The organism is Geodermatophilus sp. SYSU D01176 (assembly GCF_054050015.1).
Map to the genome: position 1 here is coordinate 1 of NZ_JBJGYN010000018.1, position 57671 is coordinate 57671.

Below are 57671 nucleotides of genomic sequence, written 5' to 3' on the forward strand. Positions count from 1 at the left end.
CCCCCCCCCCCCCCCCCCCCCCCCCCCCCCCCCCCCCCCCCCCCCCCCCCCCCCCCCCCCCCCCCCCCCCCCCCCCCCACGAGGCTCCGGGCGTGCGAGATCACGTGATCTCGACGACGACGCCCCTCACCGGTCCACCGCACCGAGGGCGAGGGTCAGCTCGAGGACCGACTGCGGGTCCTCCAGCCGGTCGCCGTAGAGGTCGCGCAGCTGCCCCATGCGGTAGCGGACCGTCTGCGGGTGCACGAAGAGCTCGGCGGCGATCTTCTCCCGCCGTCCGTGGTGCAGCAGCCACGCGCGCAGCGTCTCGACCAGCTTGTCCCGCGGCCCGGGGCCCAGCCCGTCGAGCGGGGCGAGCACCTGGGCGCGCAGGTCGGCCAGGGCCTCGCCGTCGGCCCGCAGCACCAGGTCGGCCAGCCGCAGCTCGGTGTCCACGGGCAGGTCGCCGTCCGGGCGCAGGTCCAGCTGCAGCGCCCGCAGCGCCCGCGAGTACGAGGAGCGGGCCTGCTGCCACGGCCGGGCCGGGCCGACGACCGCCTCCCGCCCGCGCAGGGCCCGCACCAGCTGGGTGCGGGCGTACCCGTCGGCGTCCGGCACGAGCAGCACCGCGCGCTCGGCGCCGGGCTCGGTGCCGGGGAGGTCCTCCCCGGCCTGCAGGGTGCGGGCATCCAGCACGGCGAGCGCACCCCGGACGCGGGTGTCGGGCACCAGCACCGCGGTCAGCGTCCGCGGCGGCGCCCAGTCCGCGCGCTCGGCGGCGGTGCTGAGGTCGTACGGGGGTGCGCCGCTGAGCAGCAGTTCGGCCAGCCGCTCCAGGTGCCGGCGCCGCAGCCGGCCACTGCTGTCGAGCTGGTCGGCATGCCCGGAGGCGCTGGCCGCCGACAGCTGGTCGATGTAGGCGAACACCAGCTCGGCGAAGCGGGCCAGCGACCCGGCGGGCATGCCGGCGGCCACCGCCGTCTCGCTCATGTGCCGCCACGCCACCCGCGCGCCCACCCGGTAGGCGGCCAGCAGCGCGTCCATGGTCCGGCCGGACCGGGCCTCCCCACGGCCGAGGGCGTAGGCGCCCTCGAGGGCGGGGCCGATGGGCCGGCTGGGGTCCACCCCGCCGCGCGCCGTCGCCAGCTCCAGGAAGCCCCCCAGGGCCAGCTCGACGGCGTTCTCGATCTTGCGGCCCATGACGCCGCTGAACGCCTCGGTGTAGCTCGGCACCTCGACGACGATCGCGGCGACGGTCCGCTCGGCGACGGCCGGCAGCTGGCCCTGCATCGCCGCCGCGACCTCGGGCGGGAAGGTGTCCTGCTCCGGCGCCATCGACGCTCTCCTTCCCTGGGACCCTTTGTTCGGCAGGGACAGTATCCGGCGGCAGGTTCACGCCCAGGGCACAGGTAATTACGCGCAGCGCTGGGAACCATCAGGTGTATGACCGCGACCGTCCCGCGCCCTTCCTCGGCCCGTCCGGCCCTGAGCGCGCTGCGTGACCGGGTGATGCGCTTCGCTGAGCTCGCCACCACGCCCCTGCTGCCGGCCGACTACCTGGACATGGTCAACCCGCTGCGGGCGGGCGCCGACCTGCGCGGTCGCATCGTCGCCGTCCAGAAGGAGACCCGGGACGCCGCCACCCTGGTCATCCGCCCGGGTGCGGACTGGCAGCGCCACGTGCCCGGCCAGTGGGTGCGCATCGGCGTCGACGTCGACGGGGTGCGCATGTGGCGGGCGTACTCGCTCACCTCGCACCTGGACCGGCCGGACGGCTGCATCAGCATCACCGTCAAGGCGATCCCTGGCGGCAAGGTCAGCAACCACCTGGTGCACCGGACCCAGCCGGGCACGCTGGTCCACCTCGACCAGGCCACCGGCGAGTTCGTCCTCCCCTCCCGGGCCCCTGCCAAGGTCCTGTTCGTCACCGCCGGCTCCGGCATCACCCCGGTCATCGGCATCCTGCGCAACCACGACGAGCTCGCCGACGTCGTCGTCGTGCACTCCGCCCCCACGCCGGAGGACGTCGTGTTCGGCGCGGACCTGCGGGAGCTCGCGGCCGCCGGCCGGATCCGGCTGATCGAGCAGCACACCGACACCGCCGGGATGCTCGACGCCGCCGCGATCGCCGAGCTGGTGCCCGACCTCGCCGAGCGCGCCACCTGGGCCTGCGGGCCGGTCGGCATGCTCGAGGCGCTGGAGGAGCACTGGAGCGCCGCCGGCATCGCCGACCGGCTGTTCACCGAGCGCTTCCGGCCCACGGTCCTCGTCGCCGGCGAGGGCGGCACGGTGACCTTCACCAGGAACGGCACGAGCGTCGAGGCCGACGGGGCCACCCCGATCCTCGACGCCGCCGAGGACGCCGGCGTCCTGATGCCCAGCGGCTGCCGGATGGGCATCTGCTTCGGCTGCGTGCTGCCGCTGCGCGAGGGCGCCGTCCGGGACCTGCGCAACGGCGAGGTCACCACGGCCGCACCGGGTGACGGCGTACTGATCCAGACCTGCGTGAGCGCCGCCGCCGGCGCCTGCGACATCGACCACTGACCCCGCCCGACCCGAGGAGACGCACCGCATGACCGTTCTGCAGAAGAAGGCCGACAACCCGATCGAGCACCTCACCGCCGAGGACGTCGAGCTCCTCGGCAAGGAGCTCGACGACATCCGCCAGAGCGTGATCGACACGCGCGGCGAGAACGACGCCCGCTACATCCGCAAGGTCATCGACGTGCACCGCAAGATCGAGCTGGGCAGCCGCGCCGTCCTGCTCGCCTCGGGTTTCCCGCCCGCGTGGATCGTCGGGACGATCGGCCTCTCGGTCGCCAAGATCCTCGAGAACATGGAGATCGGGCACAACATCCTGCACGGCCAGTGGGACTGGATGCGGGACCCGAAGATCCACTCCACGACGTGGGAGTGGGACATGGCCAGCCCGGCCGAGCAGTGGAAGCACTCGCACAACGAGCTGCACCACACGTACACGAACGTGGTCGGCAAGGACAACGACCTCGGCTACGGCATCATGCGCGTCGACGAGGACCAGCCGTGGCAGCCGTTCCACCTCGGCCAGCCGATCTGGAGCTTCATCAACGCCTGCTTCTTCGAGTACGGGATCGCCGCCTACGACCTGGAGCTCGGCGCGGTCATCGCCAAGAAGCAGACGAAGGACCCGGAGTTCCGCAAGCGCGCCAAGGCCGTGCTGCGCAAGATCGGCGCCCAGGTGCGCAAGGACTACGTCATCCACCCGCTGCTGTCGGGCCCGAACTTCCTCTCCACGCTGGCGGCCAACTTCACCGCCAACCTGGTGCGCAACCTGTGGTCGAACTCGGTCATCCTCTGCGGGCACTTCCCCGAGGGCGTCGAGACCTTCGAGAAGAAGTCGATCGACGGCGAGACGCGCGGTGAGTGGTACCTGCGTCAGATGCTCGGCTCGGCCAACATCTCCGGCTCCAAGGCCATGCACATCATGACCGGGAACCTGTCCCACCAGATCGAGCACCACCTGTTCCCCGACCTGCCGAGCAACCGGTACGCCGAGATCGCGCCGAAGATCCGTGACCTGTTCGACCGCTACGGCCTCAACTACCACACCGCGCCGCTGCCGCAGCAGGTCGGCTCGGCCTGGCACAAGATCATCCGGCTCTCGCTGCCGAACGGCTGGCTGGAGCTGACCAACCGCCGCAACCTGCCCCAGCAGCTGGTGGTGCTCTACAAGATGACCACCGGCAGCCCCAAGGTCCGCCGTACGCTGCAGCGGAAGCTGACCGCGGGCGTCCGGCTGAGCCGGGCAGCGGCCGCCGCCGCCTGAGCGAGGCTGCCGCAGCACCCCGTTGAACGCCAGGGGCCCAGAACCACGTCGGTTCTGGGCCCCTGGCGTTCACTGCTCCACGGCCCGGGCCGCGCCCGGTCCCCTTGGCCCGGACGGCACGTGCTGCGGCTGGGGAACGCCCTGGGGGAGCCGCGGATCCGGACGCCGAGCCTGGCGCTGCCGTCCCGGGTCCCTCGAGGTCACAGGACGGCGTTGTCGCGCAGGAGGGACAGGACCTCGACCGTGCGGTGACCGCGCCACTCGAGGGCCGCGGCCGGGGAGTAGCTGTCGAAGTCGACCGCCCAGCCGCCGTCGGGCTGCTGCTGCGCGGCGACCCGCTCCAGCTCCCGCTCCACCACCCCGGGGTCGAACAGGCCGCGCGCGGGCCCATCCGGTCGCGGGGTGAAGTCCAGCGGGCGCATGTACTCGTCCGCTGCCCCGCCGGCGACGTGCACCAGCCCGTCGGCCGGGACGTGGACCCGGAGCTGCTCCACCAGCTCCCCCACCTCGTCGGGGCGGGTGCCCGCGGCGACGTCGAGGAACCGCGCCGCGAAGGCGAGCTCGAGGGCGTGTGGCTGCTCGCCGAGAGCGCGCACCGCCGCCAGGCAGTACGTGGTGGCCCGGTCGAGCCAGGGGTGCCCGGCGACGGCGGGGTCGTGCCGGGCGACCCGGTGTGCGCTCTCCGCGACGATGGCGGTGATCTGCAGCGAGGACGACCCCGGGTCGGCGGAGGCCCAGAACGGCGCGCAGCCGGCCGGGTCGGGCACCGGGAGGGCGAACGGCAGGCCGCCGTCGGGCAGCGTGACCGCCTCCAGCCAGTCGCACAGCTCGCGCGCCCGGGCGGTGGTGACCACCGGGGCCGCGTCGGCGAACGCCTCGAGGGCGTGCAGCGCCCCGCCCGGCTGGCTCGTGCGGGACCGCAGGTCGGGCTCCAGGCCCCAGCCGTAGCCGCCGTCGGGGTTGCGGTACCCCTCGACGGCGGCGAGGACGGCATCGGCGGCGTCCCTGCCGCCGTCCCCGAACAGCAGGTCGAAGCGGCGGCGGTCCAGCAGCCGGGCGTGCGTGGCCATGAAGCTGGCGGCGGCGGGCAGGTCGACGGTCATGCCCCTACCCTGGCCCGGACCACCGACATCGGCGCCGTGCTCCACGTGGAACGTCGCCCGCCGTCGACGTGGCGGACGCAGAGAGGCCCGGGGCGTCCAGCGCTCCGGGCCTCTCGGGGGGCCTGCTCCGTCAGTTCGCCATGTCCACGAAGCGGCTGTAGTGGCCCTGGAAGGCGACAGTGACGTTCGCGGTGGGGCCGTTACGGTGCTTCACCAGCATGATGTCGGCCTCACCCGCGCGCGGTGATTCCTTTTCGTACATGTCCTCGCGGTGGATCATCATGACCATGTCGGCGTCCTGCTCGATACTGTTATGAGTTGCGATTCCATTGGCCACGAAGTTGTGCCCACCAAGAACTGTGGCGTCGTAGACCTCCTCCTCGGCCCCCTGCTGGATGGAGACGATCTCGTCCCACAGGACGTCGTTGACCGCCTGAATCTCGAGCTCGGCGTCGTCGAGGACAGCCGCGATCCGGCCGAGCCGCTCACGACTGGGGGCGTGCTTCCACATCGCGCTGCCGTTGAAGGCCGAGCCCATGGCGGCGGCGAACGCCCGGTGGCTCATGCCCTTCTCCTCCAGCACCGCTCGCACGCGTTCCCACACCTGCACGGGCACCGTGTCGCCGTTGGGGTTACCCGACAGCTCCCGGACGATCTCCAACAGCCGCTCCGCCGCTGAGCCTCGGGCGCCGTGGACACCGATCTCGCCGAGGAACCGGCGCTGGTCGTCGCAGCCGCTGATGTCGAGCGTCCACCCGTCCCGGTAGCCGGACTTCTGCACCCGACGGATGCGGCAGGAGATGCCGAAGCGCAGCAGCAACCGCGAGAGGTCGTCGACGAGCTGGCGGCTGGTCGACGCGTAGTAGACCCGGCCGCCACGGCCGTTCTTGTTCACCGTGACGGAACCGTCGGTGGCCCACAGGTGGCGCAGGAAGAGCGCGATCTGCTTCTTGGGTAGCGAGAACACCGCCTGGGGCACGAACTTCTCGTGGCTGCGCAACCCGCAGAGGCCGAGCTCGTCGAGCCAGGCGGCGACCGGGTTCCGGCGACCGTGGGTCAACGGGAAAGGGGCACGCAGCCGCAGCGTGGTGCAGCGGGCGGCGGCGTAGTCATCCCGCACGGCCACGACGCCGAAGTGCAGCGCTGCGGTGGTGACCGCGCGCAGGTTCTCCTCGTCGATGGAGGCGTAGCGCAGCGGCTGGCGCTTCACGAAGCTGCCGTCACCGATCAGGTGGGCCAGCAGGACCACCTTCTCGTCCTCCCAGACCGTCATCCGGTCCGGCGCCGGCACGTGCCGCGGCACGGCGATGCGATCGCCAGGAGCCAGCTCCCCGAGCGGACGGAAGCCGTCGTAGGTCAGGAACGGGTGGTTGGCCGTCGCCCGGATCGTCTTGCCCGACGAGGTCGTCAGCTGCAGCACCGGCTTGCGGCCGGTGGAGAAGACGTGGGTGAGGTGCCGGCGGACGTAGCGCAGGTTGTCGTCCAGGGCCCACACGGGGACGTCGGTCGCCCCGCTCTCGAAGAGCTCGCCCATCGTCGTCTCGGCTCCGGTGTCGGCCCGCAGGACGCGGGTCTCGGCTGGCAGGCACCCCGACTCGCGGAGATCGGACAGCATCGGCTTCTTGTCCTGACGCTGCTCGGATCCACGGTTCAGCTGCGACATCGCGATGACGGGCACCTCGAGCTCCTTCGCCAGCAGCTTGAGGGCGCGGGAGAACTCCGAGACCTCCTGCTGGCGGCTCTCGACGCGCTTGCCGGACGTCATGAGCTGGAGGTAGTCGATGACCACGAGCTTGAGGTCGTTGCGCTGCTTGAGCCGCCGCGCCTTCGCCCGGATCTCCATCATCGTCATGTTGGGGGAGTCGTCGATGTAGAGCGGCGCGTCGGCGATCTCGCCCATCCGGCGGGCGAGCTTCGACCAGTCCTCGTCCGACAGGGTGCCGGCGCGCATGTGGTGCAGCGGCACCTTGGCCTCGGCCGAGAGCAATCGCATGGTGATCTCGTGCTTGCTCATTTCCAGCGAGAAGATGCACGTCGCCAAATGGTGTTTCACAGTGGCAGATCGCGCAATGTCAAGTCCCAGGGTACTTTTGCCCACTCCAGGCCTGGCCGCAATGACCACCATTTGTCCGGCTTGGAGACCGTTCGTCAGTTCGTCGAGGTCGCGGATGCCGGTGGGGACGCCGCGGGCCGTGCCGCCGCGGGACGCGATGGCGTCCAGCTCGTCCATCGTCGGCTGCAGGACGTCCTCGAGGCGCGAGTAGTCCTCGCTCATGCGCTTCTCGGTGACGTCGTAGATCTCCTGCTGGGCGCGGTCGACGATGTCGTCGACGTCGCCCTTCCCGCCGGCCGCGCCGTAGCCGAGCTGCACGACACGGGTGCCGGCCTCGACCAGCCGCCGGAGCACCGCCTGCTCGGCCACGATCGCGGCGTAGTAGCCGGCGTTGGCCGCCGTCGGCGTCGACTGGATCAGGGTGTGCAGGTAGACCGCGCCGCCCATCTTCGACAGCTGGTCGGTGCGGTTGAGCTCGGCCGCGACGGTGATGGCGTCGGCCGGCTCGCCCCGCCCGTACAGGTCGAGGATGCAGTCGAAGATCACCTGGTGCGCCGGCCGGTAGAAGTCCGGGCCCGCCAGCACCTCGACGACGTCGGCGATCGCGTCCTTGCTCAGCAGCATGCCGCCGAGCACCGACTGCTCCGCCGCGACGTCCTGCGGCGGCTGCCGGTCGTACTGCGGCGCCGTCGGGGTCGGTCGGCTGAAGTCGTCGGCCACCGCCACGGAGGTCCTCCATCCACTCACGGCGCACCCGCGCACAGGCCCCGGCGGGATCGCCGGGGCCTGGTGGGGGAAGCACCAGTACGCTGCACACCTGTCTCGAACGTGTGTTCGAGGTCTTCCTACCCCGGGGCACCGACAGTTCGGGCGGTCGCGGGGTCGAGGAGGACGTTAGGAAGTGCGGACGGACCAGTCCAACACCGGTGTGGGCGCGCTTCTGCACAACTTGTGGACAAGTCGGTGGACAGGGACGTGTCGACATGTGGAGACAGCGGGGGACGCCGTGGCGGCGTCCCCCGTATCCCGCCGCTGACCAGGGAGGAGACGACCCACCGGGTGTGGACGGGAGAAATTCCGGAGAAATCCGGGTGTCGCCCCCCGGCGTGTCGGAGGGGCGGGCGCAGGCGTCCCAGCGGTCACACGTCCACAGGTCGACACACCCGCACCGATCCGCCGCGAGGGCCGGGCCGAGCCAGGCGACCTGACGGCCCCAGGAACGCCGTGAGGGGCGCCGGACCGGAGTCCGGCGCCCCTCACGGGCGACTGTCCCCTCCAGGAGCGGGGGGAGCCTGTCAGCCGGGGACGACCTCGATGGTCAGCTGCGAGGTGACCTCCGGGTGCACGCGCACGGTCACCGTGTGCTGGCCGGTGGTCTTGATGCTGCTGGGCAGCTCCACCCGGCGCCGGTCGAGCGCGGGGCCGCCGGCGGCGGTCACGGCGTTGACGACGTCGGCGGTGGTGATGCGGCCGAACAGGCGGCCACCCTCACCGGCGCGCGCCGGCACCCGGACGGTCAGGCCGGACAGGCGCCCGGCCACGGCCTGCGCCTCCTCGAGCGACCGGACCTCGCGGGCGGCACGCGCCCGGCGCAGCGACTGGACCTGCTTCTCGGCACCGCGGGTGGCCTGGATGGCCAGGCCGCGGGGCAGGAGGTAGTTGCGGGCGTACCCGCCCTTGACCTCCACCGTGTCACCGGAGGACCCGAGACCGGTGACCTCCTGCGTCAGGATCAGCTTCTGGGTGCTCATGGTCAGCGCGCCGTCGAGGTGTAGGGCAGCAGGGCCATCTCACGGCTGTTCTTGACGGCCGTGGCGACGTCCCGCTGGTGCTGGCTGCAGTTGCCGCTCACGCGGCGGGCACGGATCTTGCCGCGGTCGGAGATGAACTTCCGCAGCAGCGTCGTGTCCTTGTAGTCGACGTAGGTCGCCTTGTCCTTGCAGAACTGGCAGACCTTCTTCTTGGGCTTGCGAACGGGGGGCTTGGCCACCGGGGTTCTCCAGAGAGTGAGGGGATGGAACGGCCCCCTCCCAGTCCCGCCCCGGAGGGCGAGAGGTGGGAGGACGGGGGCCTTTCTCAGAAGGGGGGCTCGTCGGACGGCGGGGCCGGGGTCGACCACGGGTCGCTGGACCCGCCGCCACCACCGAAGCCGCCACCGCCACCGCCGCCGAAACCGCCACCGCCCTCGCCACGGGAGGCCTTGGTGACCTTCGCGGTGGCGTAGCGGAGCGACGGGCCGATCTCGTCGACCTCGAGCTCGACGACGGTGCGCTTCTCGCCTTCCTTGGTCTCGAACGACCGCTGCTTGAGCCGGCCGGAGACGATCACCCGCGACCCGCGGGTCAGGGACTCGGCGACGTTCTCCGCCGCCTGCCGCCAGACGTTGCAGCGCAGGAAGAGCGCCTCGCCGTCCTTCCACTCCTGCGACTGGCGGTCGAAGGTCCGCGGCGTGGAGGCCACGGTGAAGTTGGCCACCGCGGCACCGGAGGGCGTGAAGCGCAGCTCCGGGTCCGACGTGAGGTTGCCGATGACGGTGATGACGGTCTCGCCGGCCATCGTCAGTGGACCTCGGGCCGCATCAGCTTCGTGCGCAGGACCGACTCGTTGAGGTTCAGCTGCCGGTCGAGCTCGGCCACCGCGGCGGGCGTGGCCTGGATGTCAACGACGGCGTAGATGCCCTCGACCTGCTTCTTGATCTCGTAGGCGAGCCGGCGGCGGCCCCAGATCTCGGTCTTCACGGTGCCACCGGAGTTGGTGACGACGGTGAGGAACCGGTCGAGGGAGGGAGCGATCGTGCGCTCCTCCAGGTCGGGGTCGAGGATGACCATCAGTTCGTAGTGACGCACGGAGAACCCCACCTCCTCTGGTCTGAGCGGCTGCAGGAGGTCTGCAGCAGGAGGGTCGTACACGCGTCGCGCGCCCCGCCCGGTGACGGCCACCGGTGGAACGCGCTCGGACCAGCCTACCAGCGCCGACAGCGAGCGCCGCCGCCGTCCACAGGTGCCGGCCGAGCAGGGCGGAACTCCGTCGGATGCCCGCCGTAGGGTCGCGGGGTGCCTGCTCACCCGATCGGCGTACACGTCGGACCCGGCCTGACCGAGGACAACGAGCTCGACGCCGGCGGCCCCCTGGCCCGCGCCGCGGAGATGGACGCCGACGGCGTCCAGGTCTTCCTGGCCGACCCGCAGGGCTGGACCGCGCCCAAGCCGCGCCCGGACGCCGCCGACCTGCTGGCCAGCGACGTGAAGGTCGTCGTCCACGCGCCCTACGTGCTCAACGTGGCGACGACGAACAACCGCATCCGCATCCCCAGCCGCAAGCTGCTGGCCGCGCACGCGAAGGCGGCCGCCGCGGTCGGGGCGGTGGGCATGGTGGTGCACGGCGGGCACGTGCTGGCCAAGGACGACCCGGCCGCCGGCGTCGCCAACTGGCGGAAGACCTTCGCCCGGCAGGCCGAGGACGGCGGCTTCCCCGTCCCGCTGCTCATCGAGAACACCGCCGGCGGCGGCAACGCCATGGCCCGCGAGCTGGACGCGCTGGCCCGGCTGTGGGATGCCGTGGGCGAGTTCGGCGCGGGCTTCGTGCTCGACACCTGCCACGCGTGGGCCGCCGGCTGGGACCTCGCCACCGCGGTGGACGACGTCCGCGCGATCACCGGCCGCGTCGACCTGGTGCACCTCAACAACAGCCGCGACCCGCAGGGCTCGAGCCGCGACCGGCACGCCCCGCTGACCGACGGCGAGATCCCGACGGAGCTGCTGGTCGAGGTCGCCCGGGCGGCCGACTGCCCTCTCGTCCTGGAGACGCCGGGAGACGCCGCCGGCCACGCCGAGGAGATCACCCTGCTCCGGCAGGCACTCGGCTGACGGACCACCGTTGTTCCACGTGGAGCACGGGACAGGGTGACGGTCCGGCGTCGTAGGGGACGGCACACAGCCGGGGTGGACCGGTCGCGGGGGCCCGGAGGGTCCCCCGGCCGGGACACGGGCAGCGGCTCAGCTCAGGTCGGGGACGGCACCTGGCCGCGGTGTGACCCGGAGGGTCACCACGTCCGGGGCGCCGTCCAGCGGGCCTCCGGCGGGGTCGTCGACGCCGGGCCAGCTGGTGCGGACGACGTCGTCGTCCGGCCGCCGCACCTCCCGGACGACGAGCACCATGAGCGCCACCAGGACGGCGTCGCGCACCAGGACGGCGAGGAAGAACCACTCCACCTCGACGCCGCGGTTCGCGGTGCCGAGGTAGTAGAGCATCGTCATCACCCACACCAGCGCCTCGCTGACCTGCCAGACCAGCAGCGAGCGCCACCGCGGCCGGGCCAGCACCGCCAGCGGCAGCAGCCAGAGCGCGTACTGCGGGCTGTAGACCTTGTTCAGCAGCAGGAAGGCGGCCACCAGCAGGAACGCCACCTGTGCCACCCGCGGGCGCACCGGTGCGGTGAGCACCAGCCAGGCGACCCCGGCGGCGAACGCGATCAGCAGCACGGCCACCACCGCGTTGAGCACCGACGGCGTCTCGCCCTCGGCGAGCGCCCCGTCGAGGACGCGGTTGTCGGTGCCTGTCAGCAGGATGTTCCAGATCGACTCGGGGTTGGCGGGGCGCTGCCGGCTGAAGGCGAAGAACCAGCCCCAGTTCTCCGGGGCCACCAGGGCCACCGGCAGGTTGACCAGCAGCCACGCCCCGACCGCCGCGAGCGCCGTCCGCAGCCAGGTCCGCAGCGCACCGGCCCGCAGGCACAGCAGGAACAGCGCGCCCAGCACGAGCACCGGGTAGAGCTTCGCGGCCACGCCGAGGCCGAACAGGGCCCCGGCGAGCACCGGGCGCTCCCGCGCCCACGCCCACATGCCCAGGGTGGTCAGCGCGACGGCCAGCAGGTCCCAGTTGTTGAACGCGTACACGAGCAGCACCGGGGACAGCGCCACCATCGCGGTGTCCCACGGCCGCCGGCCGGTCAGCGGGAGGACGGCGCGGGTCACGAGCAGCGCGCACAGCGCCATGAGCAGCGCGGTGACCACGGTGTAGCTCTGCACCGGCGGGACGACGGGCAGCACGCCGACGGCGGCGGCGAGTCCGTCGTACCAGCCGGAGAGCAGCGCGGCGAGCGCCATCACCGCCCCGGTGAGCACCGGGTACTCCACCCGCGCGTCGAGGTAGGGCAGCGCCCCCTCACCCTGCCCGTAGACGCCGAACAGCGGTACCGGGTCGGAGTAGCAGAGGTGGGTGTACTGCAGGGAGCCCGTCCAGTCACCGTCCGAGCAGGGCGCCTGCTTGAGCCAGGCCACCGCCAGCACGGTCGTGGTGAACAGCAGGCAGACCCGCAGGGGCGTCCAGAACGCCGCCCGCCCGACGACCGCGTGCCGGCCCCAGGGACCGCCGACCGCCTCGCTGGCCTGGGCCACGACCGGGTCGGTCCAGCTGGGGACGACGCGGTGGGGCCGGCCGTCCGCGCCCGGGGACGCCCTGCCCCTCGTCCCACCCGCCCCGTCCGCTGCTGCGGACGGGGCCGTCGGGATCGTGCTCATGCGGGTCAGTCTGCCCGCCGGAGGTCAGCCGCTCTGCTGACCGTCCTCCCCAGACTCCTCGGCGCTCTGTCCCGGCTGGGTGCCGATCCCACCGGGCGGCCCGGTCGTGATCGGGCCCGGCGGGTTCTGCGGTCCCTGCGGCGGGTTCTGCGGGTTCTGGGGGTTCTGCGGCGCGGGTGTCACCGGCGTCTCGGGGGCCGGCGTGGGGGTCGGCACCGGGGCGGGCGTCGGCTCCGGCTGCTGCGTCGGCTGGGCGGTCACCTGGGTCGGCGCCTGCGTCGCCGCCTGGGTCTCCGGCGCGGGCACGCCCACGCCGGTGTCCCCGCGGATGAGCGCCCGGTCGGGCAGGTCCTCCTCCGGCGTCCCCTCGAGCACGGTGTCCATGAAGGTCTGCCAGATGGCGCCCGGCAGGCCGGAGCCGTAGATGATCCGGCCGTTGGCGTCCTCGATCGGCTGGCTGGGGGAGTCGTTGCCCATCCACACCGCCGTGGAGATCGACGGGGTGAAGCCGACCATCCACGCGTCGGAGTTGTCCTCGCCCTGGCCCTGCGTGCCGGTCTTGCTGGCCACCTCGCGGCCGCCGTCAAGCGAGCGCCGCGAGTAGTCGGCGACGTCGGTCATCCCGTAGGTGACGTCGTTGACGACGTCGGCCTCGAAGACCTGGTCGCCGGCGTCGCCGTTGTAGTCGAGCAGGACCGCACCCTCGCTGTCGGTCACCCGGCTCACGAAGAAGGGCTCGTGCTCGACGCCGGTGGCCAGGGTGGCGAAGCCGTGCGCCTGGTCGATCGGCCGCATCTCGTACTGGCCGATGCCGATCGAGGCGCCGGTGGCCCCCGTCTCCGGGTCGGCCAGCACGGTGCTGCCCTCCAGCATGCCGCCGGACCACGTCTCCGGCAGGCCGGTGGCCTCGAGGATGTTCTCCCGCACCCGCTCCGCGCCGACCTCGTAGGCCAACCCGTAGTAGGTGGTGTTGAGCGACCGGGTCAGGGCCTCCCTGAGCGTGCAGGCGCCGCACGAGGCGCCGCCGGAGTTGCGGACGGGCAGGCCCGGGCGGTCGGGGAACTCCTGCGGGGAGGAGCCGTCCCGCCGGGCGTTGACACTAATGCCGTCCTCCAGGGCGGTGGCCAGCACGTAGGGCTTGACCGAGGACCCCGGCTGACGCTGGGCCTGGGCGTAGTCGACCGCGCCGTCACCGGCGCCGATGGGGCCGCCGTAGTAGGCGCGCACCGCACCGGTCTGCGGGTCGATCGCCACGAGCGCCTCGCGCAGGGTGTCCGGCTCGCCCTCCATCACCTCGGCGACGGAGGAGATGGCGGCGTCCTGGTAGCGCTTGTCGACCGTGGTGGTGATGCGCAGACCGCCGGCCCGGATCTGCTGCTCGTCGTAGCCCTTGGCCTCCAGCTCGGAGATGGCGCGCTGGACGACCAGGCCCTCCGGGCCGCTGGGGATACCGAGGTTCGAGCCCATGCGCGGGAGGACCGGCGGGAAGACCGAGGCCTCCCGCTCCTGCTCGGTCAGCCAGCCCTCCTCGACCATCGCGTCGAGCACCAGGCCCCAGCGGTCCAGCGACCCCTCGGGGTTGGACTCCGGGTCGTAGTGGGAGGGGCTGCGGACGAGGACGGCGAGCACCGCGCCCTGCTGGGCGGTCAGCTGGCTGGCCGGCACGCCGAAGTAGGTGTTGGCCGCCGCCTCGATGCCGTAGGCCCCGCGGCCGAAGTAGATCGTGTTGAGGTAGTTCTCGAGGATCTCGTTCTTCTCGTACTCGTTGTCGAGCTTGACCGCGAGGAAGAGCTCCTGGAACTTGCGGCTGAACGTCTGCTCCGACGTCAGGAAGGCGTTCTTCACGTACTGCTGGGTGATGGTCGAGCCACCCTGCGTCGAGCCGCCGGTCAGGTTGTTCCACGCGGCGCGCACGATGCCCGTCGCCGAGATGCCCGGGTCGGTGTAGAAGCTGCGGTTCTCGGCCGCCAGGATCGCCTCGCGAGCGGGCTCGGAGACCTCGGCGAGCGGCACGTTGGTGCGGTTCTCCGCGCCGAGCCGGGCCATCTCGGTGGTGCCGTCGGCGTAGTAGACGACCGTCGTCTGGGCGTTCTGCACCGAGCTGGGGTCGGGTACCTCGGTCGTGGCGTAGACGACGCCGACGAAGACGCCGAGCAGCACGAAGGCGCCCGCGAGCGCGCCGAGGAGGGCCTTGAGCCGGCGCTTGCGGCGCTGCTTCATCGTCCGCGCGGCCTTGCCGGCGGGGCGGGCACCCTTGGCGGCCGGGCCGGAGCGGGACGCCGTCGTCCGCGCCCCGCGGCCCGCGGGTGGCCGGCCGCGGCCTGCCGGTGGCCGGCCGCCTCCGCCCGTCCCGCCGGCGGTGCGACCGGACGGCGGACGGCGGACCGAGCCGCTGCGCGGCCCGACCGGTGAGGTCTCGTCGTGGGGAGGCACGCGGGGCCCCTCTCTGGTTGGGTCTGGGTGGGCGCGCGGACGCAGACGACGTCCGGCACCCAGGGTGGTGTCTTCAGCTGGACGAGCGGGGGCGACCCGCGGCACAGCGAGGCCCACCGTGTACCAACGACCACAGAGGGCGTCGGGTGTTCCCTCTGTGACGCGTACTACTCCGTGGCCGCCCGTCGCCGCGTCCGGCGCGGCTGACGGCCGGGGTCGGGTTCGGCCCCCAGGACGTACGAGCAGTCCAGGTGGTTCCAGCCGCACCCGCGGCACACCTGGACGGCGTAGACGGAGAACTCCTCCTGCGCCCCGTCCATCCGGGCGAGCTCGGCCTGCGTCTTCGCCTGGCCGGCCGTGGGGCCGAGGTGCTCCCCGTAGACGTAGCTCACCAGCGTGAGCCGCTCCTTGCGGCACACCGGGCAGGCGACGTCGGTCGCCTCGCCGTGGTACTTCGCCGCCCGGGTCAGGTACGGACTGGCGTCGCAGACCTCGAACAGGCCCGTGCGGCCGGCGTGCACGTCGGCGAGGACGGCTCGCCGCTGCAGCGAGTAGTCCACGACGGATCGACGTCCGGGCACGGCGCCAATGTACGCACCGCGGGGGACCCCGGAAGCCTCCGCCGACATCCTCACCCGTCCTCCGGGCCCGGCCAGAGGCTCGCGCGGCCTGGTGACCGGATGGCACGGCCCCGCTGCTCGAAGGACCCCGGCCCTCGTGCAGGGTCCCGCCGCGAGCGTGCGAGCGGTGAGGGGCAAGGGGGTCTTTGATGTATCGTCCCGATACATCGATCCGCAGGACGGCGAGGAGGGGAACGTGCTCGAGTTCGCCATCCTCGGCCTGCTGCACCAGTCGCCGATGCACGGCTACGAGCTGCGCAAACAGCTCGCCCAGGTGCTCGGCGGGCTGCGCAGCATCTCCTACGGCTCGCTCTATCCCGCGCTCAAGCGCCTGCACGCGGCCGGGTACGTCACGACGGACGAGCCGGACCCGCGCGCCCCCCTGCCGGCCGACGCCCCACCCCTGACCGGCCGGCGGGGCAAGGTGGTCTACACGATCACCGCGGAGGGCAAGGAGCGCTTCCACGAGCTGGTCGGCCAGGCCGGCCCGGAGGCGTACGACGACGGCGGGCTCTTCGGCGTCCGCCTGGCGTTCTTCCGGCACACCGCCGCCGACGTCCGGCTGCGGATCCTGGAGGGCCGCCGCAGGACCGTCGAGCGCCAGCGCGAGGGCCTGCGGGCCTCGCTGAGCCGGACCCGCGAGCGCCTCGACCGCTACACCCTCGAACTCCAGCGCCACGGCCTGGAGTCGGTCGACCGGGAGGTCCGCTGGCTGGCGGAGCTCATCGACCGCGAGCTGGACGAGAGCCAGCGGCGCCGAGCCGACGGCGCCGACCCCGGGCACCGCCCGGCACCCCCGGACGAGTCGCCGCCCCGGCCCTGAGCGATCCGTCCCCGACCGACCCGGCGGGAGAGCTCCGCGCCGGCCCCAGCAGGACCGTCCGCGGTCCGCGCCCACCGACCGCATCCGGTCTGCGAAGAAGAAGGAGAACCCATGGGATCCGTCAAGGTCGCCATCGTCGGCGTCGGCAACTGCGCCGCCTCGCTGGTGCAGGGTGTCCACTACTACCGCGACGCCGACGAGACGACGTCGGTGCCGGGCCTGATGCACGTCCGCTTCGGCGAGTACCACGTCAGGGACGTGGAGTTCGTCGCGGCGTTCGACGTCGACGCCAAGAAGGTCGGCCGCGACCTCTCCGAGGCGATCGTGGCGAGCGAGAACAACACGATCACGATCTGCGACGTCCCGCCGCTGGGCGTGACCGTGCAGCGCGGCACCACCCTCGACGGCCTCGGCAAGTACTACCGGGCGACGATCGAGGAGTCCGACGAGGAGCCGGTGGACGTCGTCGCGGCGCTGCGCGAGTCGGGCGCCGACGTGTTGGTCTGCTACCTGCCGGTCGGCTCGCAGCAGGCCGCCGAGTTCTACGCGCAGTGCGCGCTGGACGCCGGCGTGGCCTTCGTCAACGCGCTGCCGGTCTTCATCGCCGGGACGCCGGAGTGGGCCGAGAAGTTCACCGCCGCCGGGGTGCCGATCGTCGGCGACGACATCAAGAGCCAGGTCGGCGCCACCATCACCCACCGGGTGCTGGCCAAGCTGTTCGAGGACCGCGGCGTGCAGCTGGACCGCACGATGCAGCTCAACGTCGGCGGCAACATGGACTTCAAGAACATGCTCGAGCGCGAGCGCCTGGAGTCCAAGAAGATCTCCAAGACCCAGGCGGTCACCAGCCAGGTCGACCGGGACATGGGCACCGACAACGTGCACATCGGCCCGTCGGACCACGTGCCGTGGCTGTCGGACCGCAAGTGGGCCTACGTGCGCCTCGAGGGCCGCGCGTTCGGCGACGTCCCGCTGAACCTGGAGTACAAGCTCGAGGTCTGGGACTCCCCGAACTCGGCCGGCATCATCATCGACGCGGTCCGCGCCGCGAAGATCGCCAAGGACCGCGGGATCGGCGGCCCGATCCTCTCCGCGTCGTCCTACTTCATGAAGAGCCCGCCGGTGCAGTACAGCGACACCGAGGCCCGTGACGCCGTCGAGGCGTTCATCCGGGGTGACTGAGAGGACCCCGCGTCCCCCCGCCACTCGCACGCTCGCGGCGGTGCCCTGACGCGGGGCCGTTCCAGCACTGACCGCAGGGCCCGTCATCCGCATGGATGGCGGGCCCTGTCGCGTACGGGGGCGTCCGCGTGGGACGGCGTCGGCGACCAGGCCGGATGCCTACGCTGGCCGCATGCCCGCGCGTCGCCGTCCGCTGCTCCCCGCGCTGGGACTGACGGTGGCGCTCCTGGCCGGCTGCGTGGGCGCCGACGAGCGCGCGGAGGGCGCACCGGTCACCGAGGAGGAGGCCGGCCTCCTGGCGCAGCTGCTGGCCGACAACCACGAGCGGGGCGGCGCCGACTTCGTGGTCACCGCGCCCTACGGCGAGGACACGGTGCTCACCCTGACCGGCGAGGTGGACCTCGCCGGCGGGGCCGGGCGTGCGCAGGCGGTCACCTCCTACGGCGACGGCCGGCCCGACGACACCCGCACGCTGTTCTTCACCGCCGACGAGCTGTGGTTCGGCGAGGTCCCGGGCCTGGCCGCCGCGCTGGGCGCCGAGGGGCTGCCGGAGGCCTCCTACGTGCGCCGTCCGGTCGAGCTGGGGGAGCAGGCGCCGCTGGTCGACGTCCTGACCCGGGTGGTGCTCAACCTCTCCGCCGAGGAGGCCGACGACGCCGGCGCGTTCCGTGGCGCGGGCTACACGTGGGAGGGCGACCGCTCGATCGACGGCGAGCTGGCGCAGCTGTACGCCTCCGAGGCCGGCTGGTCGGTCGCGGTCGACCGGTCCAGCGACCTGCTGGTGCAGTACCGCACCCCGCTGCCGGGTCAGGAGTTCGAGGTGACGGTGACGCTGTCGGACCACGGGCCGCGGGAGATCGTGCTGCCGGCCGAGGGGGAGTCCGTGGACGGGGCGGCGCACCCGGAGGTGGCGGCGACCGTCGGCCTGTGACAGGACCGGGACATGGGGGAGGGGGCGGCCTCTTCCCCAGACCGCCCCCTCCCACGACGTTCCTACCAGATGCGGGTCGTCCGCGCACCGGGTGACACGCGGGTCAGTTCGCGGTCGGGTCGGCCGGCGCGGTCGACAGCACGGCCAGCCGCCCGGTCTGGCGGCCCATCACCCGGCGCCACAGCTCCGGGCCGGCCAGCTCGCTGAGCACGTCGTCCGGGCTGCCGGGCACGCAGGCCCAGGCGCCCTCGGCGATCTCCCCGGCCAGCTGGCCCGGCGACCAGCCCGCGTAGCCGGCGAACACCCTCAGGCCCCGGACCCGGCCGGCCAGGTCGTCGGGGTCGGCGTCGAGGTCGACCAGGTGGACGTCGCCGGCGACCCGCCGCAGGCCGCAGTCCGCACCCGGATCCCCGCAGACGGCCAGGCACAGGGCGGTGTCGGTCTCGCAGGGGCCGCCCACGTGGAACACCCCGGGGTCGACGGCGAGGTCGCACCAGCCGGGCAGCACGTCGCGGATCTCCACCTGGCTCGGCCGCCCCAGCACCACGCCCAGCGTGCCGCTCTCGTTGTGGTCGAGCACGAAGACGACCGTGCCCGCGAAGGTCGGGTCGGTCAGGTTCGGCATCGCCACGAGCAGCGAGCCCGGGCGGACGTCGTCCAGGGAGCCCGTCGACAGCGCGGGCACCGCGTCCGGACGGCGCCGCCCCGTCGCGGGCCGCGCCGGCGGCCCCGACTCGGGATCGGGCGAGGACGGGGGAGTCATCGGTCCCAGTGTGCCCCACCGGAACGCCGCCCGGCGGCAGGAGCTCCCCCCGCCGGGGAGGGACCTTCGGCCCGTCGTCCACCCTGTGCGGAGGAGCGGCCACCGTAGGGTGACCGGGTGCGGCAGGCGGGGACGACCCTGCGGTCCCTCCTGGCCCGGCGGGACTTCCGCCGGCTGCTCGCCACGCGCCTGTCCGCCCAGTTCGGGGACGGCGTGCTGCAGGCCGCCCTCGCCGGCACCCTCCTGTTCGACCCGCAGCGCGCGGCCGACCCGGTCGACGTCGCCGCGGGGTTCGCCGTCCTGCTGCTGCCGTACTCACTCGTGGGGCCCTTCGCCGGTGTCTGGCTGGACCGGTGGCGCCGACGGCAGGTGCTGGTGCACGCCGACCTGCTGCGCGCCGGGCTGGTCGCCGTCCTGGCCCTGCTCGTGGCCGGCGGGTCGGTCGGCGCGCCGTTCCTGCTCACCGGCCTGGTGCTGTTCTCTGTCGCCCGGTTCGTGCTCTCGGCGCTCTCGGCGTCCCTGCCGCACACGGCGAGCGACCTGGTGCCGGCCAACGCGCTGTCGACGACGTCCGGCGCGGTGGCCACCGTGGCCGGCGGTGCGGCCGCGATCGCGGTGCAGCAGGTCACCGGCCCGCTCGGGGACGCCGGCGCCGCGCTGCTGACCCTGTCCGCGGCCGGGCCCTACCTGCTCGCCGCCGTGCTGGCCACCGGCTTCCCCCGCGGTGCGCTCGGGCCGGACGCCGGCGCCGCGCGGCCGTCCGCGCGGCAGGTGGTGGCGGGGATGGTGGCCGGCGCCCGGCACGTGCGCGCCCGCCCGCCGGCCGGGACCGCGCTGGCCGTCATCACCGTGCACCGGCTCTGCTTCGGCCTGGTCACGCTGGTGACCCTGCTGTTCTCCCGCGCCACCGGCGGCGGCCTGCTGGGGGCGGGCGCGACGCTCGTGGCGGGTGCCTGCGGCACGCTGCTGGCGGCCGCCGTCACGCCGGTCGCCGTCCGCCGGCTGGGGACGGCGCGGTGGGTGACCCTCCTGCTGGGCCTCGGTGGCCCGCTGCTGACGGCGCTGGCCCTGCCCTTCCTCCCGTGGACCGTCGTCCTGGCCGGCGCGGTGCTCGGCTTCCTCGGGCAGGGCGTGAAGATCTGCGTGGACGCCACGCTGCAGCGGGTGGTCGACGACGACGTCCGCGGCCGGGTGTTCTCCGTCTACGACATGCTGGTCAACGTCAGCTACGTGGCCGCGCTGCTGGTGGCGGCGTACCTGCTGCCGCCGGACGGCGTGTCCCCGCCCGCCGTGCTCGCCGTCGGTGCGGCCTACGTCGTCACCGCCCTGCACGCCGCCCGGTCTGCACTGCCCCGCTGAGCCGGGGAGCGGCACCCGCTCATGACGATCCGGTGACGTGTTCCGAGGAGGGCCATCGCGCCTCGGGCGGGGGGTACTGAACGTCCACGAAGGGAGCCGGTGGGAGGCGGACCGGCTCGTCGGCGCAGGGCCGTGCCCCGCGGACACGTCGGCGCCGGAGGCGAACGGCCCACGACAGTCCAGGAGGTCGAGGTCCATGACCAGGACGACCGGAGCACACCCCGTCGACAGCGATCGGAGGAACGGCGGCAAGAAGTGGCTGTGGGTGCTGCTGGCCCTGCTCGCCCTGCTGATCGTCCTGCTCGTCGTCTTCTTCGCTGCCGGGTGGCTCACACTCGACTTCACCGGCGGGGACGTCGACGTGGACGCCCCCGAGGTGGACGTCGGCACCGACCTGCCCGACGTGGACGTCGATCCCGGCGAGTTGCCCGACGTGGACGTCGAGCAGTCGCCGGACAACTGACGGCGCTCGTCACCCGTCGGGGTGCCGCGCGGCCCACCAGGTGCGCAGCTCGGCCTCGGCCTCCCCCGGCTCCAGCGGACCCCGCTCGAGCCGCAGGTCCTTGAGGTGCTTCCAGGCCTCGCCGACCTCGCGGCCCGGCGGGATCCCGAGGATCGCCATGATCGCGTTGCCGTCGAGGTCCGGGCGCACCCGTGCGAGGTCCTCGGCGGCCGACAGTTCGGCGATCCGCTGCTCGAGCGAGTCGTAGGTGGCCGACAGCGCCGCGGCCCGCCGCTTGTTGCGGGTCGTGCAGTCCGAGCGCACCAGCTTGTGCAGCCGCGGCAGCAGGTCGCCGGCGTCGGTGACGTAGCGGCGGACGGCGGAGTCGGTCCACTCGCCGCGGCCGTAGCCGTGGAAGCGCAGGTGCAGGAAGGTCAGCCGGGCGACGGCCTCGGTGACCTCCTTGGAGTACCGCAGCGCCTGCAGCCGCTTGCGGACCAGCTTCGCCCCGACCACCTCGTGGTGGTGGAAGGACACCCGGCCGCGCGGCTCGTGCCGCCGGGTGGCCGGCTTGCCGATGTCGTGCAGCAGCGCCGCCAGCCGCAGCACCAGGTCCGGGGACTCGTGCTCCGGATCCGCCTCCTCGAGCGCGATCGCCTGGTCCAGCACCGTCAGCGAGTGGCTGTAGACGTCCTTGTGCTGGTGGTGCTCGTCGATCTCCATCCGCAGCGCGGAGAGCTCCGGCAGGACGTACTCGGCCAGACCGGTGCCGACGAACAGCTCCAGCGCGGCCCGCGGCGAGTGCTGCAGCAGGGTCTTGGACAGCTCCACCTGCACCCGCTCCGGCGTGATCCGCTCCAGCGCACCGGACATCGACGTCATCGCCTCGACCACCTCGTCGACCGGGGTCAGGCCGAGCTGCGCGACGAACCGGACGGCGCGCAGCATCCGCAGCGGGTCGTCGGCGAAGGAGTCCACCGCGGCACCCGGCGTCCGCAGCCGCCCGGCCAGCAGGTCGCCGAGGCCGCCGTACGGGTCGGTCACCGTGCGGTCGGGACCGAGCGAGACGGCCATCGCGTTGACGGTGAAGTCGCGGCGGGCCAGGTCGTCGACGAGCGAGTCGCCCCAGGCCACCTCCGGGTTCCGCGACTCGCGGTCGTAGCGGTCGGCGCGGAAGGTGGTGATCTCCAGCCGGACGCCGTCGACCTCGGCGCCCACCGTGCCGAACGCGATGCCGGTGTTCCACGTGGAACTGGCGAGCCCCCGCAGCAGCTGCAGGACCTGCTCCGGCCGGGCGTCCGTGGTGACGTCGAGGTCGCCGGGCACGCGCGGCGCCCCGGACCCGGCGGACAGCAGCGCGTCGCGCACCGAGCCACCCACCAGGTGCACCTCGAAGCCGGCGGCGGTGAAGCGCTCACCGAGCCGGGTGAGCACGGGGGAGAGGTCGACGAGCTCCCGCACGGTCTCCTGGACGGCGGGCGGCACCGGGCCGGCTGTCATCGGACGGGGAGGCTCACCGGACACGACGATCCAGGGTAGTGGCGTGCCGGATGGAGTCCGATCCGGCTCCGCGCCCCGTGGGAGGACCCAGGGCGCCCCGCGGTCGCCCGGTTCCTCGCTCACCGGCGCTCGCTACGATGCCCACTCCCTGCCGGCGCCCCTTCGCTGCGATGCTCCCTGAGCTGTCGCCGGACGCGCGCTACCCTCCTCGCATGGCTGGGACGGGTGGTCGAGGGCGCCCCGGCCGCCGGTTGCGCCGGGTCGACGAGACCTCCGCCGGGGGCCTGGTGGTGGCCGACGACCCCATCACGGGGCCGCGCGCCGCCCTCATCGGCCGCACCGACCGCCGCGGCCGGCTGCTCTGGTCGCTGCCCAAGGGCCACATCGAGGAGGGCGAGACCCCGGAGGACACCGCCGTCCGGGAGGTCGCCGAGGAGACCGGCATCATCGGCGAGGTCGTCGCCCCGCTGGGCATCATCGACTTCTGGTTCGTCGCCGACGGCCGCCGCGTGCACAAGACCGTGCACCACTTCCTGCTCCGCGCCATCGGAGGAGCCCTGTCCGACGCCGACATCGAGGTGACCGAGGTCGCCTGGGTGCCCCTCGACGAGCTGGGCGCCCGGCTCGCCTACGCCGACGAGCGCGCGCTGGTCGAGCGGGCGCCCGCGCTGCTCGCCGACAGCGCGTGAGCGGGCCGGCGAGCTCACCGGCAGGCACGGCGGCCGCCCGGCTCCCCGCGGCGACGAGCCGGGGCGAGGAGCCGGAGTGAGGCGGCGGTCGGCTGCCGGAGGCGCCGCCCGCCGGTCCGTCCCGCCGAGCCCCTGCCGCGCCGCCCGCCGGACGACGCTCGCCGTCGGCCTGGCCGGGCTGCTCACCGCCCCCCTCGTCGCGCTGGCGCCCACCGCGGCCGCCGCGCCCGCGACCCCGGCCCCCGGTGCGGAGGAGGCCGCGGACGACCGCCCGGTGCGCGTCGAGCTCACCCGCCTGGACCCCCGCACCCTCGCCCCGGGCGCTCCGGTCACCATCGAGGGCCGGCTGACCAACACCGGCACCGAGACGCTCGCCGACCTCGACGTGCGGCTGCAGCGCGGCGAGCTGCTGGCCGGCCGCGCGGACCTGCAGGCCGTCGCCGACGACCCCGACCCGACGGCCGTCGTCTCGACGCCGTTCCAGGCCGTCGCCGGCGAGCTGCGCCCCCGCGACTCGGTGTCCTTCACCCTCACCACGACCACCGACGCGCTGGCGATCGACCGCGACGGCGTCTACCCGGTGCTGCTCAACCTCAACGGCATCGGCTCCGACGGGGAGCGCCGCCGGGTCGGGGAGCTGACCACCTACCTCGTCCGGCCGCCGGTGCTGCCGGCCACGCCGACCAGCGTCGCCTGGCTGTGGCCCCTGGTCGAACGCACCCACCGCGACGCCTCCGGCGCGTTCGTCGACGACGGGCTGACCGACGAGGTGGCGACCGGCGGACGGCTGGACCGGGCCCTGGCCACCGTGGAACGGCTGCCCGAGACCGTTCCCCCCGAGGGCGGGGAGCCGGCGCCGGTCGTCCCGGTGACGCTCGCCGTGGACCCCGCGCTGGTCGAGGAGCTCCGGCTCATGGCCGACGGCCCCTACGCCGTCGCCGGCGAGGAGGACGCGGGGACCGGCACCGACGAGGCCGCCGCCTTCCTCGCGCGGCTGCGGGCCGTCGCCGCCGACCACCCGGTCGTCGCGCTGCCCTACGGCGACGTGGACGCCGACGCCCTCACCGCGGCCGGCCTCTCGGAGGTGGTCACCCGCAGCCTCCCGGGCAGCCCCGACGGAACGGCGCAGGACGACCCCGGCGCCCCGACCGCGCCGCCGGCCACCGCGCCGGCCGAGGCCGGGGGCACGGCCGGTGCCGGCATCCTCCGCGAGGTCCTGGGCGTCGACGCGCGCACCGACCTGGCCTGGTCGGTCGGCGGCTCGCTGCGCCCGGAGACGCTCGGCGTGCTGGCCGACGGCGGCGTCGAGGAGGTCGTCCTCGCCCCCAGCGGGCTCACCGACGGCTCGGCCGCCGTCGGCCTGGACGGCCCCGCCACGGCGCGGACGACGGTGCCCACCGGGGACGGCACGGTCGACGCCCTGGTCGCCGACAGCACGCTCGGCCGGCTGGCCGGCGCCGCGGCCCTGGCCCCGGGCGGTCCCCGCGCCGCCGAGCAGCGCTCCGTCGCCGAGCTCGCGCTGCTCACCCTGCGGTCCGGCGACGCCGCGGCGGGGCAGAGCCTGCTGGTGGCCCCGCCGCGCGAGGTCGACGCCAACCCCGCCGGCGTGAGCGCCATGATGGCCGCATCCGCGCAGCTCCCGGGGCTGCGGCCGGTCACCGTGGCCCAGCTCGGCGACGGCCCGGTCGCCGACGCCGGCGAGCTCGTGACGCCCGAGGACGCCGGCGGGCTCGAGCCCGCCGGCATGGCCGACGTCACCGCCGCGATCACCGTCCGCAACCAGCTCGCCGGCGCGGTCGTCGGCGACGCGGACGCGGCGCTGGCTCCCTGGGACGCCGCGACCGCCCGGGCCACCTCGGCGGCCTGGCGGGACGACCCCGCGGCGTTCGCCGCGGCCGCCGCGGACCTGCGGACGACGGTGAGCGGGCTGCTCGAGCGGGTCACCCTGCTCTCCCCGGCCGACGGCACCTACAGCCTGGCCTCCAGCGACGCCCCGCTCGTGCTCACCGTCCGCAACGACCTGCCCTTCGCACTGCGCGTGCAGCTGCGGGTGCAGACCCGCGGCAACGCCCTGGCGGTGGGCGACCTCGGCGACCAGGTCCTCGGCCCCGAGCAGCGGACGACGCTGACGGTCCCGACCGAGGTGCGCCAGTCCGGCCGCTTCGGCGTCGCCGCCACGCTGACCACCCCGGACGGCGCACCCCTGGGTGACCCGGTGGAGCTGCAGGTGCAGAGCACCGCGTACGGGACGATCTCGGTGGTCATCACGATCGGCGCGGCGGCGCTGCTCGGGCTGCTGTTCCTGCGCCGGCTGGTGCGCTTCCTGGTGCGCCGCCGCCACGGCACCCCCGGCGACGAGGACGGCGACCTGCCCGGCGGCCCGGCGCCCGAGGGCGCGGCGGTCCCGCTGCCCCCGACGCGGAGCCCCGTGTGAGCGAGCGTGCGAGCTCACCCGATGAGCAGAGCAGCCCCGCGCACTCGGCCGCCGAGCGCCAGCGAGGCGGGCTCGTGAGCGAGCTCGTGAGCTCACCCAATGAGCGGAGCAGCCCCGCGGCCGCCGAGCGCCGGCCAGGCGGCCCGGTCAGCGAGCGTCCCGTGGAGGAGCAGCCGCGCCGTCCGCTGCCCCCCGTGCCGCCGCCTCCTGCGGGCCCGCGCCGGCCGGCCGGCGACCGTGCGCGGCGCGAGCCGCCCCGGGTGGCCGGACCGGGGACCCCGCCGGCCCTGCCGCTGCCCCCGCCGCCCTACCCGAGGGCGACGCCCGGCGGCCGGCCGCTGCCGCCGGTCCCACCGCCGGCGCCGCGCGTCCGCGGCCTGCCCCCGGTACCGCCGCCGCGGCGCACCTCGCGGTGGGTGCCGGGACCCGACGACACCCAGCTGATCCCGGTGCTGCCCGCGGTGCCGCAGCCGGTCGACGAGACCGACGAGGAGGTCGAGGCCCGCGAGGGCCGGCCCGGTGCCAGCCGCGGCATCCTGCGCGCCGCCGGGACGATGGCGGTGGCCACGCTGGTCTCCCGCATCACCGGGCTGCTGCGCACGATGGTGCTCACCGCGGCGCTGGGCGTCGGCCTCGTCGGCGACGCCTACAACACCTCGAACACGCTGCCCAACATCGTCTACGAGCTGCTGCTCGGCGGGGTGCTGACCTCGGTCGTCGTCCCGCTGCTCGTGCGCGCCCAGGAGCGGGACGACGACGACGGCGCCGCGTACGCCCAGCGGCTGGCCACGGTCGCCACCACGGGGCTGGTCGTCGTCACCGGCCTGGCGATCCTGGCCGCACCCCTGCTGACCTCGCTGTACGGCCTCGGCGACGATCCCGAGCAGTACCGGCTGGCGACCTGGCTGGCCCGCATCCTGCTGGTCGAGATCGTCTTCTACGGCCTGGGGGCCCTGGCGCAGGCGATCCTCAACTCGCGCGGGGTGTTCGGTCCGCCGGCCTGGGCGCCGGTGCTCAACAACGTCGTCGTCATCGCCACCGGCCTGCTCTTCCTCGCCGCTGCCGGCCCCGGGGAGCTCACGCCGGTGACCATCACCGCCGGGCAGGTGTGGCTGCTGGGCGTCGGCACCACGCTGGGCATCGCCGTCCAGGCGCTGGTGCTGCTGCCGCTGCTGCGCCGGGCCGGCGTCCCGCTGCGCCCCCGCTGGGGGCTGCGCGACACCGGCCTGGGCGAGGCGGCCTCCCTCGGCCTCTGGGTGATCGGCTACGTGGCGGTCAGCCAGGTCGGCGTGGTCGTGGCCACCCGCATCGCCAACGCCGCCGGGCGCGCGGACGGGCTGGGCTCGATCGGCTTCGCCAACGCCAGCCTGCTGTTCCAGATGCCCTACGGGATCATCGGCGTCGCGCTGCTGACCGCGCTGGTGCCGCGGATGAGCCGGGCCGCCGCGCGCGCCGACGTCCCCGGTGTGGTGCGCGACCTCTCCCTCGGCACGCGCCTGTCGGCCCTCGGACTGCTGCCGGTCAGCGCCGCGCTGACCGTGCTGGGCCCGGCGCTGGCCGTCGTGGCCTTCGCCCGCGGCAACACCGGCCTCGAGGAGGCCCGCGCCATCGGCGTCGCGCTGGCCGTCGGCGCCTTCGGGCTGCTGCCCATGGCGGTGACCCTGCTGCAGCTGCGGGTCTTCTACGCCATGAAGGACTCGCGCACCCCCACGCTGATCCAGCTGGGGATGGTCTCCGTCCGGGTGCCGCTGCTCCTGCTCGTGCCGGTCGTCGTCCCCCCGGAGCGGGTGGTGGCCGGGCTGATGCTGGTCACCAGCCTCACCTACGTGGCCGGCTGGGGGATCGGGCACCTCGTCCTGCGCCGCCGGCTCGGGACGCTGGACACCCGCGCCACCCTGCCGCCGGTGCTGCGCGTCGCCGCGGTCGCGGTCGTCGCGGGCCTGCTGGGGCACCTCGCGGTCTCCCTGGCCGACGGTGCGCTGGGCCCCTCGGTGGCAGGGTCGCTCGGCCTCCTGCTGCTCGGTACCGTGGTCATCGGCATCGCGACCCTCGGAGGGCTCGTGCTCGCCCGCGTCCCCGAGCTGCAGGAGCCCCTGGCGGCCGTTCGGGCCCGGCTGGGGCGCAGGTGAGCAGCGCGGCGCCGCCGCCGGGGCAACCCAGCCGCCGGCCGGGACGGGACAGGGGGCCGGGCGCACCGATGACGTCCACGATCACCGGGCTCCCCGACCGGTACCGCCCCCTGGACGAGGTGGGCCCGACCGAGACCACCGCCACCGGGGTCATCCGCTGCTGGCGGGCCAAGGACCGGATCCTCAACCGCGACGTCGCCATCCGCGTGCACACCCCCGGCGGCCCGGCCGCCCGCGAGTGGATCACCCGGGCGCTGACCGCCGGCGGGCTGGCCACGCCCGCGCTGGCGATGGTCTACGACGCCGCCGAGGGCAGCGGCGACGGGCAGACCCCGGGCGGCGCCGCCTACGTCGTCAACGAGTGGATCGAGGGCCGCACCCTCGCCGAGAGCCTCGCCGGCGGCCCCATGCCCGAGCGCGAGGCGCGCACCGTGCTGCGCCGGCTGGCCGAGGGCGTCGCCGCGGCCCACCGGGTGGGGCTGGCCGTCGGTGGGCTCACCCCGGAGACCGTCGTCCTGCGGCCCAACGGGCTGGTCGGCCTGCGCTCGGTGCCCGCCGCCAGCGGCAGCGTCCAGGGCGACGTCGCGGCCCTCGGGGAGCTGCTGGAGTACTGCCTCACCGGCCGGCGCCCGGGTACGGCCTCCGCCGGCCGGACGGCGGCGATGCCGCCGGACCTGGCCGCGCTCGTGCGCCGGGCCCGCTCCACCGAACCGGGGGGCGGGCTGTCCAGTGTGGCCGCCATGGCCGCCCTGCTCGCCGAGCGCCCCCGCACCGGGCACACCGCGGAGCCGCTGCGCACCCCCGACGAGTCCGACAGCGGGTGGCTGCGCCGGCTGCGCGAGCGCCGCGAGGAGGACCGCGCGGAGGGCCCCCGGGACGACGTCGCGGTCGACCCCGCGCCCACCCGGGACTCCTCCGGGACCGCCTTCCCCCCACCGGAGGCCCGCGGCCGCCCGCCGGTCCCCGGCCGGCCCCACCAGGCGGACGACGAGGACGACGACCTCCTCCCGCTGTCGCCCGGTCTCGGGGCCGGGGACGACGACGGCACGGACCGGCACGACGACGACCGCGCACAGGCCGGACGGCGACGGCTGCTCGTCGTCGGCCTGCCGCTGGCGGCGCTGGCCGTGGTGGTCGCGCTGGCGGTCTACCTCGGCAACGTGATCTCGCCCGACGACGTCACCGGTGACCAGCCCGCCGCGCCGAGCGCGCCGTCGACCGGCGCACCCCCCGCCGAGGAGAGCCCCGCCGCCGGCGACGACCCCGCCCTCACCATCACCGGCGCGGACGTGTACGACCCCTTCGGTGACGGGGACCCGGACAACCCCGACGACGTCCCGCTGTCCTTCGACGGGGACCCGTCCACCGCCTGGTCGACGGTGACCTACCGCGGGTCACCGGCGTTCGGCAACCTCAAGGACGGCATCGGGATCCTCTACGACCTGGGCTCGGAGCAGGCGCTGGCCGGCCTCGGCGTCAGCGGCACCGCCGGTGCCACGGTCGAGGTCCGGGTCGGCGACCAGGCCGAGGGCGACCTCGACTCCTACGAGGTGGTCACCGACGGCGAGCTCGGCGACGCCGCGGAGCTGTCCTTCGACGAGCCGGTGACCACGCGGTACGTTCTGCTGTGGCTCACCGGGCTGGCGCCGGCGGACGGCGGTTTCTCCGCCGAGGTCGCCGAGGTCACCCTCACTCCGGCGGACTAGGGCGGGGAATGGGCGACCTACGATCTCCGTTGTGCCGCCCGTGACGACAGACCACCCGACCCCCGGCCCCGCGGTGACGGCGGAGCACGCGGAACCCGCGATCCCGCCCGCCGAGCACGACGGCGTCCGTGACCTGATCATCATCGGGTCGGGCCCGGCCGGGTACACCGCCGCCATCTACGCTGCCCGGGCGAACCTGCACCCGCTGGTGTTCGAGGGCTCGCAGTTCGGCGGCGCGCTGATGACCACCACCGAGGTCGAGAACTTCCCCGGGTTCCCCGAGGGGGTCCAGGGCCCGCAGCTCATGGACGACATGCGCACCCAGGCCGAGCGCTTCGGCGCCGAGCTGGTCGCCCGCGACGTCAGCGAGGTCGACCTCACCGCCGAGCCGAAGATCGTCAAGGTCGGCGACGAGGTGCACCGCGCGCACGCGGTCATCGTCGCCACCGGCTCGAAGTACCGGTACCTCGGCCTGGACAACGAGGCCCGGCTGCTCGGCCGCGGCGTCTCCGCCTGCGCCACCTGCGACGGCTTCTTCTTCCGCGACCAGGACATCGTCGTGGTCGGCGGCGGCGACTCGGCGATGGAGGAGGCCACCTTCCTCACCCGCTTCGCCAAGACGGTGACCGTCGTCCACCGGCGGGAGGAGCTGCGCGCTTCCAAGATCATGCAGAAGCGCGCGCAGGAGAACGAGAAGATCCGCTGGGCCCTCGGCAAGCAGGTCACCGACGTCCTGGGCGAGAACACCGTCTCCGGTGTCCAGCTGACCGACGTCACCAGCGGCGCCACCGAGGAGATGCCGGTCACCGGCGTCTTCGTCGCCATCGGCCACGACCCGCGCAGCGAGCTGTTCGTCGGTCAGCTGAAGCTGGACGACGAGGGGTACGTGCAGGTCGAGCACCCGACCACCCGCACCAACATCGAGGGCGTCTTCGCCTGCGGTGACGTGGTCGACCACATCTACCGGCAGGCCATCACCTCCGCGGGCACCGGCGCCGCGGCGGCCATCGACGCCGAGCGCTGGCTGGCCGAGGCCTTCGGCGAGCGCTGACGGCGGACCCCCCTGCCCTGCCCTGCAGGGGGCCCCTGAGCGGGCATACACCTGCCGCTCGACCAGTTGTCCCTGACAGATCCACCCGGCCGGGGCCCCTGCGCTCCGGCCGTCCACGAGCCACGAGGAGAACGACCATGGCAGGCAACACCGTGACGGTCACCGACGCGACCTTCGCCGACGACGTGCTGGGCAGCGACAAGCCCGTCCTCGTCGACTTCTGGGCCGAGTGGTGCGGACCGTGCAAGATGGTCGCCCCCGTCCTCGAGGAGATCGCCGCCGAGCACGGTGACAAGCTGACGATCGCCAAGCTCAACATCGACGAGAACCCGCAGATCGCCCGCGACTACCAGGTCATGTCCATCCCGACCATGACGGTCTTCCAGGGCGGCAAGCCGGTGAAGAGCATCATCGGCGCCAAGCCGAAGGGCGCGATCCTCTCCGACCTCGCCGACTACCTGTAAGCAGAAGGGCCACCCTCCTCCCCACGCCTCGCAAGCTCGGCGCGGGCCCCCTGGAGGGTGGCCGCTCCAGCACGTCACCAGGGCCTCCTCCGCCAGCCCGGCGGGGGAGGCTCTCGTGCGTGGGGGGCCCGTCGGGCCGGGCGAGCGCCCGGGGACCACAATCGACCCACGATGGGAACCGACAGCAGCATGCAGCCCCTGGGTCCGGGAGACCGTGGTCCCGCCGTGGCCGACGTGCACGCCGCCCTGCGCGCCCTCACCCTGCTCCCCCCGGCGGGCGCCGCGGACGACGCGTCGCTGGACCAGGTGGTCTACGACCCCGCCACCGAGCTCGCCGTCCGCCACTTCCAGCAGGTCCGCGGGCTCACCGTCGACGGCCGCGTCGGCGAGGAGACCTACCGCGCCCTGTCCGAGGCCCGCTGGTCCCTCGGCGACCGGCTGCTGCACCACGACCCGGTGCGGCCCATGCGCGGGGACGACGTGATCAACCTGCAGGACCGGCTGCACGAGCTCGGCTACGACGCCGGCCCGGTCGACGGCGTCTTCGGCGCGGAGACCGAGCACGGGCTGCGCGCCTTCCAGCGGGACTACGGACTGACCTCCGACGGCACCTGCGGGCCGGCCACCCTGCGGGCGCTGCGGCAGCTCGGCCGCAAGGTCACCGGCGGGCGGCCGCAGCTGCTCCGGCAGAGCGCCAGCTTCGTGGAGAGCGGCCCGCACCTCATCGGCCGGCGGATCGTCATCGACCCCGGTCACGGCGGCACGGACACCGGCTTCACCGCCGGCGAGACCACCGAGGCCGACCTGGTGCTCGACCTCGCCTCCCGCATCGAGGGCCGGCTCGCCGCGGCCGGCGCCACCGTGTACCTGACCCGCGGCCGGGACCAGGACCCCAGCCCGGCCGAGCGGACGGCGTTCGCCAACGACGCCCGTGCCGACCTGTTCCTCTCGCTGCACACCGACGCGCACCGCTCCGAGCACGCCCGCGGGGTGGCCAGCTACTACTACGGCACCGGCTCGGGGGCCTCCTCGACGGTGGGCGAGCAGTTCGCCAACCTGGTGCGCCGCGAGGTCGTGGCCCGCACCGGCATGCTCGACCTGGGGTCGCACCCCAAGACGTGGGACCTGCTGCGGATGAGCCGGATGCCCGCCGTCCGGCTCGACTGCGGCTACCTCTCCCACCCGGTGGACCGGCTGCTGCTGCTCGACGCCCGCCTGCGCAGCACCGTCGCCAGCGCCGTCCTCGCCGCCGTCCAGCGGCTGTTCCTCCCCGCCGAGGCCGACCCGCCCACCGGCACGTTCGTCCTGCCCGCGAAGCGCTGAGGGAGGCGAGCCGCCCTGCGGGGCGGTGCGAGGAGTGGGGGCCGGAGGCCTCCGCGAGGAGCGCCGAGTGGGCTCAGCGCGTCGGGGGACGGCACCTGGCCGCGGTGTCGTCCGGTAGGACGTCGGTGTCACTGTGACGGGCGGGAGCGGACCAGTCCGTCCTCGCGCCGTGTCCCCGGTGGGCCGGGCCGCGTGGCTCCCTACACTCGGGACGTGGCCGATCTCCAGCCCGGAACACCCCCGGGCCCCGGTGTGCACCACCCCGCTCCGCGCCACCCGCGGCTGGACCCGCTGGCGGACCGGTACGCAGCACGTACGCACGGGATGAAGACCTCGGAGATCCGAGCGCTGTTCTCCGTCGTCAGCCGCCCCGAGGTCGTCTCGCTGGCCGGCGGCATGCCCGCGGTCACCGCACTGCCGCTGGACGCGGTCGGCTCGATGATCGGCGAGCTGGTGTCCGGGATGGGCGCGCAGACGCTGCAGTACGGCTCCGGTCAGGGCGACCCGCGGCTGCGCGAGCGGATCTGCGACGTCATGGCGCTGGAGGGCATCACCGACGCCTCGCCCAGCGAGGTCGTCGTCACCGTCGGCTCCCAGCAGGGGCTGGACCTGGTGACCCGCGTCTTCTGCGATCCCGGCGACGTGGTCCTCGCCGAGGGCCCCTCCTACGTCGGCGCGCTCGGGGTCTTCCAGGCGGCCGAGGCGCGGGTGCGGCACGTCCCCATGGACGACGACGGGCTGATCCCCGAGGCGCTGGAGCAGACGCTGCTGGAGTGCCGGGCCGCCGGCGACCGGGTGAAGTTCCTCTACACGGTGCCGAACTACCACAACCCGGCCGGCGTGACGCTGTCCGAGCCGCGGCGCCAGGCGGTCATGGAGATCGCCGAGCGCTACGACCTGCTGGTCATCGAGGACAACCCCTACGGCCTGCTCGGCTTCGACCGCGAGCCCATGCGGGCCCTGCGCGCGCGGGACGACCGGCGGGTCATCTACCTCGGTTCGTTCTCCAAGACGTTCTCCCCGGGCCTGCGGGTCGGCTGGGTGCTCGCGCCGCTCGCCGTCCGCGAGAAGCTGGTGCTGGCGACCGAGGCGCAGGTGCTGTGCCCGCCGTCGCTGACCCAGTACGCCGTCGCCCGGTACCTGGACACGCAGCCGTGGCGGGAGCAGATCAAGCACTTCGTCGAGCTGTACCGGGAACGGCGCGACGCCACCCTGGAGTCGCTCGAGGCACTCATGCCGCCGGGCACCACCTGGACCCGTCCGGACGGCGGCTTCTACGTGTGGCTGAAGCTGCCGCACGGCCTGGACGCCAAGCTCATGCAGCCCCGCGCGGTCAACGCGCACGTGGCCTACGTGCCGGGCATCGGCTTCTACGCCGACGGAGCGGGCCGCGAGTACATGCGGCTGTCCTACTGCTACCCCGAGCCGCCCCAGATCCGCGAGGGGGTGCGCCGGCTGGCCCGCGTCATCGAGGCCGAGCTCGATCTGCACTCCACCTTCGACGGCGTGGACACCGGCACCTTCCGGGCCGTCCCCGGGCCGTACACCGGGGACGGGGCGGACATCGTCGGCCCGGCCAACAGCGACCGATACGAGGACCACCCATGAGCGAGCCCGCGCCCGCTGCCGCCACCGTGCCCCGCGCAGCGGTGCACCCGCTGCGCACCGTCGTCCTCGCCGGTGGGCTGAACGTCGAGCGGGAGGTCAGCCTCTCCTCGGGCACCCAGGTCGCCGAGGAGCTCGCCCGCGCCGGCGTCGAGGCCGAGCTGCGCGACGCCGACGCCGAATTGCTGCCCGGTCTCGCCGCTGCCCCGGCCGACGCCGTCTTCATCGCGCTGCACGGGGCCACGGGGGAGGACGGCGCCCTCCGGGCGGTCCTCGACCTGGCCGGCGTCCCCTACGTCGGTTCCCCGGCCGCGGCCTGCCGGCTGGCCTGGGACAAGCCGGCCGCGAAGTCCGTCGTCCGCTCCGCCGGGGTGACCACGCCGGACTGGGTGGCCCTCCCGCACAGCACCTTCCGGGAGCTGGGCGCGGGCGCGGTGCTGGACCTGATCGTCGCCCGCCTGGGCCTGCCGCTCATGGTCAAGCCGGCCTCGGGCGGCTCCGCGTTGGGCGTGCAGAAGGTCAGCCGCATCGAGGACCTCCCCGCCGCGATGGTGAGCTGCTTCGCCTACGGCGACACCGTCATGGTCGAGCGCTACGTCGAGGGCGTGGAGCTGGCCCTGTCCGTGGTCGACCTCGGCGACGGGCCCGAGGCGCTGCCGGCGGTGGAGATCGCCCCCGAGTCGGGCGTCTTCGACTACACCGCCCGCTACACCCCGGGCCTCACCGAGTACCACGCTCCGGCACGGGTGTCCGCGGAGGTGGCGGCCCGGGCCGCGGAGATCGCCGTCCGGGTGCACGAGGTGCTCGGCCTGGCCGACCTGTCCCGCACCGACGCGATCGTCACCCCGGACGGCGGGGTGCACTTCCTCGAGGTGAACGTGTCGCCGGGGCTGACCGAGACGTCCATGTTCCCGATGGCGGTCGAGGCCGCCGGCTCCTCGCTGGGCGACGTCCTCGCCCGACTGCTGACCCGGCGAGCCGCGCTCACCCGCTGAAGCCCGTACGACCGAGGCCCGGTTCCGTCCTGTGACGGAACCGGGCCTCGGTGGTCTGATCACTCCTCGGGAGGGCGTCCGGTGATGTCCGGGGCCATCTGGCCGATGATGCGCTGCAGGTCGTCGACCGATCCGAACTCGACGACGATGCGGCCCTTCGCCCGGCCGATCTGGATCTTCACGTTGGTCTCGAAGGCGTCCGACAGCCGGCCGGCGAGGTCCTCGACGCCCGGCGCGGAGAACTTCCGCGGCCGGCGCTTGGCGGCCGGCTCCTCGGCGACGGCCAGCGCGACCGCCTCCTCGGTGGCCCGCACCGACATCCCCTCGGCGACGATGCGCGCGGCCAGCGCCTCCTGCTTCTGGGCGTCCGGCAGACCGAGCAGGGCCCGGGCGTGGCCGGCGGAGATGACGCCGGCGGCGACGCGGGTCTGCACCTTCACCGGCAGCTTGAGCAGCCGGATGGTGTTGGTGACCTGCGAGCGGCTGCGGCCGATCCGGCCGGCCAGTTCCTCGTGGGTGGCGCCGAACTCCTCCAGCAGCTGCTGGTAGGCGGCGGCCTCCTCCAGCGGGTTGAGCTGGACCCGGTGGATGTTCTCCAGCAGGGCGTCGCGCAGCAGGGCGTCGTCGGTGGTGTCCCGGATGATCGCCGGCACGAACTTCAGGTCGGCGGCGCGGGCGGCGCGCAGCCGGCGCTCGCCCATGATGAGCTCGTAGCCGCCCTCGGCGCGCTCGCGCACGACGATCGGCTGCAGCAGGCCGAACTCGCGCACCGAGTGCGTGAGCTCGTCCAGCGCCTCGTCGTCGAAGACCTGGCGGGGCTGCTTGGGGTTGGGGACGACGTCGACGACCGCGACCTCGCGCAGCTGCGCGCCGGGGACGCCGACGGCCGCCTCGGCCTGCGCGGCCACCGTCGCCGCGGCCTGGGCGGCCGGGGGGAGCAGGTGGACCGGGGGAGCGGCCGGGGGCGCCGGTGCGGCCTCGGCGACAGCGTCCTGACCAGCGGTGTCGTCCTCGGCGCCGAGCAGGGTGGGCTGCTCGTCGTCCGGTGCGCTGGTGGGGATCAGCGCCGCCAGCCCCCGACCGAGACCACCGCGCTTGCTCATGCCTTGTTCTCCTCAGCGGACGTGGGGACGGGGACGGTGGTCGCGTCGGAGTCGGGAAACGCCATGACATCGGGCGCGGAGCCCAGGGGGGCCGCGACGGGACGGCCGGGGGTCGGGCGCGAGGGCAGCGGCGGGAGGGAGACCCCCCGGTGGGCCAGCTCGCGGGCGGCCTCGACGTAGCTGGTCGAGCCGCGGGATCCGGGGTCGTAGGTGACCACCGACTGCCCGTAGCCCGGAGCTTCCGAGACTCGCACGTTCCGTGGGATGACGGCGTCCAGCACCAGGCTGCCGAAGTGGTTGCGGACCTCCTCGGCGACCTGGTCGGCGAGCTTCGTCCGCCCGTCGTACATCGTCAGCAGGATGGTGCGGACGGCGATGCCCGGGTTGAGGTGCCGGCGGACCAGGTCGATGTTGTTGAGCAGCTGCCCGAGACCCTCGAGCGCGTAGTACTCGCACTGGATGGGGATGAGCACCTCGTCCCCGGCCACGAGGGCGTTCAGCGTGAGCAGCCCCAGCGACGGCGGGCAGTCGATGAGCACGTAGTGCGGGCGCCGCTCCGGCGGGAGCTCATGGAGGTAGGTCTCGATCGCCCGGCGCAGCCGGTACTCGCGGGCGACGACGGAGACCAGCTCGATCTCCGCACCGGCCAGGTCGATCGTCGCCGGGACGCAGGACAGCAGGGGCGTGGCCGTCGTCGGGTGCACGACCTCCGCCAGCGAGCTGTCCCCGACCAGGGCGTCGTACACCGACGGCGTCCCCACGCTGTGGTCGACGCCGAGGGCGGTGCTCGTGTTGCCCTGCGGGTCCAGGTCGATCACCAGCGTCCGCAGGCCGTAGAGCGCCAGCGCGACCCCCAGGTTGACCGACGAGGTGGTCTTCCCGACGCCGCCCTTCTGGTTGGCGATGGTGATGACACGGATGCGCCCTGGCGGGGGGAAGGGCTCCTGGTCGGCGGCGTGCAGGACCTGGGTGGCCCGCAGCGCCTCCATCGCGATGGGGCTGTCGAACTCGACTGCGGAGGCCGACTGGTCGCCGGCGAGGCTGCTCCGCAGCCGCTGGCCGGGGTCGGTCATCTCAGGTCCTTCCTGCCGGTCCGTTTCACGTGGAACGGACGCGGGGAGCGGTACGGGTTCCACGTGGAACGCGCGTCATCGCGGTCCACGGGTCAACACCACCACGGTAGTGGCAGCCTCCCCGAGCCCCGCGCCGACAGCCCGGGTGTGGATGTCCCGCATGCCGGCTGCCTCGAGTTCGGGCAGCAGCGACGGGAGCTCCGCCACCGCCCGTGAGCCGACGAGGGCGACGAGCTGGGCGCCGGGGCGCAGCAGCCCGCGGCACCACGACACCAGCCGGGGGAGCGCCGCGACGGCCCGCGCCGTGACGACGTCCACCGGCCCCACCGCGGCGCGCACGGAGCGCTCCTCGGCCCGGCCGCGGACCACCCGCCAGGGCGCGCCGAGCTCCGCGACGACCTCCTCGAGGAACTCCACCCGCCGGGCCATCGGCTCGACGAGGGTGAGCCGGAGGTCCGGCCGGGCCAGCGCCAGCGGGATGCCGGGCAGCCCGGCCCCGCTGCCGACGTCCACCACCCGGGCACCCGGCGGGACGGCGTCCGCGACCGCGGCGCTGTTGAGCACGTGCCGCTCCCACAGCCGGGGCACCTCGCGGGGCCCGATCAGCCCGCGGGTCACCCCATCGGTGGCCAGCCGGGCGACGTAGCGCTCGGCGTCGGCCATCCCCGGCCCGAACACCGACCGGGCGACCTCCGGGGCGGGTGGGACGGCGGGGGCACCTGTGTCAGGGGAGGCGGACTCGGTCACCGATCCGGCAGCACCACGACGCGGCGGTTGGGCTCCTCGCCCTCGGACTCGCTGTACACCCCGGGGACACCGGCGATGACGTCGTGCACGACCTTGCGCTCGAACGGGTTCATCGCCGCCAGCCGCTCCGGCTGCCGGCTCGCCGCGACCCGGCGGGCGGTCTCGGCCGCCAGCGAGGTCAGGTCGGCCCGGCGCCGGGCCCGGAACCCCCCGATGTCGAGCATCAGCCGGCTCCGCACGCCGGTGGACTGGGCGACGGCGAGCCGGGTGAGCTCCTGCAGCGCCTCGAGCACCGAGCCGTCGGACCCCACGAGGTCCTTGAGGTCGCCGCCGACGATGGCCACCGAGGCCCGGTCGCCCTCCACGTCGAGGTCGATGTCGCCGTCCACGTCGAGGATGTCGAGCAGCCGCTCGAGGTAGTCCCCGGCGACGTCGCCCTCGCGGACCAGGAGGTCGTCGGCGCCGGCGTCGTCGTCGTCGACCGGCTCCAGCGCGGCGTCGGCCCCCTCGTCGTCGGGGTCGGGCAGGTCCGGCTGCGCCGGGACCCCGGCGTCGGCGGGCACCGGGCTCAGGACCGCGCCGGAGGTGGCCTCGCTGACGGGGCCGGCCGGATCGGTGGGGTGCTGTGGGGCGCTCATGGCGTGTCCTCCCAGTCGGGGCGGGCGTCCGGGGTCGGCCCCGGTGGTCGTCGGCCGGCGCGGGCGTCCCCGGGGGACGCCGCACGCGCCGGGTCAGCGGCGCTTGCGCTTGCCGCGGTTGGCCGGGCCCTGGCTGCCGCGCCCCGCGCCGCTGCGCGGGCGCCCGCTCGACGAGCGGGGTACCGGGGGCTGGCCGTCGGCGCCGGCTGCGGTGGCACCGCTGGGGGCGGCGACGTCGTCGGCCGCCGTCGTGTCGCCGGTCGGGTCGCCGGTCGGGTTGGCCGGGTCGACGGTCGAGGCCGGCGCCGCGGTGCGGCCGCTCTTCGGGCGGACCGGCTTGGCGCCGGGCCGGGGGGCCAGGGTCTTGGGGTCGACGGCCGGCTTCTCGGCGCCGGTCCCGTCCTTGGCCGCCTTGGCCTTCGCGGCGTCGGAGCCGGGCGGCGGCATCTTGCGCAGGATGAAGAACTGCTGGCCCAGGGTCCACAGGTTGTTGGTGAACCAGTAGAGGAGGACGCCGATCGGGAAGAGGAACCCGGAGACGAACAGGCCCAGCGGCATCACGTAGAGCAGCATCTTCTGCACCATCGCGGCCTGACCCTCGACCGGGCCCGAGCGCCGCATGATCTGCTTCTGCGTGAAGAACGTCGTGAAGCTCATGATCACGATGAGCACGAACGCGACGATCCAGATGTTGGCGTAGCCGCCGGTGATCTCGAGGATCGCGTCTTCCTTCGGCCCGCTCATGAAGAACGACGACGAGATCGGCGCCCCGAAGAACGGCGCCCGCGCCGCCTCGTCGGTGAGCTGGTCGTCCCAGCTGTAGAGGCCCTGGGCGTCCGGCGCGAGCCGCCGCAGGACGTGGAAGAGCGACAGGAAGACCGGGATCTGCGGCAGGATCGGCAGGCAGCCGGCCAGCGGGCTGACGTTCCGCTCCTTCTGCAGCTTCTGCATCGCGACCGCGAAGCCCTGCCGGTCGCTGCCGTACTGCTTCCGCAGCTTCTGGATCTCCGGCTGGAGCTCCTGCATCGCCCGCTGCGACTTCACCTGCTTGACGAACAGCGGGAACAGGATCAACCGGACGGTGACGACGAGGAAGACGATCGACAGCGCCCAGGCCAGACCCGACAGGCCGGTGCCGGCCTCGGGATCACCGAGGACGGAGCTCCACAGCGCGTGCCACTGGGCCATGACCCAGGAGATGGCGGTGTACAGCCAGTCAAGCAACGGGGGACTCCTCCTGCGGGGCCCGGCGGGGTGCCGACGGGACGGGTCGGACGGTTCCGGGCGGGGACGTGCGGGGCGGCACCAGGTCGAGGCCACCGGGGTGCCAGGGGGCGCACTTGAGCAGCCGGCGCAGCGCCAGCCAGGTGCCCCGGCCCGCGCCGTGGACGGCGATCGCCTCGGCGGCGTAGGCGCTGCACGTGGGCTGGAAGCGGCAGCGCGGGGGGAACGCCGGGCTGATCGCCCGCTGGTAGAAGGCGACGGCGGCCAGCAGGGCGCGGGCGACCGGACGGCGTCCGCCACGCTCGGCAGCCAGCTGCTCGGGGCGCTCGGTGCCCGGGTCGGCGCTCACCGGGTGCGGACCCGGAGGACGCGGTCGAGCCCCGCGCTGAGGTCCCGGCGCAGGTCGGCCGAGGTGGCGTCGGCCGCCTCCGGCCGGGCGCGGACCACCAGATCCGCCGTGGGGGGCAGCCGGTCGAGCTGGTCGAGGACCACCGCACGCAGCCGCCGGGTCACGCGGTGGCGCACCACGGAGTTGCCCACCGCCTTGCCCACCACGAAGCCGGCCCGTGGACCGCCGACCGACCCGGCGTCGCCGGGGGTCGGGGTCACGGGCCGTTCGGGGAGGTAGTGGAGCACCATGGTCGGTCGCCCGGCACGCCTGCCGGACCGGACGACCGCGGTGAACTCCGGACGCCGGCGCAGGCGGGCCTGCGCGGGCAGCACCTCAGGCGGAGAGCTTCTCGCGACCCTTGCGCCGACGGCCGGCGATGATCGCCCGGCCCGCGCGGGTGCGCATCCGCAGCCGGAAGCCGTGGGTCTTGGACCGGCGGCGGTTGTTCGGCTGGAACGTGCGCTTGCTCACGAGGTACTCCCACTACACGACATCGACGGGGCGCGCCCACCGGCAGGCGGGCACGCACGACAGGGACGGGCACACGGCGGGAGCCGGCTCCCCGTCCACAGTTCAGCCGCCAGCATAGCCGAGGGAGAGCGGGGACCGGCGGCCCGCCCGGACGCCGACTGCCCAGGGTCGCCCACGGCGGACGGCGCACCCGCGGTGCCGCGCCGGGGACGGGACACGACACGCCCCGCGGCACGCCGGGAGCTCCGTGCGGGCTCGTTGCCGGGCTGTGGACGGGGCTGTTAGCGTCGCCGTCGCTCCACACCGGACACCGACGTCCGGCGCAGGGGCGCCCCGATGGTGTCGACCGATCACCACGCCCTCCGGAGACCCGTGACGACTCGCTCCCTGACCTGGGGCGATGCCTCTGCCCGGCCCGCACGCACGGATGTCGGTGCGCATGCGTCGTCGAGCGTGCACAGCCTGTGGACACCGGTGTGGACGCCGTGTGTCCGGATGTCCACAGCGGGGGACTGACCGGGGGACGACGGACCCCTGGCAGCAGGCGGCCGCGGCGGGGTCGACGACACAGCAGAACCTGGGAGGACGAGGGCCATGGCCGATGCCACGGTGGACCTGGCGACGGTCTGGGACCAGATCCGCGAGCGGCTGGCCACGAACCTGTCCCCGCAGCAGAACGCGATGCTCAACCTCACCCGCCCGGTCGGGGTGTTCGAGGACACCGCGGTGCTGTCGGCGCCCAACGAGTTCACCCAGACCGTGCTGGAGTCCCGGATGCGCCGGGTGCTGGCCGAGGCGCTGTCCGAGCACCTGGGCCGCGACATCCGCGTCGCCGTCCAGGTCGAGGACAGCCCCGCCGAGCCGCCCGCCGCCCCCGCGCCGGAGGTGCCGACCCGCCGTCGCTGGTCGGTCGTCGAGGCGCAGCGCGCCGAGGAGGACCGGGAGACCCGCGACCGCGCCGACGACGGGCGCAGCGCGTTCGGGGTCCGCGCCGACGTCCGGCCCGCGTGGGAGGACGACGGCGCCGTGCCGCCCGACGTCCGCCCCGGTGAGCGGGACGCCGAGGAGTGGGCCCCCACCGACTGGAGCCCGCCGGCCCGGCGCCCGGCCGGCCGCGGCACCCGCGCCGCCGAGCGCGACTGGGGCGGCACCGACCTCGACGAGGACGGCGTGGCGGTGCTGCCGTTCGACCTCGACACCGGCGAGGGCGGCCGGGGAGCAGCAGAGCCACCCACCTCGCCGTCCCGCGGCCGCCGGAGCGGGTCCCGCGGCGGGGACGCCGTCCCGCTGTTCGGGGGCGACCGCCGGGCGCCCGCCGGCGCGCAGGACCCGGGGCTGAACCCCAAGTACGTCTTCGACAGTTTCGTCATCGGCAACAGCAACCGGTTCGCCCACGCCGCGGCCGTCGCCGTGGCCGAGGCCCCGGCCCGCGCCTACAACCCGCTGTTCATCTACGGCGACTCCGGCCTGGGCAAGACCCACCTGCTGCACGCCATCGGGCACTACGCGGCGCGGATGTTCCCCAACGTCCGGGTGCGCTACGTGAGCACCGAGGAGTTCACCAACGAGTTCATCAACCTGGTGCACTCCGGCCGCGCCGAGGACTTCCGCCGCCGCTACCGGGACATCGACTTCCTGCTCATCGACGACATCCAGTTCCTGGAGCGCGCCGAGCGGACGCAGGAGGAGTTCTTCCACACCTTCAACACGCTGCACAACGCCAGCAAGCAGATCGTCATCACCTCCGACCGGGCGCCGAAGAAGCTGACGACGCTCGAGGACCGGCTGCGCACCCGCTTCGAGTGGGGCCTGATCACCGACGTCCAGGCGCCGGACCTGGAGACCCGCATCGCGATCCTGCGGAAGAAGGCCTACGGCGAGCGGCTGCAGGTGCCCGACCCGGTGCTGGAGTTCATCGCCAGCAAGGTGCAGACCAACATCCGCGAGCTCGAGGGCGCGCTGATCCGGGTGACGGCGTTCGCCTCGCTGAACAAGCAGCAGGTGGACCTGCCGCTGGCCGAGCTGGTGCTCAAGGACCTGATCAGCGACGAGCAGGGCCCGCAGATCACCGCGGCGATCATCATGGCCGCCACCGCCGAGTACTTCTCCGTGACGATGGAGGAGCTGCAGGGCTCCAACCGCAGCCGCACGCTGGTCAACGCCCGTCAGATCGCCATGTACCTGTGCCGGGAGCTCACCGAGCTGTCCCTGCCGCGGATCGGGGCCTCCTTCGGCGGCAAGGACCACACCACGGTCATGCACGCCGTCAAGAAGATCACCAACCTGATGAGCGAGCGGCGGGCCACCTACACGCAGGTCACCGAGCTGACGGCGAGGATCAAGAGCCGCGCCCGCTCCTGATCGCCTCCTGACCGCCTCCCCCGGCGGTTTCCGCGGAAACCGCCGGAGCGCGGGACCCGGTTGGCCACACCTGTGGACAACTCCCGTGACGCCGAGTCGCATCCGGCGACCATCCGCGGATGCTGCTGCGGTCCACGGGTCTCCACGGTGTCTTCGTCGGCGCGCACGCCGTTGCCGAGGGCTGGCTGACCGGTCACCAGCTCCGCGAGGGCCCCTACGTCCGCGTCCTGCACGGCGTCTACGCCGACCCGTCGCTGCCCCGTGACCACCTGCTGCGCTGCCGGGCCGCCTCGCTGCTCATGCCGGACGGAGCCGCCCTGGGCGGGAGGTCGGCGGCCGCTCTGCTTGGGGCGCCCGCACCCTCCTACGGCGATCCGGTGACCGTCGTCGTCCCGCCTCCGCTGAAGTGGACCGGCCCGAAGGGCATCCGTGTCCACCGCACCGAGCTGGGCAGCAGGGAGGTCGTCCGCTCGAGCGAGGACCTCCGGGTCACCTCACCCTTGCGGACGGCCTGGGACCTCGCCGCGCTCGAGACGGTCCCGACGGCTGTCGGCGTGCTCGACGCGATGCTGCGGGGAGGACTGGCGACCAGGGCGGAGTTGCTCCAGCTCCTCGAGCGCACCGCCGGCCGCTGGGGGCGGCAGCGGGTGCGCCGCGCGTTCGACCTCGTCGATGGCCGCAGCGAGTCGCCTCCCGAGTCCTGGGTGCGGGTGGCCTGCATCCTGGGCGGACTCCCCGAGCCGGTGCCGCAGTACCACGTGGTGGACGGCGGCACGTGGCTCGCGCGCGTGGACCTGGCCTGGCCCGAGGCCAAGGTCGTGGTCGAGTACGAGGGGGAGCACCACTTCGACGGCCTGCAGATCGTCAGGGACGACGCGCGGCTCGCGCGCCTCGTCGCGGCCGGTTGGACGGTCCTCCGGCTGTCCGCCGCGGACCTGCGGTCGATGGACGACGTCGTCCGCAGGATCGCGGAGGCGCTGGGAGTCGCCCCCTCCGCCGGCTGATCGGGCCTCCGGCGGATTCCGCGGAAACCGCCGGAGGCCGGGAGCCGGTCGCGGTTGTTCCACGTGGAGCCGACGCCGGGTCTGTCCACAGCGCTGTGGGTCCGCCTGTGGGTCACCGCCCCTGCGGGCGGCGTGGTGAGCAGGTCACCCGTACCGGTGACCGCGGTCGACTGGTCGACGAGTTGTCCCCAGTGATGTGCACAGGCTGGGGAGATCTCTCCTCGTTCGCTCACCCGTCGTCACGACGTGCCCGGGATGCCGACCCCGCGGCCCGATCCTGGGGACATCGCCCTCCGTGGTTCTGACCTGCGTGTTCACCGCATCGGCGCAGGTCGGCCGCCGGTGCACGGGACGCCGGGCCGGCGGGCCTGGGTACGGACTGGGGACGGACGCTGGGGGAACCGGGGGACAGGGCGTGGAGAGACGGCGGCCGGTGTGCGTAACCGTCGAGATGTCCACGTGTCGACACAGGAGTGCGCACGTCCACCCACAGCGGGCCAACATGTCGACTTGGGCGCTGACCTGCGCGGACGGCCTTGATCCCCAGCTTCCACACCAGTGATGACGAAGATGAGGGAGATAGATCGGGCTTTCTCGAACCACATTCAGGGTGGGGACGCTGCGCTGCGAGTGACCGGATCGAGGACAGCGGTTACCCCCATGTCCCCGGTAGGAGGCACGATGAGCAGCGCACTGGAGGACACCGACGACAGCTGGGGTGGATCAGGTCATGAAGTTCCGGGTGGCACGTGAGGTGCTCGCCGATGCCGTCGCGTGGACGGCACGCAGCCTGCCGCCACGGCCGTCGGTGCCGGTGCTGGCCGGGATCCTGCTCGAGGTCGACGGCAGCCAGTTGTCGGTGTCCGGGTTCGACTACGAGGTCTCCGCCCGCGCCGAGGTCGACGTGCAGGCCACCGAGAGCGGCCGGGCGCTCGTGCCGGGCCGGCTGCTCGCCGAGATCACCCGCGCGCTGCCGCCGCACCCGGTGGACCTCACCGCCGAGGGGCCGCGGCTGTCGATCTCCTGTGGCAACGCGCGGTTCAGCCTCCCGACGCTGCCGGTCGAGGACTACCCGTCCCTGCCGGCCATGCCGTCGTCGGCCGGTGTCGTCGACAGCGACGTCTTCGCCGAGGCCGTCGGCCAGGTGGCCGTGGCCGCCGGGCGGGACGACACCCTGCCGATGCTCACCGGCGTCCGGCTGGAGATCGAGGACGACCTGGTCACCCTGGCCGCGACCGACCGGTACCGGCTCGCCGTCCGCGAGTTCGCCTGGCGCCCGGACACCCCCGGCCTGACCGCGGCGGTGCTGGTGCCCGCCCGCACGCTGGCCGACGCCGCGAAGACGCTGACCAGCGGCCCGGAGATCACCCTGTCGCTGTCCTCGGGCAGCTCCGGCGAGGGCATCCTGGGCCTCTCCGGCAAGGACCGGCAGACCACCACCCGGCTGCTGGACGCCGAGTTCGTCAAGTACCGCGCGATCATGCCCAGCGAGTCGGCGAGCAACGCCACGCTCCCGGTCGGGCTGTTCACCGACGCCGCCAAGCGCGTCGCGCTGGTCGCCGAGCGCGGCACCCCGCTGCGCTGCGAGTTCACCCCCGGCCAGGTCACCCTGCGCGCGGGCGGCACGGACGACGAGGGCCAGGCCGAGGAGCGCTGCGACGTCGAGTTCGAGGGCGAGCCGCTGACCATCGGGTTCAACCCGACGTTCCTGCTCGACGGGCTGGCCGCGGTGCACACGCCGCGGGCGCGGATGGACTTCACCAGCCCGCTCAAGCCCGCCGTCCTCTCGGGGGTGCCGGAGCCGGCGACCGACGACGAGGCGGCCTCCCGCCCGGCCGAGCGGCCGGGCAGCTACCGGTACCTGATCATGCCGGTGCGCCTGCCAGGCTGAAAGATGGACCAGGCCCCTCCGGCGCGGGCGCGGGACCGGCGCTCCTGCAGGCGGGAGGGCCCCGTCGCCCGCACCCCTCGCCGGCTCGGGGTGGGCCTCGGGACGGGGCCGACGAGGGCCGGAGTGGCCGTCAACCGCGAGGAGAGGACTGCGACGTGCAGCTGGGGCTGATCGGGCTGGGCAAGATGGGCGGCAACATGGCCGAGCGGCTGCGCCGCGCCGGTCACGAGGTCGTCGGCTTCGACCACCACCCGGAGAAGCGGGACGTCGACAGCCTCCCCGCGCTGATGGAGGCGCTGACCGCTCCGCGCGTGGTGTGGGTGATGGTGCCGGCGGGTGAGCCGACCCGGGCCACCGTCAAGGAGCTGGCCGGGATGCTCGAGCCCGGCGACGTGATCGTCGACGGCGGCAACTCCAAGTACACCGACGACCAGCTCCACGACGTGATGTGCCGCGAGAAGGGGATCGGCTACGTCGACGCCGGCGTCTCCGGCGGGGTGTGGGGCCTGGAGAACGGCTACGCGCTGATGGTCGGCGGCACCAAGGAGGACGTCGCCAAGGTGCAGCCGGTCTTCGACGCGCTCAAGCCGCCGGCGCCGAAGGACGAGTCCGGCCAGGAGCTCCCGGGCGCGGGCTTCGTGCACGCCGGGCCGGTGGGCGCCGGGCACTTCTCCAAGATGGTCCACAACGGCATCGAGTACGCGATGATGCAGGCCTACGGCGAGGGCTACGAGCTGCTGGCCGCCGTCGACCTGATCGAGGACGTCCCCGGCGTCGTGAAGTCCTGGACCCAGGGCACCGTCATCCGCTCCTGGCTGCTGGACCTGCTGGTCCGCGCCCTCGAGGAGGACCCGGCCCTCGAGGGGATCACCGGCTACGCCGAGGACTCCGGCGAGGGCCGGTGGACCGTCGAGCAGGCGATCGAGAACGCCGTCCCCATGCCGGCGATCGCCGCGTCGCTGTTCGCCCGGTTCTCCTCCCGGCAGACGGACTCCCCGACGATGAAGGCCGTCGCCGCGCTGCGCCAGCAGTTCGGCGGGCACGCGGTGCACGCCGTCCGCGAGCAGGAGGCCGAGCGCCCCGCATGAACAAGGACCCCCTTGCCCCCCACCACTCGCAGGCTCGTGGCGGGGCCCTGCAAGGGGGCCGTTCCATCCGGTCACCGTGGGGCCGCTCCCGCACCTCACCGCCGGGAAGCTGAGGTGTACCTGCGCCACCTGCAGCTCGGCTCGTTCCGCAACTGGGACCGGGTGGACCTCGCCCTGCGCCCGGGGCCGACGGTCATCGTCGGCCGCAACGGCGAGGGCAAGACCAACCTGGTCGAGGCGGTCGGCTACCTGGCCACGATGGGCAGCCACCGGGTCTCCGGCGACGCCCCGCTGGTCCGGCAGGGCGCGTCGCAGGCGGTGGTGCGCGCGGCGCTGCGCCGTGAGGACCGCGAGCTGCTGGTCGAGATCGAGATCAACCCGGGGCGGGCCAACCGCGTGCGGGTCAACCGGGCGCCGCTGCAGCGGCCGCGCGAGCTGCTGGGGCTGGTGAAGTCCGTGCTGTTCGCACCGGAGGACCTCGTGCTGGTCCGCGGCGACCCCGCGGAGCGGCGGCGGTTCCTCGACGACCTGCTGGTCAGCCGCACCCCCCGGCTGGCCGGCGTGCGCAGCGACTACGACCGGGTGCTCAGGCAGCGCAACGCCCTGCTCAAGACCGCCCGGATGGCCCGCGGCGACGCGCTGGCCACGCTCGACGTCTGGAACGGCCACCTGGTCGACCTCGGCGGGCAGCTGCTGGCCGCGCGGCTGCGGCTGCTCGCCGACCTTGCCCCGCACGTGGCCCGCGCCTACGCCGGGGTGGCCGGTGCGGACGCCGCCGTCGCCGCGCTGGGCTACGCCAGCACCGTGCCGCTGGCCGGGGACGGGACGCCGCTCGCGGAGGGGACGGCGCTGCCGACCGCCGGCGAGCTGTCCGCCGCGCTGCGCGAGCGGGTGGCCGAGCGGCGCGGCGACGAGGTCGACCGCGGGATGACGCTGGTCGGCCCGCACCGCGACGACCTGGTCATCTCGCTGGGCTCGATGCCGGCGAAGGGGTTCGCCAGCCACGGGGAGTCCTGGTCGCTGGCCCTGGCGCTGAAGCTGGGCTGCTTCGCGCTGCTGCGGGCCGACGGCGACGAGCCGATCCTCGTGCTGGACGACGTCTTCGCCACCCTGGACGCCGACCGCCGCGCGGCGTTGGCGGCCGTCGCGCGCTCCGCGGAGCAGGCGCTGGTCACCGCGGCCGTGCTCGACGACGTCCCGCAGGAGTTGCGCCGCACGGTCGTGCAGGTCGCCGGCGGGCAGGCGGTACCGCTGGGCCCGGAGGCCGCCGAGGATGGGGCCGTGCGGGAGGAGGTCACGTGACCGAGCTCGCGAGGTCACGCGGGGGCACGGCACCGTCCGGCGCGGGTCCGACGAGCGCCAGCGAGGAGGAGTCGTGACCGAGGAGAGGTCGGGGCGGCCCAGCGACATCGCCCGTGCGGCGCTGGAGGCTGCCCGCGCCGCGTCGGCGTCCCGGCCGCGCCCCACCCGGCGGCGGATCGCCGGCCCGAAGCGCACCTGGAGCGGGCCCCGGCCGGGGGATGAGGACCCGCAGCCGCTGGCCCGGCTGGTCGACAACCTGGTCCGGACCCAGGACTGGACCGAGCACACGAAGGTCGGCGCCGTCTTCGGCCGGTGGTCGGTCCTGGTCGGGCCCGAGATCGCCGCGCACTGCACGCCCCAGACGCTCACCGAGGGTGAGCTGCTCGTCGTCGCGGAGTCCACCGCGTGGGCCACCCAGTTGCGGCTGCTGGCGCCGACCATCCTGGCCAAGCTGCACGCCACGGTCGGCGGGGACGTCGTGACCCGGCTGCGCGTTGTCGGTCCGACGGCCCCGAGCTGGAAGAAGGGCCCCCGCTCGGTCCGCGGACGCGGGCCGCGGGACACGTACGGATAGGAGTCCCCGCCGCGCGCGGGGGCCCGGGAGGACGACGCAGATGGGAACGAGGCAGCGATGAGCAGCCCGCGCGACCGCGACGGTTTCGAGGAGCGCCCCGACGAGGGCAGCGGCTGGCGCGAGCCCGGCCACCTCGGCGGGGACGGCGACCGGTCCGGCGCGGAGCAGCCGCCCGCCGACCAGCCGCCCGCCGACCAGCCGGCCGGCAGCACCCCCTGGCAGCCACCGGGCTGGGACCTGCCGCCCGCCGAGCCCGACCGTGCGGCTCCGCCCCCACCGGCCGGCCCGCAGACCGCCGGCGAGCCGCCCGTCAGCGGCGGCCTCTTCGGTGGCCGGCGGCCCCGGCGGCCCAGTGAGCTCGAGCAGGTTTTCGCCTACCAGGGCGACGCCGTCGGCGCGCAGGGCTGGGCGGTCCAGCAGGGCTGGGCCATCTCCGACGGCAGCGCACCGGAGGACGCCGTCCTCGCCGAGCTGGTGCGCACCGCGCCGGTCCGGGCGACGAAGGACCACCGGCCGGCCGGGGTGATGCGCGGCCGCTACGGCACGCTGGACCTGGTCGCGTTCGACGTCCTCTACGCCTCCGGGCGCTACGCGGTGCCCGAGTACGCGATCACCGCCGCCCCGGTCCTCGGCGCCCTCCCGCCGCTGCGCCTGTCGCCGGCCCGCTTCTGGAAGCACCGCACCGGCGGGCTGGTGCAGGTCCCCAGCGGCGACCCCGCCTTCGACACCCGCTGGGTGCTGCTGGCCGCCGAGGACGGCCCGGCCGCCCGCGCGCTGGCCGGCGACGCCATCGTGCGCGGCCTGCTGCTGGGCACCGACGACGGCGACGAGTTCTGGACCGCCGCAGGTCACCTCGCGGCGATCCGCCCGGACGGGCACCGCCCGCAGTTGATCGAGCACCACGCCCGGCTGCTGACCGCGATCGTCAGCGCGCTCGCCCCCGCGCTCTGAGCCGGGCGTCCGGGCCCGGTGAGCACCCCCGCGGAGGCGGCGCCGCCGGCGGCGCTGCGCGAGCTGCTGCCCCTGCTGCGGCCGCACCGCCGCCCGCTGGCCGCGGCCGCCGTGCTCTCGCTGGTGGCCGCGGCCGGGGCGCTGGCCCAGCCGGCGCTGGTGGCCCGGGTCATCGACGCGGTCGGTGCCGGCCGGGAGCTGCTGCCCGCCGTCGGCCTGCTCGTGGTCGTCCTGGTGGCGGCCTCCGCGCTGGGTGCGCTGCAGCAGTACCTGCTGCAGCGGACCGCCGAGGGCGTCGTCCTCTCCACGCGCCGGACGCTGGCCGACCGGCTGCTGCGGCTGCCGGTCGCCGAGTACGACCGGCGGCGCACCGGCGACCTGATGTCGCGGGTCGGCGCGGACACCACGCTGCTGCGGGCGACGGTGACCTCCGGGGTCGTCGACGTCGCGGGTTCCGCGGTGGTGGCGGTGGGCGCGGTCGTGGCGATGGCGCTGGTCGACGGCTGGCTGCTGCTGGTCACCGTGGCGGCGGTCGCCGTCGGCCTCGCGGTGGTTGTCTCGGTCGCCCGCGGCGTCCGGCGGCTGTCGCAGCGGGCGCAGGAGGAGGTCGGCGCGATGACCGCCGCGGTGGAGCGGGCGCTGTCGGCGGTGCGCACCATCCGGGCCAGCAGTGCCACCGCGCGGGAGGTGGACGTCGTCGCGGCCAGGGCCGGGCGGGCGTACGAGGCCGGCGTGCGGGTGGCGCGGCTGGAGGCGCTGGTCAGCCCGGCGGGCTCCATCGCCGTGCAGGGCGCGTTCCTCGCCGTCCTCGGCCTCGGCGGCTACCGGGTCGCGGCCGGCTCGATCGCCGTCGCCGACCTGGTCGCCTTCATCCTCTACCTGTTCCTGCTGGTCATGCCGCTGGGCCAGGCGATCGGGGCGTGGACCCAGCTGCAGAACGGCCTCGGTGCGCTGGCCCGGGTGCGGGAGGTGCTGGCCCTCCAGCCGGAGGACGACGCCCGGCCCGAGCGGGGTGGGGCGGTCGTCGCCGTCCCCGCGGCGCCGCCGTCCGCGGGGGTGCCGCTGCTCGAGCTCGACGACGTCTCGTTCCGCTATCCGGACGGACCCGAGGTGCTGCGTGGGGTGTCGCTGCGTGTGCCCGCCGGCAGCCGGGTGGCGCTGGTCGGGCCGTCGGGGGCGGGCAAGTCCACGGTGCTGGCGCTGGTCGAGGGCTTCTACCCGCTGACCGGCGGGGCGCTGCGCTGGGCCGGCACCGACGTCCGCGACCTGCCGCGCGCCGGCCTGCGCGCCCGGCTGGGCTACGTCGAGCAGGAGGCGCCGGTGCTCGCCGGCTCGGTGCGCGACAACCTGCTGCTGGCCGCTCCGCACGCCAGTGACCCGGAGCTGTGGGCGGTGCTGGCCGACGTCGGGCTCACCGACGTGGTGCAGCGCTCGCCTCGCGGCCTCGACGTGCCGGTGGGGGACGACGGCGTGCTGCTGTCCGGCGGCGAGCGGCAGCGGCTGGCGATCGCGCGGTCCCTGCTGGCCCGCCCCACCCTGCTGCTGCTCGACGAGCCGACCGCCAGCCTCGACGCCCGCAACGAGGCGCTGCTGCGCGAGACCCTGGCCGCGGCGGCCGCCGACCGGGCGCTGCTCGTGGTCGCGCACCGGCTGTCCACGGTGCTCGACAGCGACGAGATCGTCGTCCTGGACGCCGGCCGGGTCGTCGCCAGCGGCACGCACGAGGAGCTGGTGGAGACCAGCCCCCTCTACCGCGAGCTGGCCGCCGCGCAGTTGCTGGTGTGAGGGGCTGGCGGCGGTTTCCGCGGAAATCGCCGCCAGGCCGCCCGGGTCCGCCTCTCGCCCGCCGCGGCGGCGGTCCCCTCCTCGGCGGCGCGGCAGATGTTGCGCACCATCCCGCCGAAGATCGGGCCGTGGAAGGGCACCAGCACGCGCCAGTACAGGTGGCCGAAGAGCCCGCTCGGCTTGAACGTCGCCTTCTGCCGCAGCCGGGTGCGGGCGGGTGCGTCGCCGGCACCGTCCTGTTCCACGTGGAACTCCAGCCAGGCCAGCCCGGGCAGCCGCATCTCGGCGCGCAGCCGCAGCAGCCGCCCCTCCTCGAGCTCCTCGACCCGCCAGAAGTCCAGCGCGTCGCCGACGTAGAGGTCCGACGGCGACCGCCGTCCCCGCCGCAGGCCCACCCCGCCGACGGCCCGGTCCAGCCAGCCGCGCACCTCCCAGGCCAGCGGGAAGGAGTACCAGCCGGTCTCCCCGCCGATGCCCTCCACCACCCGCCACAGCGCCTCCGGTGACGCGTCGGTCTCCCGGGTCTTCTCGTCGAGGTAGAGGGTGCCGCCGGCCCAGTCGGGGTCGGTGGGCAGCGGGTCCGACGGCGCACCGGGGGTGGACGCCGACGACCAGCGGGTGGCGACGGTCCGGTCCCTGACCCGCTGGATCGCCAGCCGCACCGCCTCGTCGAAGCCCAGCAGCCCCTCCGGCGGGTCGGGCACGAACTGCGCGATGTCGTGCTCGGAGCACACGACGGTGTTGCGCAGGGACTCCACGAGCGGGCGGGCGATCGACGCCGGCACCGGGGTGACGATGCCGACCCAGTGGCTGGACAGGCCCGGGCTCAGCACCGGCACCGGGAGGATCCGCCGCCGGGACAGCCCGGCCACCGCGGCGAAGCGCTGCATCATCTCCAGGTAGGTCATGACGTCGGGTCCGCCGATGTCGAAGCTCCGGTGCACCTCGGGCGACAGCGTGGCGCAGCCGACGAGGTAGCGGAGCACGTCGCGGATGGCGATCGGCTGGATCCGGCTGTGCACCCACCGCGGCGTCACCATGACCGGCAGCCGCTCGGTCAGGTAGCGCAGCATTTCGAAGGACGCCGACCCCGACCCCAGCACCACCGCGGCCCGCAGGACGGCGGTCGGGACGCCGGAGCCCAGCAGGATCTCGGCGACCTCGGCCCGCGAGCGCAGGTGCGGGGAGAGCTCCTCGTCCGCGGGCTCCAGGCCACCGAGGTAGACCAGGCGCCCGACGCCGGCCTCCTGCGCGGCGCGGGCCATCACCCCCGCCGCCCGCCGGTCGGTCTCCTCGAACTGCGGGCCGGTGCCCAGCGCGTGGATCAGGTAGTAGACGACGTCGACCCCGGCGCAGGCCGCGGCGACCGCCTGCGTGTCGCCGGCGTCGGCCCGGGCGATCTCGACCCGGCCGGCCCACGGGTGGTCGCGCAGCCGCTCCGGCGACCGGGTCATCACCCGGACCCGGTGCCCGGCGGCGAGCAGTTCGGGCACCAGCCGCCCGCCGATGTAGCCGGTCGCCCCCGTGACGAGGCAGGTCTTCACGGTGGGGACGCCGGTGGTGCCGTCGGTCGCGGGCATGTCCCGAGTGTCCGGCGTGCGGGCCGCCGGCGCTCGAGTCACGGGCCGCGAGGGACAGGGCCACGATCGGCTGGGTCCACGCTGGCCTTCGGCGGTCGCGTCCACCGGCACCGTCGAGCAGGGGGTCCCCCATGGCCGACACCCCCGCTGCACCCGACCGCACGTCCGACGGCCAGCCGGCGCTCAAGCGGCGCAGGCTCAGGGCGGGGCCCTGCAGCGGGGTCGTTCCAGTACGTCACCGGCTCGGCGTGGGGCCCTGACGGGTGGCCGTTCCGGCACACCACGAGGCCCCCGGGGACGGCGTGTCGGCCCCGGGGGCAACACCGGTGGTGGCAGACGTGCTGCGAGTGGCGCAGACACGACGTGAGGGCCGGGACGGCGGCATTCCTGTCGTACCACCCGGTATCCTGGAGGACAGAAACCGCCAGCATCCGGCTGAGAGCCGTTCTGCGCCCCTGTCCGCACTCGGGGCGCCAGCCGCCGGGTGCGCGACAGAAGGGCCCCACGTGGTCGCGCGACCGAAGACCGACGCCCAGGAGAACGCCTACTCGGGCAGCTCCATCACCGTCCTCGAGGGCCTCGAGGCCGTCCGCAAGCGCCCCGGCATGTACATCGGCTCGACCGGTGAGCGGGGCCTGCACCACATGGTCTGGGAGGTGGTCGACAACGCCGTCGACGAGGCCCTGGCCGGCTTCTGCGACACCGTCCGCGTCACCCTGCTGCCCGACGGCGGCGTCCGGGTGGAGGACAACGGCCGCGGCATCCCGGTCGACATGCACCCGGTGGAGAAGCGGCCGACCGTCGAGGTCGTCATGACCATCCTGCACGCGGGCGGCAAGTTCGACGGCAAGAGCTACGGCGTCTCCGGCGGCCTGCACGGCGTCGGTGTCACCGTCGTCAACGCGCTGTCCACCGAGCTGGACGTGCGCATCTGGCGCGACGGCACCGAGTGGCACCAGCACTACGCCGAGGCCAAGCCCTCCCCGCTGGAGAAGATCGGCCCGACGACCAAGCGCGGCACCCAGATCACCTTCTGGGCCGACCCGACGATCTTCGAGACGACCACCTACTCGTTCGACACGATCAGCCGCCGGCTGCAGGAGATGGCGTTCCTCAACGCCGGCCTGCGGATCATCCTGCGCGACGAGCGCCCGGGTCACAGCAAGGCCGAGACCGGCATGGCCGAGGAGCTGTCGCTCGCCGAGGAGGCGCCGGCCCCGGAGGCCGAGGCGCCGGCGTTCGAGCCCACCGAGGTCACCTACTTCTACGAGGGCGGCCTGAAGGACTACGTCGCGCACCTCAACCGGACCAAGACCGCGATCCACCGCTCGGTCATCGGCTTCTCGGCCGACGGCACCGGCAAGAACGACACGGCGATGTCGGTGGACATCGCGATGCAGTGGTCGGAGGCCTACTCCGAGTCGGTGCACACCTTCGCCAACATCATCAACACCCACGAGGGCGGCACCCACGAGGAGGGCTTCCGCGCCGCGCTCACCTCGATCGTCAACCGGTACGCCGAGGAGAAGAAGCTCTTCAAGAGCAAGGACGAGAAGCTGACCGGCGAGGACATCCGCGAGGGTCTCGCCGCGATCGTCTCGGTGAAGCTCGGCGACCCGCAGTTCGAGGGCCAGACCAAGACCAAGCTCGGCAACACCGAGGTCAAGGGCTTCGTGCAGCGGGTCTGCAACGACCAGCTCGCGCACTGGTTCGAGGCCAACCCGGCCGAGGCCAAGCAGATCATCACCAAGGCCAGCTCGGCCGCGCGCGCCCGTCGCGCCGCCCAGCAGGCCCGCCAGCTGGCGCGCAAGAACCCGCTGAACTCCACCGGCCTGCCCGGCAAGCTGGCCGACTGCCGCTCGACCGACCCGCGCAACTCCGAGGTCTACATCGTCGAGGGGGACTCGGCCGGCGGCTCGGCCAAGTCCGGCCGCGACTCGATGTTCCAGGCGATCCTGCCGATCCGGGGCAAGATCATCAACGTCGAGAAGGCGCGCATCGACCGGGTGCTTAAGAACACCGAGGTCCAGTCGATGATCACGGCCTTCGGCACCGGCATCCACGACGAGTTCGACCTGTCGAAGCTGCGTTACCACAAGATCGTGCTGATGGCCGACGCCGACGTCGACGGCCAGCACATCCGCACCCTGCTGCTGACCCTGCTGTTCCGCTTCATGCGACCGCTGGTCGAGGCCGGCCACGTCTACCTGGCCCAGCCGCCGCTGTACAAGATCAAGTGGGGCGGCAAGATCGGCGACGAGTACGTCTACAGCGACAAGGAGCGCGACGCCGTCCTCAAGGCCGGCGCCGAGTCGGGCCGCAAGCTGCCCAAGGACGACGCCATCCAGCGGTTCAAGGGCCTCGGCGAGATGAACGCGACCGAGCTCTGGGAGACCACGATGAACCCGGAGACGCGGATCCTGCTGCAGGTCACCCTCGAGGACGCCGCCACCGCCGACGAGCTGTTCAGCGTGCTCATGGGCGAGGACGTCGACGCCCGCCGCAGCTTCATCACCCGCAACGCCAAGGACGTCCGCTTCCTCGACGTCTGAGGAAGGACCCCCTCGCCCCCCACCGCTCGCAGGCTCGCGGCGGGGCCCTGCGAGGGGGCCGGCCGACCGGCGCTCCCCCACCAACTGTGCGCACCCACTCGTGGAGATCTGAACCGTGACCGAGACCCCTGCCCGCGACCGCATCGAGCCGGTCGACCTCCAGCAGGAGATGCAGCGCAGCTACATCGACTACGCGATGTCGGTCATCGTCGGCCGCGCGCTGCCGGAGGTCCGAGACGGCCTCAAGCCGGTGCACCGCCGCGTGCTGTACGCCATGTACGACCAGGGCTTCCGCCCCGACCGGAGCTACGTCAAGTGCGCCCGCGTCGTCGGTGAGGTCATGGGTAACTACCACCCGCACGGCGACTCGGCGATCTACGACGCCCTGGTGCGGTTGGCCCAGCCGTGGTCGATGCGGTACCCGCTGATCGACGGCCAGGGCAACTTCGGCTCCCCGGGCAACGACCCGGCGGCGGCCATGCGCTACACCGAGGCCCGGCTGACGCCGCTGGCCATGGAGATGCTGGCCAACATCGACGAGGAGACCGTCGACTTCCAGCCGAACTACGACGGCAAGAACCAGGAGCCCCTGGTCCTGCCCGGCCGCATCCCCAACCTGCTGATCAACGGCTCGGCGGGCATCGCCGTCGGCATGGCCACGAACATGCCGCCGCACAACCTCCGCGAGGTGGCGGACGCGGTCTTCTGGATGCTCGACCACCCGGACGCCGAGCACGAGGAGGCGCTCACCGCCTGCATGGCGCGGGTCAAGGGCCCCGACTTCCCCACCCACGGCCTGATCGTGGGCCGCGAGGGCATCGAGGAGGCCTACCGCACCGGTCGCGGGTCGGTCCGCATGCGCGCGGTCGTCACCGTCGAGGAGGACGCCAAGGGCCGGGTGCAGCTGGTCGTCACCGAGCTGCCCTACCAGGTCAACCCGGACAACCTGGCCGAGGCGATCGCCGAGGCGGTCAAGGACGGCCGGCTCCAGGGCATCAGCGAGATCGCCGACGAGTCCAGCGACCGCGTCGGCCGCCGGCTGGTCATCACGCTGCGCCGGGATGCCGTGGCCAAGGTCGTGCTGAACAACCTCTACAAGCACACCCAGCTGCAGACGACGTTCGGCTGCAACATGCTCTCGATCGTCGACGGCGTCCCGCGGACGTTGCGCCTCGACGAGCTGATCCGCTACTACGTCCTGCACCAGATCGAGGTCATCCAGCGGCGGACCCGCTACCGGCTGCGCAAGGCCGAGGAGCGCGCGCACATCCTGCGCGGTCTGGCCAAGGCCCTCGACCAGCTCGACGCGGTCATCGCCCTCATCCGGTCCAGCGCGTCGGCCGACGCGGCGCGCAGCGGCCTGATGGAGCTGCTGGACATCGACGAGATCCAGGCCACCGCGATCCTGGACATGCAGCTGCGCCGGCTGGCCGCCCTCGAGCGGCAGCGGATCCTCGACGAGCTCGCCGAGCTCGAGGCCCGCATCGCCGACCTGCAGGCGATCCTCGACTCGCCCGAGCGGCAGCGGCAGATCATCCGCGACGAGCTCACCGAGATCGTGGAGAAGTACGGCGACGACCGGCGCACGAAGTTCGTGGCCAACGACGGTGACGTGTCGATGGAGGACCTCATCGCCGAGGAGGAGGTCGTCGTCACCATCACCCGCACCGGGTACGCCAAGCGGACCAAGAGCGACCTCTACCGGTCGCAGCGCCGCGGCGGCAAGGGCGTCATGGGTGCGGCCCTGAAGCAGGACGACATCGTCGACCACTTCTTCGTGGGCTCGACCCACGACTGGATCCTCTTCTTCACCAACAAGGGCCGGGTCTACCGGGCCAAGGCCTACGAGCTGCCCGAGGCCAACCGCACGGCCCGCGGCGCGCACGTGGCCAACATCCTGGCCTTCCAGCCCGACGAGAAGATCGCCCAGGTCATGCAGATCAAGGACTACGGGGTCGCCCCGTACCTGGTCCTGGCCACGGCGAACGGGCAGGTGAAGAAGACCCGGCTGACCGACTTCGACTCCCC

At 74.0% G+C, this 57671-nt stretch carries 48 protein-coding genes (1 of these 48 running past the window's edge); 27 read left to right on the forward strand and 21 right to left on the reverse strand.

Annotation, left to right across the window (positions count from 1 at the left end; genetic code table 11):
• Positions 1–126 precede the first annotated feature (126 nt).
• Positions 127–1314 carry a PucR family transcriptional regulator gene (locus tag ACI78Z_RS11695; protein WP_457036707.1) on the reverse strand — a complete coding sequence of 396 codons (1188 nt, stop codon included), beginning with the start codon at positions 1312–1314 and terminating at the stop codon, positions 127–129.
• A gap of 108 nt (positions 1315–1422) precedes the next feature.
• Here ACI78Z_RS11695 and ACI78Z_RS11700 point away from each other — a divergent pair, with 108 nt between their 5' ends.
• Both ACI78Z_RS11700 and ACI78Z_RS11705 read left to right on the forward strand, forming a co-directional pair.
• Complete coding sequence (locus ACI78Z_RS11700; protein WP_457036708.1) at positions 1423–2523, forward strand: ferredoxin reductase; 1101 nt, start codon at positions 1423–1425, stop codon at positions 2521–2523.
• Between the two features lie 28 nt (positions 2524–2551).
• A complete protein-coding gene (locus ACI78Z_RS11705) occupies positions 2552–3784 on the forward strand; it encodes a fatty acid desaturase family protein (RefSeq protein ID WP_457036709.1) in 1233 nt (410 codons plus the stop codon).
• A gap of 200 nt (positions 3785–3984) precedes the next feature.
• Here the strand turns inward: ACI78Z_RS11705 and ACI78Z_RS11710 are convergent, their stop codons facing one another.
• The 6 genes from ACI78Z_RS11710 to rpsF all read right to left on the reverse strand — a co-directional run bounded on the left by ACI78Z_RS11710 (position 3985) and on the right by rpsF (position 9786).
• Positions 3985–4887 (reverse strand): hypothetical protein, encoded by a 903-nt coding sequence (locus ACI78Z_RS11710; RefSeq protein WP_457036710.1) that lies wholly within the window; start codon positions 4885–4887, stop codon positions 3985–3987.
• A gap of 130 nt (positions 4888–5017) precedes the next feature.
• On the reverse strand, positions 5018–7666 hold the full coding sequence (locus ACI78Z_RS11715) for a replicative DNA helicase (protein ID WP_457036711.1): 2649 nt from the start codon (positions 7664–7666) through the stop codon (positions 5018–5020).
• Between the two features lie 569 nt (positions 7667–8235).
• The gene (gene rplI, locus ACI78Z_RS11720; RefSeq protein ID WP_457036712.1) at positions 8236–8691 is read right to left on the reverse strand and encodes a 50S ribosomal protein L9; all 456 of its coding nucleotides are present in this window, start codon (positions 8689–8691) and stop codon (positions 8236–8238) included.
• A 2-nt stretch (positions 8692–8693) separates the two neighbouring features.
• Complete coding sequence (rpsR, locus tag ACI78Z_RS11725; RefSeq protein ID WP_457036713.1) at positions 8694–8930, reverse strand: 30S ribosomal protein S18; 237 nt, start codon at positions 8928–8930, stop codon at positions 8694–8696.
• Positions 8931–9016: 86 nt separating this feature from the next.
• A complete protein-coding gene (locus ACI78Z_RS11730; protein WP_012951017.1) occupies positions 9017–9496 on the reverse strand; it encodes a single-stranded DNA-binding protein in 480 nt (159 codons plus the stop codon).
• Between the two features lie 2 nt (positions 9497–9498).
• Positions 9499–9786, reverse strand: a complete 288-nt coding sequence (gene rpsF / locus ACI78Z_RS11735; RefSeq protein WP_457036714.1) for a 30S ribosomal protein S6 — start codon at positions 9784–9786, stop codon at positions 9499–9501.
• A 207-nt stretch (positions 9787–9993) separates the two neighbouring features.
• Between rpsF and ACI78Z_RS11740 the strand changes: the two genes are divergently transcribed.
• Positions 9994–10806 (forward strand): deoxyribonuclease IV, encoded by an 813-nt coding sequence (locus ACI78Z_RS11740; RefSeq protein ID WP_457036715.1) that lies wholly within the window; start codon positions 9994–9996, stop codon positions 10804–10806.
• Between the two features lie 129 nt (positions 10807–10935).
• On the opposite strand, the gene ACI78Z_RS11745 is transcribed toward ACI78Z_RS11740, so the two are convergent.
• The 3 genes from ACI78Z_RS11745 to ACI78Z_RS11755 form a co-directional block, all read right to left on the reverse strand.
• Positions 10936–12459, reverse strand: a complete 1524-nt coding sequence (locus ACI78Z_RS11745; protein WP_457036716.1) for a glycosyltransferase family 87 protein — start codon at positions 12457–12459, stop codon at positions 10936–10938.
• Positions 12460–12483: 24 nt separating this feature from the next.
• Complete coding sequence (locus ACI78Z_RS11750; RefSeq protein ID WP_457036717.1) at positions 12484–14892, reverse strand: transglycosylase domain-containing protein; 2409 nt, start codon at positions 14890–14892, stop codon at positions 12484–12486.
• Positions 14893–15059: 167 nt separating this feature from the next.
• Positions 15060–15473: a DUF5318 family protein gene (locus ACI78Z_RS11755; RefSeq protein WP_457036718.1), complete on the reverse strand. Its 414-nt coding sequence runs from the start codon at positions 15471–15473 to the stop codon at positions 15060–15062.
• A 166-nt stretch (positions 15474–15639) separates the two neighbouring features.
• Between ACI78Z_RS11755 and ACI78Z_RS11760 the strand changes: the two genes are divergently transcribed.
• The 3 genes from ACI78Z_RS11760 to ACI78Z_RS11770 all read left to right on the forward strand — a co-directional run bounded on the left by ACI78Z_RS11760 (position 15640) and on the right by ACI78Z_RS11770 (position 18448).
• A complete protein-coding gene (locus ACI78Z_RS11760; RefSeq protein ID WP_457036719.1) occupies positions 15640–16335 on the forward strand; it encodes a PadR family transcriptional regulator in 696 nt (231 codons plus the stop codon).
• Between the two features lie 111 nt (positions 16336–16446).
• The gene (locus tag ACI78Z_RS11765; protein ID WP_457036720.1) at positions 16447–17517 is read left to right on the forward strand and encodes an inositol-3-phosphate synthase; all 1071 of its coding nucleotides are present in this window, start codon (positions 16447–16449) and stop codon (positions 17515–17517) included.
• A 172-nt stretch (positions 17518–17689) separates the two neighbouring features.
• A complete protein-coding gene (locus tag ACI78Z_RS11770; protein WP_457036721.1) occupies positions 17690–18448 on the forward strand; it encodes a hypothetical protein in 759 nt (252 codons plus the stop codon).
• Positions 18449–18551: 103 nt separating this feature from the next.
• On the opposite strand, the gene ACI78Z_RS11775 is transcribed toward ACI78Z_RS11770, so the two are convergent.
• Positions 18552–19211, reverse strand: coding sequence for a YqgE/AlgH family protein (locus ACI78Z_RS11775; protein WP_457036722.1), 660 nt, complete (start codon positions 19209–19211; stop codon positions 18552–18554).
• Positions 19212–19328: 117 nt separating this feature from the next.
• Here ACI78Z_RS11775 and ACI78Z_RS11780 point away from each other — a divergent pair, with 117 nt between their 5' ends.
• Both ACI78Z_RS11780 and ACI78Z_RS11785 read left to right on the forward strand, forming a co-directional pair.
• A complete protein-coding gene (locus ACI78Z_RS11780; protein ID WP_457036723.1) occupies positions 19329–20570 on the forward strand; it encodes an MFS transporter in 1242 nt (413 codons plus the stop codon).
• A gap of 196 nt (positions 20571–20766) precedes the next feature.
• Positions 20767–21033, forward strand: coding sequence for a hypothetical protein (locus ACI78Z_RS11785; RefSeq protein ID WP_457036724.1), 267 nt, complete (start codon positions 20767–20769; stop codon positions 21031–21033).
• Positions 21034–21042: 9 nt separating this feature from the next.
• Here the strand turns inward: ACI78Z_RS11785 and ACI78Z_RS11790 are convergent, their stop codons facing one another.
• Positions 21043–22512 (reverse strand): CCA tRNA nucleotidyltransferase, encoded by a 1470-nt coding sequence (locus tag ACI78Z_RS11790; protein WP_457036725.1) that lies wholly within the window; start codon positions 22510–22512, stop codon positions 21043–21045.
• 212 nt (positions 22513–22724) lie between these two features.
• On the opposite strand from ACI78Z_RS11790, the gene ACI78Z_RS11795 reads away from it, so the two are divergent.
• The 9 genes from ACI78Z_RS11795 to ACI78Z_RS11835 all read left to right on the forward strand — a co-directional run bounded on the left by ACI78Z_RS11795 (position 22725) and on the right by ACI78Z_RS11835 (position 34908).
• Positions 22725–23201 (forward strand): NUDIX hydrolase, encoded by a 477-nt coding sequence (locus ACI78Z_RS11795; RefSeq protein WP_091220955.1) that lies wholly within the window; start codon positions 22725–22727, stop codon positions 23199–23201.
• A gap of 76 nt (positions 23202–23277) precedes the next feature.
• Entirely contained in the window at positions 23278–25635 is a 2358-nt protein-coding gene (locus ACI78Z_RS11800; protein ID WP_457036726.1) for a DUF6049 family protein, read from the forward strand.
• Positions 25636–25709: 74 nt separating this feature from the next.
• The gene (gene murJ / locus ACI78Z_RS11805; protein WP_457036727.1) at positions 25710–27764 is read left to right on the forward strand and encodes a murein biosynthesis integral membrane protein MurJ; all 2055 of its coding nucleotides are present in this window, start codon (positions 25710–25712) and stop codon (positions 27762–27764) included.
• Positions 27765–27832: 68 nt separating this feature from the next.
• On the forward strand, positions 27833–29470 hold the full coding sequence (locus ACI78Z_RS11810; RefSeq protein ID WP_457036728.1) for a hypothetical protein: 1638 nt from the start codon (positions 27833–27835) through the stop codon (positions 29468–29470).
• Positions 29471–29510: 40 nt separating this feature from the next.
• Entirely contained in the window at positions 29511–30521 is a 1011-nt protein-coding gene (gene trxB / locus ACI78Z_RS11815; protein WP_457036729.1) for a thioredoxin-disulfide reductase, read from the forward strand.
• Between the two features lie 137 nt (positions 30522–30658).
• Positions 30659–30985 carry a thioredoxin gene (gene trxA, locus ACI78Z_RS11820; protein ID WP_448621954.1) on the forward strand — a complete coding sequence of 109 codons (327 nt, stop codon included), beginning with the start codon at positions 30659–30661 and terminating at the stop codon, positions 30983–30985.
• A gap of 225 nt (positions 30986–31210) precedes the next feature.
• A complete protein-coding gene (locus tag ACI78Z_RS11825; RefSeq protein ID WP_457036730.1) occupies positions 31211–32308 on the forward strand; it encodes an N-acetylmuramoyl-L-alanine amidase in 1098 nt (365 codons plus the stop codon).
• 213 nt (positions 32309–32521) lie between these two features.
• Positions 32522–33916, forward strand: a complete 1395-nt coding sequence (locus ACI78Z_RS11830) for an aminotransferase-like domain-containing protein (RefSeq protein WP_457036731.1) — start codon at positions 32522–32524, stop codon at positions 33914–33916.
• Positions 33913–34908 carry a D-alanine--D-alanine ligase family protein gene (locus tag ACI78Z_RS11835; protein ID WP_457036732.1) on the forward strand — a complete coding sequence of 332 codons (996 nt, stop codon included), beginning with the start codon at positions 33913–33915 and terminating at the stop codon, positions 34906–34908. The genes ACI78Z_RS11830 and ACI78Z_RS11835 overlap by 4 nt, the downstream gene beginning before the upstream one ends.
• Positions 34909–34967: 59 nt before the next feature.
• Here ACI78Z_RS11835 and ACI78Z_RS11840 read toward each other — a convergent pair whose 3' ends face one another.
• From ACI78Z_RS11840 to rpmH, 8 genes are all read right to left on the reverse strand, one after another.
• Positions 34968–36011, reverse strand: coding sequence for a ParB/RepB/Spo0J family partition protein (locus ACI78Z_RS11840; protein WP_457036733.1), 1044 nt, complete (start codon positions 36009–36011; stop codon positions 34968–34970).
• Positions 36008–37084, reverse strand: coding sequence for a ParA family protein (locus tag ACI78Z_RS11845; protein ID WP_457036734.1), 1077 nt, complete (start codon positions 37082–37084; stop codon positions 36008–36010). Before ACI78Z_RS11845 ends, ACI78Z_RS11840 begins: the two co-directional genes overlap by 4 nt.
• Before the next feature lie 75 nt (positions 37085–37159).
• Entirely contained in the window at positions 37160–37831 is a 672-nt protein-coding gene (rsmG, locus tag ACI78Z_RS11850; protein ID WP_457036735.1) for a 16S rRNA (guanine(527)-N(7))-methyltransferase RsmG, read from the reverse strand.
• Positions 37828–38469, reverse strand: coding sequence for a Jag family protein (locus tag ACI78Z_RS11855; protein WP_457036736.1), 642 nt, complete (start codon positions 38467–38469; stop codon positions 37828–37830). Before ACI78Z_RS11855 ends, rsmG begins: the two co-directional genes overlap by 4 nt.
• Positions 38470–38562: 93 nt before the next feature.
• The gene (gene yidC, locus ACI78Z_RS11860; RefSeq protein WP_457036737.1) at positions 38563–39693 is read right to left on the reverse strand and encodes a membrane protein insertase YidC; all 1131 of its coding nucleotides are present in this window, start codon (positions 39691–39693) and stop codon (positions 38563–38565) included.
• Entirely contained in the window at positions 39686–40042 is a 357-nt protein-coding gene (gene yidD / locus ACI78Z_RS11865; RefSeq protein WP_457036738.1) for a membrane protein insertion efficiency factor YidD, read from the reverse strand. The genes yidC and yidD overlap by 8 nt, the downstream gene beginning before the upstream one ends.
• A complete protein-coding gene (rnpA, locus tag ACI78Z_RS11870; RefSeq protein ID WP_457036739.1) occupies positions 40039–40416 on the reverse strand; it encodes a ribonuclease P protein component in 378 nt (125 codons plus the stop codon). The genes yidD and rnpA overlap by 4 nt, the downstream gene beginning before the upstream one ends.
• A gap of 1 nt (position 40417) precedes the next feature.
• On the reverse strand, positions 40418–40555 hold the full coding sequence (rpmH, locus tag ACI78Z_RS11875; RefSeq protein WP_089305879.1) for a 50S ribosomal protein L34: 138 nt from the start codon (positions 40553–40555) through the stop codon (positions 40418–40420).
• A gap of 594 nt (positions 40556–41149) precedes the next feature.
• Here rpmH and dnaA point away from each other — a divergent pair.
• From dnaA to ACI78Z_RS11915, 8 genes are all read left to right on the forward strand, one after another.
• Entirely contained in the window at positions 41150–42916 is a 1767-nt protein-coding gene (gene dnaA, locus ACI78Z_RS11880; RefSeq protein WP_457036740.1) for a chromosomal replication initiator protein DnaA, read from the forward strand.
• A gap of 119 nt (positions 42917–43035) precedes the next feature.
• On the forward strand, positions 43036–43920 hold the full coding sequence (locus ACI78Z_RS11885) for an endonuclease domain-containing protein (RefSeq protein ID WP_457036741.1): 885 nt from the start codon (positions 43036–43038) through the stop codon (positions 43918–43920).
• Between the two features lie 730 nt (positions 43921–44650).
• Positions 44651–45811, forward strand: coding sequence for a DNA polymerase III subunit beta (gene dnaN, locus ACI78Z_RS11890; RefSeq protein WP_457036742.1), 1161 nt, complete (start codon positions 44651–44653; stop codon positions 45809–45811).
• A gap of 155 nt (positions 45812–45966) precedes the next feature.
• Positions 45967–46899, forward strand: a complete 933-nt coding sequence (gene gnd / locus ACI78Z_RS11895) for a phosphogluconate dehydrogenase (NAD(+)-dependent, decarboxylating) (protein WP_457036743.1) — start codon at positions 45967–45969, stop codon at positions 46897–46899.
• A gap of 114 nt (positions 46900–47013) precedes the next feature.
• Positions 47014–48201: a DNA replication/repair protein RecF gene (gene recF, locus ACI78Z_RS11900; protein WP_457036744.1), complete on the forward strand. Its 1188-nt coding sequence runs from the start codon at positions 47014–47016 to the stop codon at positions 48199–48201.
• A gap of 73 nt (positions 48202–48274) precedes the next feature.
• A complete protein-coding gene (locus ACI78Z_RS11905) occupies positions 48275–48775 on the forward strand; it encodes a DciA family protein (RefSeq protein ID WP_457036745.1) in 501 nt (166 codons plus the stop codon).
• 57 nt (positions 48776–48832) lie between these two features.
• A complete protein-coding gene (locus ACI78Z_RS11910; protein WP_457036746.1) occupies positions 48833–49726 on the forward strand; it encodes a hypothetical protein in 894 nt (297 codons plus the stop codon).
• 18 nt (positions 49727–49744) lie between these two features.
• Positions 49745–51511, forward strand: coding sequence for an ABC transporter ATP-binding protein (locus tag ACI78Z_RS11915; RefSeq protein WP_457036747.1), 1767 nt, complete (start codon positions 49745–49747; stop codon positions 51509–51511).
• Here ACI78Z_RS11915 and ACI78Z_RS11920 read toward each other — a convergent pair.
• Positions 51475–53091, reverse strand: coding sequence for an SDR family oxidoreductase (locus ACI78Z_RS11920; protein ID WP_457036748.1), 1617 nt, complete (start codon positions 53089–53091; stop codon positions 51475–51477). The genes ACI78Z_RS11915 and ACI78Z_RS11920 overlap by 37 nt on opposite strands.
• A gap of 506 nt (positions 53092–53597) precedes the next feature.
• On the opposite strand from ACI78Z_RS11920, the gene gyrB reads away from it, so the two are divergent.
• Together gyrB and gyrA are read left to right on the forward strand one after the other, a co-directional pair.
• Entirely contained in the window at positions 53598–55643 is a 2046-nt protein-coding gene (gene gyrB / locus ACI78Z_RS11925; RefSeq protein ID WP_457036749.1) for a DNA topoisomerase (ATP-hydrolyzing) subunit B, read from the forward strand.
• Positions 55644–55758: 115 nt separating this feature from the next.
• Positions 55759–57671, forward strand: the 5' portion of a protein-coding gene (gene gyrA, locus ACI78Z_RS11930) for a DNA gyrase subunit A (protein WP_457036750.1). The gene runs 556 nt beyond the window's last position; 1913 of the gene's 2469 nt are visible here — the first part of the coding sequence; it begins with the start codon at positions 55759–55761; its stop codon lies beyond the right edge, outside the window.

Excerpts from the sequence above, each read along its gene's own strand:
- ACI78Z_RS11695 (WP_457036707.1), bottom strand. The coding sequence starts at position 1,314 with ATGGCGCCGGAGCAGGACACCTTCCCGCCCGAGGTCGCGGCGGCGATG.
- ACI78Z_RS11700 (WP_457036708.1), top strand. The coding sequence starts at position 1,423 with ATGACCGCGACCGTCCCGCGCCCTTCCTCGGCCCGTCCGGCCCTGAGC.
- ACI78Z_RS11705 (WP_457036709.1), top strand. The coding sequence starts at position 2,552 with ATGACCGTTCTGCAGAAGAAGGCCGACAACCCGATCGAGCACCTCACC.
- ACI78Z_RS11710 (WP_457036710.1), bottom strand. The coding sequence starts at position 4,887 with ATGACCGTCGACCTGCCCGCCGCCGCCAGCTTCATGGCCACGCACGCC.
- rplI (WP_457036712.1), bottom strand. The coding sequence starts at position 8,691 with ATGAGCACCCAGAAGCTGATCCTGACGCAGGAGGTCACCGGTCTCGGG.
- ACI78Z_RS11730 (WP_012951017.1), bottom strand. The coding sequence starts at position 9,496 with ATGGCCGGCGAGACCGTCATCACCGTCATCGGCAACCTCACGTCGGAC.
- ACI78Z_RS11745 (WP_457036716.1), bottom strand. The coding sequence starts at position 12,459 with ATGAGCACGATCCCGACGGCCCCGTCCGCAGCAGCGGACGGGGCGGGT.
- ACI78Z_RS11765 (WP_457036720.1), top strand. The coding sequence starts at position 16,447 with ATGGGATCCGTCAAGGTCGCCATCGTCGGCGTCGGCAACTGCGCCGCC.
- ACI78Z_RS11770 (WP_457036721.1), top strand. The coding sequence starts at position 17,690 with ATGCCCGCGCGTCGCCGTCCGCTGCTCCCCGCGCTGGGACTGACGGTG.
- ACI78Z_RS11775 (WP_457036722.1), bottom strand. The coding sequence starts at position 19,211 with ATGACTCCCCCGTCCTCGCCCGATCCCGAGTCGGGGCCGCCGGCGCGG.
- ACI78Z_RS11785 (WP_457036724.1), top strand. The coding sequence starts at position 20,767 with ATGACCAGGACGACCGGAGCACACCCCGTCGACAGCGATCGGAGGAAC.
- ACI78Z_RS11790 (WP_457036725.1), bottom strand. The coding sequence starts at position 22,512 with ATGACAGCCGGCCCGGTGCCGCCCGCCGTCCAGGAGACCGTGCGGGAG.
- ACI78Z_RS11795 (WP_091220955.1), top strand. The coding sequence starts at position 22,725 with ATGGCTGGGACGGGTGGTCGAGGGCGCCCCGGCCGCCGGTTGCGCCGG.
- ACI78Z_RS11810 (WP_457036728.1), top strand. The coding sequence starts at position 27,833 with ATGACGTCCACGATCACCGGGCTCCCCGACCGGTACCGCCCCCTGGAC.
- trxA (WP_448621954.1), top strand. The coding sequence starts at position 30,659 with ATGGCAGGCAACACCGTGACGGTCACCGACGCGACCTTCGCCGACGAC.
- ACI78Z_RS11835 (WP_457036732.1), top strand. The coding sequence starts at position 33,913 with ATGAGCGAGCCCGCGCCCGCTGCCGCCACCGTGCCCCGCGCAGCGGTG.
- ACI78Z_RS11840 (WP_457036733.1), bottom strand. The coding sequence starts at position 36,011 with ATGAGCAAGCGCGGTGGTCTCGGTCGGGGGCTGGCGGCGCTGATCCCC.
- ACI78Z_RS11845 (WP_457036734.1), bottom strand. The coding sequence starts at position 37,084 with ATGACCGACCCCGGCCAGCGGCTGCGGAGCAGCCTCGCCGGCGACCAG.
- ACI78Z_RS11855 (WP_457036736.1), bottom strand. The coding sequence starts at position 38,469 with ATGAGCGCCCCACAGCACCCCACCGATCCGGCCGGCCCCGTCAGCGAG.
- dnaA (WP_457036740.1), top strand. The coding sequence starts at position 41,150 with ATGGCCGATGCCACGGTGGACCTGGCGACGGTCTGGGACCAGATCCGC.
- ACI78Z_RS11885 (WP_457036741.1), top strand. The coding sequence starts at position 43,036 with ATGCTGCTGCGGTCCACGGGTCTCCACGGTGTCTTCGTCGGCGCGCAC.
- dnaN (WP_457036742.1), top strand. The coding sequence starts at position 44,651 with ATGAAGTTCCGGGTGGCACGTGAGGTGCTCGCCGATGCCGTCGCGTGG.
- ACI78Z_RS11910 (WP_457036746.1), top strand. The coding sequence starts at position 48,833 with ATGAGCAGCCCGCGCGACCGCGACGGTTTCGAGGAGCGCCCCGACGAG.
- ACI78Z_RS11920 (WP_457036748.1), bottom strand. The coding sequence starts at position 53,091 with ATGCCCGCGACCGACGGCACCACCGGCGTCCCCACCGTGAAGACCTGC.